The sequence below is a fragment of the Streptantibioticus parmotrematis genome (assembly GCF_019890615.1).
Taxonomy (GTDB): domain Bacteria; phylum Actinomycetota; class Actinomycetes; order Streptomycetales; family Streptomycetaceae; genus Streptantibioticus_D; species Streptantibioticus_D parmotrematis.
On record NZ_JAINVZ010000016.1, the window covers coordinates 114376 to 169992 of the forward strand.

The 55617-nt window shown below is 74.3% G+C and carries 56 protein-coding genes and 1 riboswitch (2 of these 57 cut by a window edge); of the genes, 26 read left to right on the forward strand and 30 right to left on the reverse strand.

Translation table 11 applies throughout. From position 1 onward, the window contains the following. Together K7472_RS21820 and K7472_RS21825 are read right to left on the reverse strand one after the other, a co-directional pair. Positions 1-610 carry the 5' portion of a class I SAM-dependent methyltransferase gene (locus K7472_RS21820; protein WP_222980200.1) on the reverse strand. It extends 194 nt beyond the left edge of the window, so the window shows 610 of its 804 coding nt (coding positions 1-610); it begins with the start codon at positions 608-610; its stop codon lies beyond the left edge, outside the window. A gap of 75 nt (positions 611-685) precedes the next feature. Further along, positions 686-1468, reverse strand: coding sequence for an IclR family transcriptional regulator (locus K7472_RS21825; RefSeq protein WP_222980201.1), 783 nt, complete (start codon positions 1466-1468; stop codon positions 686-688). 102 nt (positions 1469-1570) lie between these two features. Between K7472_RS21825 and K7472_RS21830 the strand changes: the two genes are divergently transcribed. Further along, positions 1571-3148 (forward strand): aldehyde dehydrogenase (NADP(+)), encoded by a 1578-nt coding sequence (locus K7472_RS21830; protein WP_222980202.1) that lies wholly within the window; start codon positions 1571-1573, stop codon positions 3146-3148. A 69-nt stretch (positions 3149-3217) separates the two neighbouring features. Beyond that, a complete protein-coding gene (locus K7472_RS21835) occupies positions 3218-3925 on the forward strand; it encodes a hypothetical protein (RefSeq protein ID WP_222980203.1) in 708 nt (235 codons plus the stop codon). Positions 3926-3957: 32 nt separating this feature from the next. Here the strand turns inward: K7472_RS21835 and thpD are convergent, their stop codons facing one another. Genes thpD through ectA form a run of 4 tightly spaced genes read right to left on the reverse strand, consistent with a single transcriptional unit; the run spans position 3958 to position 7165 of the window. Further along, positions 3958-4863, reverse strand: coding sequence for an ectoine hydroxylase (thpD, locus tag K7472_RS21840; RefSeq protein WP_222980204.1), 906 nt, complete (start codon positions 4861-4863; stop codon positions 3958-3960). Positions 4864-4866: 3 nt separating this feature from the next. After that, the gene (locus K7472_RS21845) at positions 4867-5265 is read right to left on the reverse strand and encodes an ectoine synthase (RefSeq protein WP_222980205.1); all 399 of its coding nucleotides are present in this window, start codon (positions 5263-5265) and stop codon (positions 4867-4869) included. 54 nt (positions 5266-5319) lie between these two features. Next, positions 5320-6588 (reverse strand): diaminobutyrate--2-oxoglutarate transaminase, encoded by a 1269-nt coding sequence (ectB, locus tag K7472_RS21850; protein ID WP_222980206.1) that lies wholly within the window; start codon positions 6586-6588, stop codon positions 5320-5322. 58 nt (positions 6589-6646) lie between these two features. Further along, positions 6647-7165 (reverse strand): diaminobutyrate acetyltransferase, encoded by a 519-nt coding sequence (gene ectA / locus K7472_RS21855; RefSeq protein ID WP_222980207.1) that lies wholly within the window; start codon positions 7163-7165, stop codon positions 6647-6649. 411 nt (positions 7166-7576) lie between these two features. Here ectA and K7472_RS21860 point away from each other — a divergent pair, with 411 nt between their 5' ends. Then, the gene (locus K7472_RS21860) at positions 7577-8668 is read left to right on the forward strand and encodes an amidohydrolase family protein (protein WP_222980208.1); all 1092 of its coding nucleotides are present in this window, start codon (positions 7577-7579) and stop codon (positions 8666-8668) included. Between the two features lie 73 nt (positions 8669-8741). Here the strand turns inward: K7472_RS21860 and K7472_RS21865 are convergent, their stop codons facing one another. Then, on the reverse strand, positions 8742-9497 hold the full coding sequence (locus K7472_RS21865; RefSeq protein ID WP_222980209.1) for a Clp protease N-terminal domain-containing protein: 756 nt from the start codon (positions 9495-9497) through the stop codon (positions 8742-8744). A gap of 268 nt (positions 9498-9765) precedes the next feature. Here K7472_RS21865 and K7472_RS21870 point away from each other — a divergent pair, with 268 nt between their 5' ends. Continuing rightward, positions 9766-10911, forward strand: coding sequence for an SCO1860 family LAETG-anchored protein (locus tag K7472_RS21870; RefSeq protein ID WP_222980210.1), 1146 nt, complete (start codon positions 9766-9768; stop codon positions 10909-10911). 171 nt (positions 10912-11082) lie between these two features. Here the strand turns inward: K7472_RS21870 and cobC are convergent, their stop codons facing one another. From cobC to K7472_RS21915, 9 genes are all read right to left on the reverse strand, one after another. Then, positions 11083-12600: an Rv2231c family histidinol phosphate aminotransferase CobC gene (cobC, locus tag K7472_RS21875; protein WP_222980211.1), complete on the reverse strand. Its 1518-nt coding sequence runs from the start codon at positions 12598-12600 to the stop codon at positions 11083-11085. Beyond that, positions 12584-13972, reverse strand: a complete 1389-nt coding sequence (locus K7472_RS21880; protein ID WP_222980269.1) for a cobyrinic acid a,c-diamide synthase CobB — start codon at positions 13970-13972, stop codon at positions 12584-12586. Before K7472_RS21880 ends, cobC begins: the two co-directional genes overlap by 17 nt. A gap of 41 nt (positions 13973-14013) precedes the next feature. Further along, entirely contained in the window at positions 14014-14610 is a 597-nt protein-coding gene (gene cobO / locus K7472_RS21885) for a cob(I)yrinic acid a,c-diamide adenosyltransferase (protein ID WP_222980212.1), read from the reverse strand. Beyond that, entirely contained in the window at positions 14610-16664 is a 2055-nt protein-coding gene (locus K7472_RS21890) for a putative cobaltochelatase (RefSeq protein WP_222980213.1), read from the reverse strand. Before K7472_RS21890 ends, cobO begins: the two co-directional genes overlap by 1 nt. Then, on the reverse strand, positions 16661-18241 hold the full coding sequence (locus K7472_RS21895) for a cobyric acid synthase (RefSeq protein WP_252396016.1): 1581 nt from the start codon (positions 18239-18241) through the stop codon (positions 16661-16663). Before K7472_RS21895 ends, K7472_RS21890 begins: the two co-directional genes overlap by 4 nt. After that, on the reverse strand, positions 18238-19203 hold the full coding sequence (locus K7472_RS21900; protein ID WP_222980214.1) for a cobalamin biosynthesis protein: 966 nt from the start codon (positions 19201-19203) through the stop codon (positions 18238-18240). Before K7472_RS21900 ends, K7472_RS21895 begins: the two co-directional genes overlap by 4 nt. A gap of 54 nt (positions 19204-19257) precedes the next feature. After that, a riboswitch (cobalamin riboswitch) is annotated at positions 19258-19386 on the reverse strand. Between the two features lie 179 nt (positions 19387-19565). After that, positions 19566-19856, reverse strand: coding sequence for a hypothetical protein (locus K7472_RS21905; RefSeq protein WP_222980215.1), 291 nt, complete (start codon positions 19854-19856; stop codon positions 19566-19568). Then, entirely contained in the window at positions 19853-21091 is a 1239-nt protein-coding gene (locus K7472_RS21910) for an inorganic phosphate transporter (protein WP_222980216.1), read from the reverse strand. The genes K7472_RS21905 and K7472_RS21910 overlap by 4 nt, the downstream gene beginning before the upstream one ends. A gap of 267 nt (positions 21092-21358) precedes the next feature. Continuing rightward, positions 21359-22750 (reverse strand): NAD(P)/FAD-dependent oxidoreductase, encoded by a 1392-nt coding sequence (locus K7472_RS21915; protein ID WP_222980217.1) that lies wholly within the window; start codon positions 22748-22750, stop codon positions 21359-21361. Between the two features lie 155 nt (positions 22751-22905). Between K7472_RS21915 and K7472_RS21920 the strand changes: the two genes are divergently transcribed. The 6 genes from K7472_RS21920 (at position 22906) to K7472_RS21945 (ending at position 29977) form a co-directional block, all read left to right on the forward strand. Beyond that, positions 22906-23589 (forward strand): class II aldolase/adducin family protein, encoded by a 684-nt coding sequence (locus K7472_RS21920; protein ID WP_372458018.1) that lies wholly within the window; start codon positions 22906-22908, stop codon positions 23587-23589. Between the two features lie 81 nt (positions 23590-23670). Then, a complete protein-coding gene (locus K7472_RS21925) occupies positions 23671-24789 on the forward strand; it encodes an alpha/beta hydrolase (RefSeq protein ID WP_222980218.1) in 1119 nt (372 codons plus the stop codon). Between the two features lie 134 nt (positions 24790-24923). Continuing rightward, positions 24924-26288, forward strand: a complete 1365-nt coding sequence (locus tag K7472_RS21930; RefSeq protein ID WP_222980219.1) for a hypothetical protein — start codon at positions 24924-24926, stop codon at positions 26286-26288. Between the two features lie 201 nt (positions 26289-26489). Next, positions 26490-28088, forward strand: coding sequence for an ABC-F family ATP-binding cassette domain-containing protein (locus K7472_RS21935; RefSeq protein ID WP_222980220.1), 1599 nt, complete (start codon positions 26490-26492; stop codon positions 28086-28088). Positions 28089-28509: 421 nt separating this feature from the next. Further along, positions 28510-28731, forward strand: a complete 222-nt coding sequence (locus K7472_RS21940) for a helix-turn-helix domain-containing protein (RefSeq protein ID WP_241968362.1) — start codon at positions 28510-28512, stop codon at positions 28729-28731. A 433-nt stretch (positions 28732-29164) separates the two neighbouring features. Continuing rightward, complete coding sequence (locus tag K7472_RS21945) at positions 29165-29977, forward strand: enoyl-CoA hydratase/isomerase family protein (RefSeq protein ID WP_222980221.1); 813 nt, start codon at positions 29165-29167, stop codon at positions 29975-29977. Positions 29978-29991: 14 nt separating this feature from the next. Here the strand turns inward: K7472_RS21945 and K7472_RS21950 are convergent, their stop codons facing one another. After that, positions 29992-30702, reverse strand: coding sequence for a hypothetical protein (locus K7472_RS21950; RefSeq protein ID WP_222980222.1), 711 nt, complete (start codon positions 30700-30702; stop codon positions 29992-29994). Positions 30703-30880: 178 nt separating this feature from the next. On the opposite strand from K7472_RS21950, the gene K7472_RS21955 reads away from it, so the two are divergent. From K7472_RS21955 to amaP, 5 genes are read left to right on the forward strand one after another with little or no spacing between them, the layout of a single operon-like run. Further along, a complete protein-coding gene (locus tag K7472_RS21955) occupies positions 30881-31381 on the forward strand; it encodes an Asp23/Gls24 family envelope stress response protein (protein ID WP_222980223.1) in 501 nt (166 codons plus the stop codon). Between the two features lie 28 nt (positions 31382-31409). After that, positions 31410-31628 (forward strand): hypothetical protein, encoded by a 219-nt coding sequence (locus K7472_RS21960; RefSeq protein ID WP_222980224.1) that lies wholly within the window; start codon positions 31410-31412, stop codon positions 31626-31628. After that, a complete protein-coding gene (locus tag K7472_RS21965; protein WP_308014025.1) occupies positions 31625-32023 on the forward strand; it encodes a hypothetical protein in 399 nt (132 codons plus the stop codon). The genes K7472_RS21960 and K7472_RS21965 overlap by 4 nt, the downstream gene beginning before the upstream one ends. Then, positions 32020-32622: a DUF6286 domain-containing protein gene (locus tag K7472_RS21970; protein ID WP_222980225.1), complete on the forward strand. Its 603-nt coding sequence runs from the start codon at positions 32020-32022 to the stop codon at positions 32620-32622. Before K7472_RS21965 ends, K7472_RS21970 begins: the two co-directional genes overlap by 4 nt. A 7-nt stretch (positions 32623-32629) precedes the next feature. Continuing rightward, positions 32630-33226, forward strand: coding sequence for an alkaline shock response membrane anchor protein AmaP (gene amaP, locus K7472_RS21975; protein ID WP_222980226.1), 597 nt, complete (start codon positions 32630-32632; stop codon positions 33224-33226). 29 nt (positions 33227-33255) lie between these two features. Here amaP and K7472_RS21980 read toward each other — a convergent pair whose 3' ends face one another. The 5 genes from K7472_RS21980 to K7472_RS22000 form a co-directional block, all read right to left on the reverse strand. Continuing rightward, complete coding sequence (locus K7472_RS21980) at positions 33256-34020, reverse strand: SDR family oxidoreductase (protein WP_222980227.1); 765 nt, start codon at positions 34018-34020, stop codon at positions 33256-33258. 4 nt (positions 34021-34024) lie between these two features. Next, complete coding sequence (locus tag K7472_RS21985; protein ID WP_222980228.1) at positions 34025-35887, reverse strand: glycoside hydrolase family 15 protein; 1863 nt, start codon at positions 35885-35887, stop codon at positions 34025-34027. A 95-nt stretch (positions 35888-35982) separates the two neighbouring features. Beyond that, complete coding sequence (locus K7472_RS21990) at positions 35983-36918, reverse strand: SURF1 family cytochrome oxidase biogenesis protein (RefSeq protein ID WP_222980229.1); 936 nt, start codon at positions 36916-36918, stop codon at positions 35983-35985. Positions 36919-37062: 144 nt separating this feature from the next. Then, complete coding sequence (locus tag K7472_RS21995) at positions 37063-37311, reverse strand: metallothionein (RefSeq protein WP_222980230.1); 249 nt, start codon at positions 37309-37311, stop codon at positions 37063-37065. A gap of 121 nt (positions 37312-37432) precedes the next feature. Beyond that, positions 37433-38437, reverse strand: coding sequence for a DEDDh family exonuclease (locus K7472_RS22000; RefSeq protein ID WP_222980231.1), 1005 nt, complete (start codon positions 38435-38437; stop codon positions 37433-37435). Between the two features lie 336 nt (positions 38438-38773). Between K7472_RS22000 and K7472_RS22005 the strand changes: the two genes are divergently transcribed. After that, on the forward strand, positions 38774-39817 hold the full coding sequence (locus tag K7472_RS22005) for a zinc-dependent alcohol dehydrogenase family protein (protein ID WP_222980232.1): 1044 nt from the start codon (positions 38774-38776) through the stop codon (positions 39815-39817). Positions 39818-39883: 66 nt separating this feature from the next. Here K7472_RS22005 and K7472_RS22010 read toward each other — a convergent pair whose 3' ends face one another. Continuing rightward, positions 39884-40117 carry a hypothetical protein gene (locus tag K7472_RS22010; protein ID WP_222980233.1) on the reverse strand — a complete coding sequence of 78 codons (234 nt, stop codon included), beginning with the start codon at positions 40115-40117 and terminating at the stop codon, positions 39884-39886. Positions 40118-40351: 234 nt separating this feature from the next. Here K7472_RS22010 and moaA point away from each other — a divergent pair, with 234 nt between their 5' ends. Beyond that, on the forward strand, positions 40352-41341 hold the full coding sequence (gene moaA / locus K7472_RS22015; RefSeq protein WP_222980234.1) for a GTP 3',8-cyclase MoaA: 990 nt from the start codon (positions 40352-40354) through the stop codon (positions 41339-41341). 84 nt (positions 41342-41425) lie between these two features. Here the strand turns inward: moaA and K7472_RS22020 are convergent, their stop codons facing one another. Then, positions 41426-41653, reverse strand: coding sequence for a hypothetical protein (locus K7472_RS22020; RefSeq protein WP_222980235.1), 228 nt, complete (start codon positions 41651-41653; stop codon positions 41426-41428). 215 nt (positions 41654-41868) lie between these two features. Next, positions 41869-42255, reverse strand: coding sequence for a DUF3099 domain-containing protein (locus tag K7472_RS22025; protein ID WP_222980236.1), 387 nt, complete (start codon positions 42253-42255; stop codon positions 41869-41871). 216 nt (positions 42256-42471) lie between these two features. On the opposite strand from K7472_RS22025, the gene K7472_RS22030 reads away from it, so the two are divergent. Continuing rightward, positions 42472-42762, forward strand: a complete 291-nt coding sequence (locus tag K7472_RS22030) for a GlsB/YeaQ/YmgE family stress response membrane protein (protein WP_222980237.1) — start codon at positions 42472-42474, stop codon at positions 42760-42762. Positions 42763-42774: 12 nt separating this feature from the next. Here K7472_RS22030 and K7472_RS22035 read toward each other — a convergent pair whose 3' ends face one another. Together K7472_RS22035 and K7472_RS22040 are read right to left on the reverse strand one after the other, a co-directional pair. Continuing rightward, a complete protein-coding gene (locus K7472_RS22035; RefSeq protein WP_222980238.1) occupies positions 42775-44166 on the reverse strand; it encodes a TldD/PmbA family protein in 1392 nt (463 codons plus the stop codon). Further along, positions 44163-45686, reverse strand: a complete 1524-nt coding sequence (locus K7472_RS22040; RefSeq protein ID WP_222980239.1) for a TldD/PmbA family protein — start codon at positions 45684-45686, stop codon at positions 44163-44165. Before K7472_RS22040 ends, K7472_RS22035 begins: the two co-directional genes overlap by 4 nt. A 234-nt stretch (positions 45687-45920) precedes the next feature. On the opposite strand from K7472_RS22040, the gene fabG reads away from it, so the two are divergent. From fabG to K7472_RS22055, 3 genes are all read left to right on the forward strand, one after another. After that, positions 45921-46625, forward strand: a complete 705-nt coding sequence (gene fabG, locus K7472_RS22045; protein WP_222980240.1) for a 3-oxoacyl-[acyl-carrier-protein] reductase — start codon at positions 45921-45923, stop codon at positions 46623-46625. 5 nt (positions 46626-46630) lie between these two features. Continuing rightward, positions 46631-47401: an enoyl-ACP reductase FabI gene (gene fabI, locus K7472_RS22050; RefSeq protein ID WP_222980241.1), complete on the forward strand. Its 771-nt coding sequence runs from the start codon at positions 46631-46633 to the stop codon at positions 47399-47401. A gap of 359 nt (positions 47402-47760) precedes the next feature. Beyond that, positions 47761-48174 (forward strand): hypothetical protein, encoded by a 414-nt coding sequence (locus K7472_RS22055; RefSeq protein ID WP_222980242.1) that lies wholly within the window; start codon positions 47761-47763, stop codon positions 48172-48174. 39 nt (positions 48175-48213) lie between these two features. Here K7472_RS22055 and K7472_RS22060 read toward each other — a convergent pair whose 3' ends face one another. Continuing rightward, positions 48214-48885: a FadR/GntR family transcriptional regulator gene (locus tag K7472_RS22060; RefSeq protein WP_222980243.1), complete on the reverse strand. Its 672-nt coding sequence runs from the start codon at positions 48883-48885 to the stop codon at positions 48214-48216. A gap of 159 nt (positions 48886-49044) precedes the next feature. On the opposite strand from K7472_RS22060, the gene K7472_RS22065 reads away from it, so the two are divergent. From K7472_RS22065 to K7472_RS22075, 4 genes are all read left to right on the forward strand, one after another. Continuing rightward, positions 49045-50370 (forward strand): CynX/NimT family MFS transporter, encoded by a 1326-nt coding sequence (locus K7472_RS22065; RefSeq protein ID WP_222980244.1) that lies wholly within the window; start codon positions 49045-49047, stop codon positions 50368-50370. 125 nt (positions 50371-50495) lie between these two features. Continuing rightward, positions 50496-50618, forward strand: coding sequence for an SGM_5486 family transporter-associated protein (locus K7472_RS32885; RefSeq protein ID WP_252396017.1), 123 nt, complete (start codon positions 50496-50498; stop codon positions 50616-50618). 188 nt (positions 50619-50806) lie between these two features. Continuing rightward, positions 50807-51067, forward strand: coding sequence for a hypothetical protein (locus tag K7472_RS22070; RefSeq protein ID WP_252396018.1), 261 nt, complete (start codon positions 50807-50809; stop codon positions 51065-51067). Positions 51068-51161: 94 nt separating this feature from the next. Further along, positions 51162-51680, forward strand: coding sequence for a SixA phosphatase family protein (locus K7472_RS22075; RefSeq protein ID WP_222980245.1), 519 nt, complete (start codon positions 51162-51164; stop codon positions 51678-51680). Between the two features lie 96 nt (positions 51681-51776). Here the strand turns inward: K7472_RS22075 and serB are convergent, their stop codons facing one another. Both serB and K7472_RS22085 read right to left on the reverse strand, forming a co-directional pair. After that, positions 51777-53063, reverse strand: a complete 1287-nt coding sequence (gene serB, locus K7472_RS22080) for a phosphoserine phosphatase SerB (RefSeq protein ID WP_252396019.1) — start codon at positions 53061-53063, stop codon at positions 51777-51779. 27 nt (positions 53064-53090) lie between these two features. Beyond that, positions 53091-54590, reverse strand: coding sequence for a streptophobe family protein (locus tag K7472_RS22085; RefSeq protein WP_222980246.1), 1500 nt, complete (start codon positions 54588-54590; stop codon positions 53091-53093). A gap of 243 nt (positions 54591-54833) precedes the next feature. Between K7472_RS22085 and K7472_RS22090 the strand changes: the two genes are divergently transcribed. Further along, positions 54834-55617, forward strand: the 5' portion of a protein-coding gene (locus tag K7472_RS22090; protein ID WP_222980247.1) for an FHA domain-containing protein. It continues 1925 nt past the right edge of the window; the window shows 784 of its 2709 coding nt (coding positions 1-784); the start codon lies at positions 54834-54836; the stop codon falls past the right edge of the window.

Here is a 55617-nt window from a genome sequence, read left to right on the forward strand (position 1 = left end):
GGCCGTGGGTGAACCTGCGCTCCTCGGTCGCGCCGAACGCCTCGTGCCCCATCAACGGCTTCGACCGGTCCCCGGAGCGGGACAGCGACGGCATGCTGACCAGCAGGTCCCGCAGTCCCGCCACCCACTCGACCCGGTCGTCGTCCGCGTTCCACAGCGCGCCGAGCACGCCGCCGGGCCGCAGCACCCGGGCGATCTCCGGCAGCGCGCGCTCCGGGTCGAACCAGTGGAAGGCCTGGCCCACCAGCACCGCGTCGAACGAGGCGTCCGGGGCCGGGATCGACTCGGCGGTGCCGGTCCGCGCGGGGACGCCGGGCAGGTCGCGCCGCAGCTGGTCGAGCATGCCCGCGTCCGGTTCCACGGCCTCGACCGCGTCGGAACCGAGGCCCATGCCCAGCAGGACAGCGGTGAGCTTGCCGGTGCCCGCCGCGAGGTCCAGCACCTTCAGGGCGGGCCTGGCGGCGACCGGCTCCAGCAGCCAGCTCACGGCCTCGCGCGGGTAGTCCGGCCGGTGCGCGGCGTACGCGCCCGCCTCCGCACCGAACGACGAGGCGCGGCGGGCGCGCTGTCCCGCGTCGGGGGCCGAGGGGTTCTGGGTGTCGTTGGTCATACCAAGGACTTTAGACCGGCCGTTGCCCGCGTTCCGGTCGCTGCCCGCGTTGCGTGGCGAATGCGGACGCGGGGGTCACAGACGGCGGGTGGCCAGGGTCAGCCGGTCCCGGGCGTCCAGCAGCGCGTCCCTGATCATCTGCTCGTGCCCCGGGGTGAGCCGGGCCACCGGCACCGAGCAGCTGATCGCGTCGCGCGCCGGGGTGCGGTACGGGATCGCCACGCCGAAGCAGCGCAGGCCGAGGGTGTTCTCCTCGCGGTCGACCGCCCAGCCGCGCTCGCGGATCGCGCGCAGTTCGTCGATGAGCCGCTCGCGGTCGGTGATCGTGTGCTCGGTCACCGCCTCCAGCGTCGCGGGCAGCAGCCGTCGCACCTGCTCGTCGTCGTGGGTGGCCAGCAGCGCCTTGCCCAGCGAGGTGGCGTGCGCGGGCAGCCTGCGGCCGACCCGGGTGAAGGGGCGCAGGTAGTGCTGGGACTGCCGGGTCGCGAGGTAGACCACGTCGGTGCCGTCGAGCCGGGCGAGGTGGATCGTCTCGGTGGTGTCCTCGGCCAGCCGGTCCAGGGTGGGCCGGGCGGCGGCCACCACCTCGTCGCCGTCGATGTAGGAGGTGCCGACCAGCAGCGCGCGCACCCCGATCCCGTAACGGGTGCCGGTGGCGTCGGTCTCGATCCAGCCCAGGTCCACGAGCGTGCGCAGCAGCATGTAGAGGCTGGACTTGGGGTAACCCACGGACTCCTGGACGGCGGCGAGCGTGTGCATGCCGGGCCGGCCCGCGAAGAACTCCAGCAACTCCACCGTGCGGACGGCGGACTTGACCTGCGCCCCACCGTTCGCGGTGCCGCTCTCGACGCCGCCCATCGTTCGACTCCTTCGACCCCTCTTGTCCGCACGGTGCGCCGGACGTAGGCTCGCCGACGACCATATTCACATTCACGGATGCCGTTCAGTATACCGAACGGCATGGGAGGTCTCGCGGTGACAGCGGCAGCAGAACCAGTCTGGAGCGTCGACCCCAGGACCGGGAAGCGCCGCGAGCAGGTGACCGCCGAGGCCGCGCCCGCCGACGTCGACGCCGCGGTGACCGCCGCCGCCGGTGCGGCGAGCGCCCTGGCCGACCTCGCCGCGCGCGCCGCCTTCCTGCGCACCGCCGCCGAACTGCTGGAGGGCGACGCCGAGCGGGTCATCGCCACCGCCGACGCGGAGACCGCCCTCGGCACGCCCCGGCTGACCGGTGAACTCGCCCGTACCGCCCACCAGTTGAGGTCCTTCGCGGACGTGGTGGACGACGGCGCCTTCCTCGACGTCGTCATCGACCACGCCGACCCGGCGGCGGCCCCCGCGCCCCGCCCCGACCTGCGCAGGACCAAGGTCCCGCTGGGCGTCGCGGCCGTCTACGCCGCCTCCAACTTCCCGCTCGCCTTCTCGGTGCCCGGCGGCGACACCGCCAGCGCGCTGGCCGCGGGCTGCCCGGTGGTGGTGAAGGCCCACCCGGGTCACCCGGCGACCAGTGAGCTGACCGGTGCGCTGCTGCGCCGGGCGGCGGCCCGCGCCGGACTGCCGCAGGACGTGGTCCGCGTGGTGCACGGGTTCGACGCGGGTGTCGCGCTGATCCGGCATCCGCTCGTCGCCGCCGCCGGGTTCACCGGTTCGGTGCGCGGCGGCCGGGCGCTGTACGACGCGGCGGCGACCCGGCCGCGGCCGATCCCGTTCCACGGCGAACTCGGCAGCCTCAACCCGGTGCTGGTCACCGAGGCCGCGGCGGCGGAGCGCGGGCAGGACATCGCCACCGGGCTCGCCGCCTCCTTCACCCTGGGCGCCGGGCAGTTCTGCACCAAGCCAGGTCTCGTCCTGGTCCCCGAGGGCACGGACGGCGACCGCCTGCTGATCACGCTCACCGACGCGGCCCGCGAGGTCCCGCCCCGTGTGCTGCTCGACAGCCGCATCCGCGAGGCCTTCCTCGCCGGGGTGCGCGAACGCCTCGCGCTGCCCGGCGTCACCGCCCCCGTGGAACCGGGCGAGGGCGAGGGACTGGACGTGCGCGCCGGTTTCCTCAGCGTCCCCGCGAGCCTGCTCGCCGCCGACAGCCACGCGGCGCTGACCCACGAGTGCTTCGGTCCCGTCACCGTGATCGCTCGCTACGGGTCACCCGATGAGGTGGAAGCCGTGCTCGCCGGATTGCCGGGCAACCTGACCGCGACCCTCCACCTGTCCACCGCGGAACGTGAAGGCGGGCACGGCGCCGCCGAGCTGGTCGCGCGGGTGTCGGCGCTGGCCGGACGCGTGCTGGTGGGCGGCTGGCCGACCGGCGTCGCGGTCACGCCCGCCCAGCACCACGGCGGGCCCTACCCGGCCACCACCTCGCCGTACACCTCGGTCGGCACCGCCGCGATCGAGCGCTGGCTGCGGCCGGTCGCCTACCAGGACACGCCCGCCGCGCTGCTCCCGCCCGAGCTGCGCGACGACAACCCGCTGGGCCTCGCGCGCCGCGTCGACGGCCGCCGGGAGGCCGGGAGCGGGGCGGCGGCGCGGCTAGGCTGACGCCGCCGTACGGGCCGTCCGCACGGCACGCCCGTACCGCTCCCTTTCCGTACCGAAGGACCGCCCGCCGTGTCTCAGCGCACCCCCGCCACCCCCACGACATCGCGCCGACGCCGGACCGCGGGCCTGCTCGCCGCGCTGTCCGCGCTCGCCGGGCTCGGCCTGACCGCCTGCGGCGCGCACGACGGCGCGCCCGCCGCCCGGATCAGCGCGAGCAGCGTCGCCGACACCGCCTCGGGCCCCGCGTCCGCGCCCACCGCCGTGCCCACCGTGCCGCGCCGCACCGCCGAGGGGCGCACCACGACGCCGCCGTGGCCGGTGCCCGCCGACCCGGCGGCGCGGGTGGCGGCGGCGGGGCTGCCGATGATGGGCGCCGAGGGCCAGGTGATGCACATCCACGCCCACCTCGACGTGCTGGTGGACGGCAGGCCCGTGGTGGTGCCCGCGCTGATCGGCATCGACGAGCAGGCGCAGCGCATCAGTCCGCTGCACACCCACGACACCTCCGGGGTGATCCACATCGAGTCCCCGGTCAAGGCGGTCTTCACCCTCGGCCAGTTCATGACCGAGTGGGACGTCGCGCTGGACGCCGGGCGGCTCGGCGGCCTGACGACCGGTCACGGAGACACCCTGCGCGCGTACGTCGACGGACACGAGACCAAGGGCGACCCCGCCGCGCTCACCCTCCACGCGCACGACGAGATCGCCCTTGTCTACGGACCGGCCGACACGCCGGTCAAGGTCCCGGGCTCCTACCCGTGGCCGCAGGGGCTGTAACGTCCCTGACCGGCACAGGAGCCGGGTGACCCTCAGCTCACCGGTGTGAAGTCCCGGGCCCCGATGAACTCGGGGCGCCGGGCCGGGGCCGCGAACGGCTCCACCGCGGTGTTCTCCACGCTGTTGAACACGATGAAGACGTTGCTGCGCGGGAACGGGGTGATGTTGTCCCCGCTGCCGTGCATGCAGTTGCAGTCGAACCAGGTGGCCGACCCGGGCTTGCCGGTGAACAGCTTGATGCCGTGCTGGCCGGCCATCTCGGTCAGCGCCGCGTCGGACGGCGTGCCCGCGTCCTGCATCTGCAGCGAGCGCTTGTAGTTGTCCTTGGGCGTCACGCCCGCGCAGCCCAGGAACGTCCGGTGCGACCCCGGCATGATCATCAGGCCGCCGTTGGTGTCGTGGTTCTCGGTGAGCGCGATCGACACCGACACCGCGCGCATCCGCGGCAGTCCGTCCTCGGCGTGCCAGGTCTCGAAGTCGGAGTGCCAGTAGAAGCCGCTGGCGCCGAAGCCGGGCTTGACGTTGATGCGGCTCTGGTGCACGTAGACGTCGGAGCCCAGGATCTGCCGGGCGTGCTCCACCACCCGCGGGTCGCGCACGAGTTCGGCGAAGACGTCGCTGATGCGGTGCACCTCGAAGACCGACCGTACGTCCTTGGACTTCGGCTCGATGATCGCGCGCTCGTCCGCCCGCACCGCCGGGTCGGCGACCAGCCGGTCGAGTTCGGCGCGGTAGCGGTCCACTTCCTGCGGCGTGATCAGCTGGTCCACCGCCAGGAAGCCGTCGCGGTCGAAGTCGCGCAGCTCGGAGGGCTGGACCGGGCCGGGGGCGCCGGGCTTGGCCCACACCACCGGGTCCTGGCGGGGCGTGGTGACCTCGGCGGTGCCGCGGGTCGGGTAGAGGTCGGTGGTCTCGGGGGGCTTCGTCACCGTGGTCATCTGTCAGGCCTCCTCGGTCAGCAGCGGATAGACGCCGTTCTCGTCGTGCTCCTCCCGTCCGGTGACCGGGGGGTTGAACACGCACACGCAGCGGAAGTCGGTCTTGGGTCGCATGGTGTGCCGCTCATGGCCGTTGAGCAGGTACATCGTGCCCGGCCTGATCCAGTGGGTCTCGCCGGTCTCCTCATCGGTCAGCTCGGCCTCGCCCTCGACGCACAGGACGGCCTCGATGTGGTTGGCGTACCACATCGACGTCTCCGTGCCCGCGTACATCACGGTCTCGTGGAGGGAGAAGCCGACGCCTTCCTTGGCCAGCACGATGCGCTTGCTCTCCCAGGTGCCGGACGCGGCCTTGATGTGCCGGTCGGTGCCCTCGATGTCGTTCAGCGATCGGACGATCACGTGGGTTGTGCCTTTCTGTGATGCGTGAGCGCGGCTGCGGCAGCGGCGCGGGGGTCAGGCGGTCTCGCGGACGGCGCGGGCCAGGGTGCGCAGGCCCTCGTCCAGTTCCTCGGGGGAGATGGTCAGGGCCGGCAGCAGCTTGACGACCTCGCTCTCCGGGCCCGAGGTCTCGATCAGCAGACCGAGTTCGAAGGCGCGGGCGCACACCCGCGAGGCGCGGGACTTGTCGGCGAACTCCATGCCCCACACCAGTCCGCGGCCGCGGAAGTCCACCCCGGCGTCCTGGTGTTCGCGGGCGATGTCGCGCAGCGCGGCCTCGACCTGGTCGCCGCGGGAGAGCGTCTGCTTCTCCATCTGCCCGTCGGCCCAGTAGGTGTCCAGGGCGGCGGTCGCGGTGACGAAGGACGGGTTGTGGCCGCGGAAGGTGCCGTTGTGCTCGCCGGGCTCCCACACGTCCAGCTCCGGCTTGAACAGCGTCAGCGACATCGGCATCCCGTAGCCGCCGATGGACTTCGAGAGGGTGACGATGTCCGGGGTGATGCCCGCCTCCTCGAAGGAGAAGAACGGCCCGGTGCGCCCGCAGCCCATCTGGATGTCGTCGACGATCAGCAGCATGTCGCGGCGCTTGCACAGCTCGGCCAGCGCGCGCAGCCATTCGGGACGCGCGACGTTGATGCCGCCCTCGCCCTGGATGCTCTCCACGATCACGGCGGCGGGCCGGTTGAGCCCGGAGCCGGAGTCCTCCAGCAGGCGCTCGAACCACAGGAAGTCCGGGACCTGGCCGTCGAGGTAGTGGTCGAAGGGCATCGGCGTGCCGTGCACCAGCGGGACGCCGGCGCCGGCCCGCTTGAAGGCGTTGCCGGTGACGGCGAGCGAGCCGAGCGACATGCCGTGGAAGGCGTTGGTGAAGGACACGATCGACTCGCGGCCCTTGACCTTGCGGGCCAGCTTCAGCGCGGCCTCCACCGCGTTGGTGCCGGTCGGGCCGGGGAACATGACCTTGTAGTCCAGGTCGCGCGGGCGCAGCACGACGTCCTGGAAGGTGCTCAGGAAGGCGCGCTTGGCCGTGGTCGACATGTCCAGGCCGTGCACGACGCCGTCGCGTTCCAGGTAGTCCAGGAGCGCCCGTTTGAGCACCGGATTGTTGTGGCCGTAGTTGAGCGCTCCGGCACCGGCGAAGAAGTCGAGGTAGGCATGGCCGTCCTCGTCGTGCATCCAGCTGCCCTGCGCGCGGTCGAACACGGCGGGCCAGCCGCGGCAGTAGCTGCGGACCTCGGACTCCAGGGACTCGAAGACGCTCAGTTCGGGCGGGGTGATGGTCACCGTGGGCTCCTGTCGGGAGAAGTGGGCGGAGAGGGTTCGTCGTCGGCGGCGGGTCGCGTCAGCCGAGCGGGCCGATGCGGTACAGCACCTCGGGGTCGTGTCCGTCGGGGAACTGCACGCCGTGGAAGAGCACCTCGCGCTCCACGGTGGCCCCGTGCCGTTCCCCGTACGAGGTGAACAGCCGGTTGGAGGCGTCGTTGTCCGGAGTGATCGTGGTCTCGACGTGGCGTATGCCCTGGGCGGTCACCCGCTCGGTCAGCTCGTCGAGCATCGAGGCGGCCAGTCCGCGGCCGCGGTAGGCGTCGTCCACCGCGACCTGCCAGACGACCAGCGTCTCGGGCCGCTCGGGGCGCACGTACCCGGTGACGAAGCCCACCGGAGCGCCGTCGTCCGCGCGGGCCACGACCGAGGTGCGGGCGAAGTCGCGGCACCACAGCAGGTAGCTGTACGAGGAGTTCAGGTCGAGGGCCTTGGAGTCACGGGCTATGCGCCACAGGGCGGCTCCGTCGTCCACCGTAGGGGTGTCCAGACGGCAATCGGTCGATCGTCGTGAATTCGCGGCTTGTGCGGCGGTCATGGCAATTGAATTTACCGATATTGAATGGCTGATGCATCGCCGGAGGGGGTTACGCTGAGCCGGAGGATGTGTTATCGCGCGCGTGCGCAGGACCGGCAGATGCGCAAGTTATGGCGTTTTGCCTGGATAGAACCGGTGCAAAACGGGCGCGGTGTGGAGTCGGTCACACCTTCGTAACAGATCTGAGATCTCCCTGACTCGCGGCGCGAGCCGTTCGGGGAGGTTCGGAAAATTTTGCGTTTAGCCCCGGATCGACTGGGCAGAAGAGTCCGGGCGAATGCTGTCCCGGTAATTCTGTGGAGAATGTGAGGGCAAGCATAACGCGTTTATCATTCAATTGGCTTTCGGGGGTTTGTCCGCCCGGCCAGGGGGCAGATCGCGCGGAACGCCGCCTCTCGTAGAGTCTCGTCCATGACGGATGCCTCGGTGCTGCGCTTCAAGGGGCGGGTCCTGGCCGGACCCGACGACGTACGCGACGGGTTGTGGGTGGTCGACGGGCGGGTGACGTACGAACGGCCCGCGGGGGCCGCCGACGCGCCGGTCCTGACGGGCTGGGCCCTGCCGGGACTGGTGGACGCCCACTGCCACGTCGGCCTCGACGCCCACGGCGCGGTCGACGAGGCCACCAGCGAGAAGCAGGCGCTGACCGACCGCTCGGCGGGCGCGCTGCTGCTGCGCGACGCCGGATCGCCCGCCGACACCCGCTGGATCGACGAGCGCGAGGACCTGCCGCGGATCATCAGGGCGGGCCGCCACATCGCCAGGACCCGCCGCTACATCCGCAACTACGCCCATGAGATCGAGCCCGGCGACCTGGCCGCCTACGTCCGCCGCGAGGCCCGGCGGGGCGACGGCTGGGTCAAGCTGGTCGGCGACTGGATCGACCGCCAGGCCGGCGACCTCACCCCCTGCTGGCCGCGCTGGGCGATCGACGAGGCGATCGCCGCCGCGCACGAGGAGGGCGCCCGGGTCACCGCGCACTGCTTCGCCGAGGACTCGCTGGCCGACCTGGTCGAGGCGGGCATCGACTGCGTCGAGCACGCGACCGGCCTGACCGAGGAGACCATCCCGCTGTTCGCCGAGCGCGGCGTCGCCATCGTCCCCACGCTGGTCAACATCGCGACCTTCCCCGACCTCGCGGCCGGTGGCGAGGCGAAGTTCCCCGCCTGGTCGGCGCACATGCGGCAGCTGCACGCCCGGCGCTACGAGACCGTGCGGGCCGCCTACGACGCGGGCATCCCCGTCTTCACCGGCACCGACGCGGGCGGCTCCCTGCCGCACGGCCTGGTCGCCGACGAGGTCGCCGAACTGGTGACCGCGGGCATCCCCGCGCTGGACGCGCTGTCGGCCGCCACCTGGGGCGCCCGGCGCTGGCTGGGCCGCCCGCTGCTGGAGGAGGGCGACCCGGCCGACTTCGTCGTCCACGACACCGACCCCCGCGCCGACGTCCGGGTCCTCGCCGCGCCCCGCGCGATCGTGCTGCGGGGACGGGTGGTCGGCTAGCGGAGGCGGGCGGCCGGCGGGGTGGTGCGGGGGCGGGTGGTCCGTCGGTGGGGCGCGGCCCCACCGGGAGCGCTCACTTCTGGTCGCGGAGCGCCTTCGTGTACCCCGCCAGGGCCTCGCGGGTCCACTCCTCGGTGCGCTGCCGGGTGATCCCGAAGCCGTTCAGCGTCCGGGCCGCCGGGTCCTTGTCGTTGCGCAGCAGGCCGAGCAGCAGGTGTTCGGTGCCGATGTAGTTGTGGCCCAGGTGGAGCGCCTCGCGCAGCGCCAGCTCCAGGGTCTTCTTCGCGTTGCGGCTGAAGCGCAGCCGTCCGGACTGCTTGCTGCCCGGGCCGAGCTGGGCGACGACCGCCTCGCGCACCTCGGCCGAAGGGGCGCCGAGCGTCTCCATCGCGCGGGCCGCCAGCCCCTCGGGCTCGGCGAGCAGGCCGAGCACCAGGTGGCCGTTCTCCACGTGACCGTGGCCGAGCCGCTCCGCCTCGGCGCGGGCCTCGCTCACCGTGTGCCGGGCACGCTGGGTGAAGCGGGTGAACAGGCCGGGACCACGGCCGGGGCTGCTGATGTCGTCGATCTCGTCCACCTCGCTCTCCCGGGGGACGAAGCGCTTCTGCGCGGCCTGCTTGCTGACCCCCATGTACTGGCCGATCTCGGTCCAGGAGGCGCCCGCGCGCCGCGCCTGGTCCACGAAGTGCCCTATGAGGTGGTCGGAGACCTCGCCGAGGTGGGCGGAGGTCTCCATGGCGTCGGACAGGTGCTGGAGCGCGTCGCCGTCCGGGTGCCGGCTGCGGACGTGCTCGATGAGGTCGTCGAGTCGTACGGGTTGCTGAGTCATACGTCAACCGTAGGTTGTCGAAGCGCTCATCGTCAACCATTAATTGACGGTGACAGGGTGACGTGTGTGCGTCTCTGAGGCGAAAGAATCGAAAACGAGGCCGGAAACCACCCTTTGGGGTGAAGTAGCGCCAGGTAGCTGTTCTGACACGGGCGGTGCGTAAATATTGCCGGGTCCCGAGGTCGTCGGCTGACGCGCTGTCCCCGCAGCGGCACCGGCGACCCCTGTCTTCGTGGGGGTTTTCCACTTGTACAGCTCTGTCCTCAGCATGCCCACGCGCCGTTCCGCAGCCGCGATCGGCGCCGCGGTCGCCCTGGCGGCGACCACCCTCACCCTGGCCCCCGGTGCCCTGGCGGCCACTCCCGACCACCACGGCGGCGCGAACGGCGGCCGGGCCACCGCCGTGGTGCTGCGCGCCGGACTCGACGTGGCGCTGCTCGGCAGGACGGTCGACGTGCCGCTGAACGTCTCGCTCGACGACGTCCAGGCCCCCGCGGACGTCGCGCGGACCGCGCTGAGCGCCCGGCTCGGCGGCGTGAACGGCGGGAACCCCTTCGACGTGCTGCGGGCCGACGTCGCCACCTCCCGCGCCACCGCCGACGCCCACCAGGCGGAGGGCTACGTCAACCTCGTCAACGCGAAGGTGTCCCTGCCCGGCCTGCTGCCGCCGCTGGCCACCGTGCACGCCGCCACCGCCCGCGCGACCTGCGTGGCCGGGCGGCACCCGCAGGCGTCGACCGACTTCGTGGGCACCGTCGACGTGCTGGGCAAGCCGGTCCAGGTCACCGTGGGCGGTCCGGTCGACGTGCGGGTGGCCGGGGTCGGCGAGGTGCGCCTGAGCCTGTCGCAGAGGCAGACCACCTCGCGCACCGCGGCGGCCACCGCGCTCGACCTCAAGGTCGACATCGACCCGCTGAAGCTGGGCATCGCCCACATCACCGGTGACGTCACCCTCGTCCAGGCCACCTGTGAGACGCCGAACGGCGGGGGCGGCTCGTCCTCCGGCGGCGCCTCGGGCGGGAACTCCGGCGGCAACTCCGCCGGTGCCAGCGGCGGTTCGTCCAGCGGGTCGTCCAACGGCGGTGCGAGCGGCGGCGGTTCGTCCAGCGGCGCCAGCGCCGGTACGAGCGGCGGCTCGACGTCCGGCAGCGGCTCGTCGGGCTCCACCGGCTCGTCCGGCGGCTCGACGTCCGGCGCGAGCGGTGGCAGCGGTTCGACCGCGGGCTCCGGCTCCTCCGGCGGCTCGGGCACCCACACCCAGACGGTCAGCGCGGCGGGCCAGAACCAGAACCTCGCCGAGACCGGCGCCGACTCCGACCTGCCCTATCTCGCGGGCGGCGCGGGCGCGCTGGTCGTGGCGGGCGGCCTCGGTGTCCTGGTGGCCCGGCGCCGCAAGTCCTCGACGGAGGGCTGACCCCCGGCGGCCCCCGCGCGGGGCCGCCTCCCGACCGCGGCGGGCGGTGACACGTCCGGCACCGCCCGCCGCACGGCCGTGACGCGTCCCCGCGCAGCGGCCGGGCCGTACGCCCCGGCCGGCCGCGGAGCCTCCAGGAACCCGGTCAGCCGGAGCGTGCGGTGAACCCGGTCAGCCGGAGCGTGCGGTGAGCGCCTCGCCCAGCGCCGTGACGAAGCGGTCGCCCGTGTCCCGGTCGCGCACCGCCACCCGCAGCCAGTCCGGCCCGAGGCCGGGGAACGTGTCGCCCCTGCGCACCGCGAACCCCAGCGCCCGCAGCCGCTCGCGCACCCCCAGCCCGTCCGTCACCCGCAGCAGGACGAACGGGCCGGCCGCCGGCCCCGCGACCCGTACGCCGCCCGCGTCCGCCGCCTCGGCGGTGTCGTTCAACCCGGCGATCCGGATGAGCAGATGGGCCCGGTCGGCGGCGATCCGGTGCGCGGCCGCCTCCGCGTGGGCCAGCGCCCGGGGCTCGCAGCAGGCCAGCGCGGCGGTCAGCGCCGGAGTGGAGACCGGCCACAGCGGCTGGGCCCGTTCCAGCGCGGCGACCGTCTCCGCCCCCGCGAGCGCGTAGCCGATCCGCAGGCCGGCCAGCCCCCAGGTCTTGGTCAGGCTGCGCAGCACCACCAGGCCCGGCAGGTCGCGCCGGGACGCCAGCGACTCGCGTTCGCCCGGCACCGCGTCCATGAACGCCTCGTCCACCACCAGCGTCCGCCCGGGCCGTGCCAGCCGGGCCAGCGCCCCCGCCGGGTGCAGCACGGAGGTCGGGTTCGTCGGGTTGCCGACCACCACGAAGTCCGCCTCGTCCGGCACCGCCGCCGCGTCGAGCCGGAAGCCGTCCTCCACCCGCAGCACCACCCGGTGCACGGCGTGGCCCGCGTCGCGCAGTGCCGCCTCCGGCTCGGTGAACTGCGGGTGCACGACCACCGCGTGACGCGGCGCGAACGCCCGGGCCAGCAGGACGAACGCCTCCGCCGCGCCGGAGGTCAGCAGCACCTGCCCCGGCGGCCTGCCGTGCCGCGCCGCGACCGCCTCGCGCGCCGCCCGGCCGTCCGGGTAGGCGGCGAGCGAGCCGATGCTGTCCGCTATCCGCTCGCGCAGCCACGAAGGCGGCGTGTCGGCGCGGACGTTCACGGCCAGGTCGGTCAACTTCGCGCCGTCGTCGCGTACTTCGGCGTCGCCGTGGTGGCGCAGGTCATGGGTGTCCATGGGGTCGGTGCGGTTCCTCGATGTCGTGGTGATCCGGCGGGCCACGGCGGCCGTCGCCATCGACGCGCGGCCGAAGGGGGCCGACCTGCGCTTGGGGACGAGCAGTTCGCCGCCGGGCGCGGACGCCAGCGCGGCGGCCTCCGCGACGCTCGCGGTGCCCAGCGCGGCACGGGACGCCTCCGAGGGGTTCGGCACGACGATCGCCGCCAGTGCCTCGGAGGAGTGCGTCAGTAGCGGCACGCCCAGGCGTTCCGCCGCGCCCAGCAGCCCCGGCTCACCCGCCTTCGCGTCCACCGTCGCCAGTACGGCCACCGCGTCCGGCGTGCGGCCCGCCTCCGCCAGGGCGCTCAGCACCAGCGCGTGCACCTCATCGGCACTCACGCCACGGGCCGCGCCCACGCCGACGACGAGCGTGCGGCGCGGGTCAGCGCGGGGCGTCATGGCGCCGGGCGCGCAGCGCGGCGCCGACGAAGCGGGCCGCGATCGACGGTTCGGCGGCCCAGTGGACGTGCAGGTACGAGGCGTGGACCCCGCCGCGTACGAAGCCCTCGACGCGCCGTTGCGGACCGGTCAGGCCCCAGGCGGGATCGGGGCCCGCGCCGGGCTCGGTCACCGTGCGGTGGAACTCGTGCCCGCGCAGCCGGGTCCCGGCGGCGGCCAGCACGTTGTCCGACAGCGCCACGGCCTCCCGGTAGCCCAGCGTCAGCCGCTCGCCCATCCGCGCCGACGCGTCCAGCACGCCGCACATCGGCGCTCCGTCCAACTCCCGTGCCAGGTACAGCAGTCCGGCGCACTCGGCGGCCACCGGCGCACCGGTCGCGGCGAGCCGGGCCACCGCCTCGCGCAGCGGCGCGTTCGCCGACAGCTCCGGCGCGTACACCTCCGGGAAGCCGCCGCCGACGACCAGCCCCGCCGTGCCCTCAGGAAGCGTCTCGTCGCGCAGCGGGTCGAACGCGACGACCTCGGCCCCGGCCCCGGCCAGCAGTTCGGTGTGCTCGGCGTACGCGAAGGTGAACGCGGGCCCGCCCGCCACGGCGATCACCGGGGGAGGCCCCCCGAGGGCGTCCGCCGGTCCCTGCGGGGACCACGGCTCGTCCGTCAGCTCGCCCGCGCCGCGCGCCAGTGCCAGCAGCGCTTCCAGGTCGCACCCGCGCCGCACCCGGTCCGCCAGCGCGTCGACCGCCTCCACCGCGTCCGTGCGCCGCTCGGCCACCGGGACCAGCCCCAAGTGCCGTGCCGGGGTGTGCAGTCGCCCCTCGCGCCGCAGCACACCGAGCACCGGTACGCCCGCCTCGTCCAGCGCGTCGCGCAGCAACTCCTCGTGGCGGTCGGAGGCCACCTTGTTGAGGATCACCCCGCCGAGCCGCACCTGCGGATCCCACGCGGCGAAGCCGTGCACCAGCGCCGCCACCGACCGCGACTGCGACGAGGCGTCGACCACTAGCACCACCGGCGCCCGCAGCAACTTCGCCACCTGCGCGGTCGAGGCCAGCTCGCCCTGCCCGGCCGCGCCGTCGAACATCCCCATCACGCCCTCGACCACGGCCAGGTCCGCCCCGCGCGCTCCGTGCAGGAACAGCGGCGCGATCCGCTCCGTACCGCACAGGTAGGCGTCGAGGTTGCGGCCCGGGCGGCCGGTGGCCAGCGCGTGGTAGCCGGGGTCGATGTAGTCCGGGCCCACCTTGTGCGGCGAGACGGTCAGCCCGGCGCGGGTGAACGCGGCCATCAGGCCGGTGGCGACGGTGGTCTTGCCGCTGCCGGAGGACGGCGCGGCGACGACCAGGCGGGGCGGGGCGGCCTCGCGGGGCGGCACCGAGTCGCCGGGCGGGGCGGCGTCGCTGGACGGGGCGGCGTTCACCACTCGATGCCCCGCTGGCCCTTCTGACCGGCGTCCATCGGGTGCTTGACCTTGGTCATCTCGGTCACCAGGTCGGCCGCTTCCAGCAGCGCGGCGGGCGCGTTGCGGCCGGTGATGACGACGTGCTGGGTGCCGGGGCGCTCGCCCAGCACCGCGATCACCTCGTCGGTGTCCACCCAGCCCCAGTGCAGGGGGTAGGCGAACTCGTCCAGCACGTAGAAGCGGTAGGTCTCGGCGGCCAGGTCCCGCTTGACCTGCTCCCAGCCCTCGCGGGCCGCCTCCTCGCTGCTGTCCAGGTCGCGCTGGACCCAGGACCAGCCCTCGCCCATCTTGTGCCAGGTGACGGCGCCGCCCTTGCCGGACTCGCCCAGCACCCGCAGCGCCCGTTCCTCGCCGACCCGCCACTTGGCGGACTTCACGAACTGGAACACCCCGACCGGCCAGCCCTGGTTCCAGGCGCGCAGCGCCATCCCGAACGCGGCGGTCGACTTCCCCTTGCCCGGCCCGGTGTGCACCATCGTCAACGGACGGTTGCGGCGCTGACGGGTCGTCAGGCCGTCGTCCGGCACGACACTCGGCTTGCCCTGCGGCACTACGCTGCCCTCCTCACGTCACGGACGAGCCCGGACACGGTGTCCGCGCGCAGTTCGTCCAGCGTCACCACGGTCCCGGTCAACCGGTCCGCCAGCGACGCGGCGAGACCCAGCCGCACCGGGCCGCTCTCGCAGTCCACGACCACCGAGGCCACCTGCTCGGCCGCCAGCAGCCGCGCGGCGCGGGAGACCAGCGCGAGCGGGTCGGGACCGCCGGTGGCCCGGCCGTCGGTCACCACGACCAGCAGCGGCCTGCGCGACGGATCGCGCAGCCGCTCCACCCGCAGCACCTCGCGGGCCTTGAGCAGCCCGGCCGCCAGCGGCGTGCGGCCTCCGGTCGGCAGACGTTCCAGCCGCGCGGCGCCCGCCTCCACCGACGAGGTCGGCGGCAGCGCCAGATCGGCGCCCGAGCCGCGGAAGGTCACCAGGCCCACCTTGTCGCGGCGCTGGTAGGCGTCGAGCAGCAGCGACAGCACCGCGCCCTTGACGGCCGACATCCGCTGCCGGGCCGCCATCGAGCCGGAGGCGTCCACCACGAACAGCACGAGGTTGCCCTCCCGCCCCTCGCGCACCGCCTGCCGCAGGTCGTCCCGGCGTACCACGAGCCCGGTACCGCTGCGGCCCCTGGCTCGCTGGTGCGGCGCGGCGGCGCGCACGGTGGCGGCCAGGTGCAGCTTGGTCAGGGCGCCCTGCGGGCGGCGCTCGCCGGTGGTGCGGCCGTGGTCGGTACGGGCCCGGGAGCGGCGACCTGCGACCCCCTCGCCCAGTCCTGCCACCGTCAGCGCCTTCGCCCTGAACGGCTCGCCCGCGGCCACCGGGGCCTGCTCGGGCGCGGGCGAGCCCTGCGACTGCCGGGGCAGCGCGGGGCTCTCGCCCTCGGCGGGGTCGGAGGGCTCGGCGGGCTCGCGCGGGGGAGCGGCGTCGTCCGGGCCGCCCCGCGGCGGCAGCCCGCCGCCTCCGCCGCCCGGCCCGTCGGGGCCCGGCCCGTCCGGCTCCGGGTCGTCCTCGGGACCGTCGTGCGGGCCGTCGTCGGACTCGGAGGTGTCGCCGCGCGATTCCTCCAGCGTCCGGTCGAGCTTGTCCTCGTCGAGGCCCGGCGCGTCGAACGGGTTGCGGCGGCGCCGGTGCGGCAGCGCCAGCAGCGCCGCCCGCCGCACGTCCTCCTCGGTCACCGCATCGCGCCCGGCCCACGCGGCCAGCGCGGTCGCGGTGCGGGCCATCACGATGTCGGCGCGCATGCCGTCCACCTCGAACGCGGCGCAGGTCGCCGCGATCTGCCGCAGCGCGTCGTCACCGAGCCGCACCGAGGGGAGCAACTCCCGTGCCGCGACGACGCGTTGGCGCAACTCCTCCTCCTCGTGCGCCCAGCGGGCGGCGAACGCGGCGGGGTCCTCGTCGTACGCGAGCCTGCGGCGGACCACCTCGACCCGCTCGTCGGTCTCCCGCGAGGCGGCCACCTCGACGGTCAGGCCGAAGCGGTCGAGCAACTGCGGGCGCAGCTCGCCCTCTTCGGGGTTCATCGTGCCGACGAGCAGGAAACGCGCCGCGTGCCGCACCGAGACGCCCTCGCGCTCGACGTAGGAGGCGCCCATCGCGGCGGCGTCCAGCAGCAGGTCGACCAGGTGGTCGTGGAGGAGGTTGACCTCGTCCACGTAGAGCACCCCGCGGTGCGCGGCGGCCAGCAGACCCGGCTCGAACGCCTTCACGCCCTCCGCCAGCGCCCGTTCGATGTCCAGCGCGCCGACGAGACGGTCCTCCGAGGCGCCGACCGGCAGCTCGACCATGCGGGTGGGGCGGGCGGTCGCCCGGCCGCTGCCGTGCGGGGCGTCGGGGCAGGCGGGGTCGGGAGCGGCCGGGTCGCAGCTGAAGCGGCAGCCCTCGACCACGTCGACGTCCGGCATCAGGGCCGCCAGGGCCCGTACGGCGGTGGATTTGGCCGTGCCCTTCTCGCCGCGTACGAGGACGCCGCCCACCGCTGGGCTCACCGCGTTCAGCAGCAACGCCAGCCGGAGGTCGTCCATGCCGACGACGGCGGTGAAGGGGTAGTTCTTCATCGGGTGGGCTCCTGGGTCGGGTGCGGTGCCGTGGGCGCTCCGGGCGGCAGGAACGGCAGGCCTTCCGGCACGCCGTCCTCGATGAGCCGCAGCAGCGCCCGCGTGTCCGCGTGCTCTTCGATCAGATCCGCCAGGCGGTCCAACTGCTCCTCGCGCAGCGCCGCGAACGTGGTGTCGGGGGCGGGGACGAAGCGGCGGCCCGCGTCGGCGGCGACGCGCCGCAGGAACGCCCGGCGGAAGCCGTCGCTCTCCAGCGAGCCGTGCCAGTGCGTGCCCCACACCGCGCCCACCCGCACGCCGTCGAGGAACTCCTCGGCGCCGCCGAGGAGTTCGGCCACGCCGTGGTGGATCTCGTAGCCCTCGACCGGCTCGCCCAGGGCCTTGCCGGACGGGCGGGCCAGCGTCTTGTCCCGCGCGAAGCGCACCCGCACCGGCAGCAGGCCGAGGCCCTCCACCGTGCCCGCGCGCGACTCCACCTCGTCCTCGATGGTCTCGCCCAGCACCTGGAACCCGCCGCAGACGCCCAGCACCGGGCGGCCCTCGGCGGCGCGGCGCGCGACCGCGTCGGCCAGCCCGCGTTCCCGCAGCCAGCGCAGCGCCTTCACGGTGCCGCGGGTGCCCGGCAGCACGACCAGGTCGGCGTCGGCGATCTCCTCGGGGCGGTCCACGAAGCGCACCACGACGCCCGGTTCGGCGGCGAGCGCGTCCACGTCCGTGAAGTTGGACATCAACGGCACCGCGGCCACCGCGACGCGCAGCACCTGGTCGCCGTACGGGGGAGCGACCACCGACTCGCGCACCGCGCCGCGCATGGATACGCGCAGGCCGTCCTCCTCGTCGATGCCCAGGCCGTGCGCGTACGGCAGCACCCCGAGCGTCTGACGCCCCGTCAGGTCGCGCAGCATCTCCAGACCGGGTTCGAGGAGCGAGACGTCGCCGCGGAACTTGTTGACGACGTAGCCCGCGATCAGCGCCTGGTCCTCGGCGCTCAGCAGGGCGGTCGTGCCGAAGAAGGAGGCGAAGACGCCGCCGCGGTCGATGTCGCCGACCACCACCACCGGCAGCCGCGCGGCGCGCGCCAGGCCCATGTTGACGATGTCGGTCGCGCGCAGGTTGATCTCCGCCGGGCTGCCCGCGCCCTCGCAGATCACCGCGTCGTGGGTGCGCCGCAACTCGGCCAGGCAGTCGGTGACCGTGCCCAGCAACTCCCGCTGCCGTCCCGCGTGGTAGCCGCGCGCGCTCAGCTCGCCGACCGGCTTGCCCAGCAGCACCACCTGGCTGCTGCTGTCCCCGCCCGGCTTGAGCAGCACCGGGTTCATCAGCGCGCTGGGCTCGACCCGGGCCGCCTGGGCCTGCATGGCCTGCGCCCGGCCGATCTCGGCGCCCTCGCGGGTGACGTAGGAGTTGAGCGACATGTTCTGCGCCTTGAACGGCGCGACGCTCACACCCCGGCGGGCCAGCCAGCGGCAGATGCCCGCCGTCACCACGCTCTTGCCCGCGTCCGACGTCGTTCCCGCGACGAGCAGCCCGCCGCCCGCCCCGGTCCGCCCGGCCCCCATCGTCCCGCCCCCGGTCATGCCGCTCCTTTCCGGCGGCGCGCCGCCGACCAGGCGAGCCGGGCGGCCACCGTGCCGGCGAGCGCCAGGGCGCCCACCCGGCGCGAGAGCCGCACCGCCCGCTCGATGTCCACCGGCTCCACGGCGCGCCCGGCGGCGTTGAGCACCGGGCGGTCCTCGATCCGGCCGCCGTACGACAGCCTCCCCCCGAGCCGCACCCCCAACGCCCCGGCGAACGACGCCTCGACGACGCCCGCGTTCGGGCTCGGGTGACGCGGCGCGTCCGCGCGCCGGGCCCGCCGCGCGCCTTCGGGGTCGCCACCGGCCAGCGCCGCCAGCGCCGCGGTCAGCCGTGCGCCCGGGAAGCCCAGCACGTCGTCCAGTCGCGCCGACGCCCAGCCGAAGCGGCGGTAGCGCGGCGAGCGGTGACCGACCATCGCGTCGAGGGTGTTGGCGGCGCGGAACCCGACCAGCCCGGGCACGCTGCCGACCGCGCCCCACACCAGCGCGCCGACCACCGCGTCCGAGGTGTTCTCGGCCACCGACTCCACCACCGCGCGGGCGATCCCGGGACCGTCCAGGGCCTGCGGATCGCGCCCGCACAGATGCGGCAGCCGCGCGCGGGCCGCCTCGACGTCACCGGCCTCCAGCGCGGCGCCGATCGCCCGCGCCTCCCGGCCCAGCGAGGTGCCGCCCAGCACGGCCCAGGTCGCGGCGGCGGTGAGCGTGACGGAGGCGGTCGCACGGTCGCGGGTCAGCCGGTGCGCGCCCGCGGCCAGCGCCACGGCGCCGCCCGCGCACGCGAGCGTGTGCAGTGCGCCGCGTCCCCGGTCGTCGCGCCACAGGCGGCGTTCGACCGCCCCGGCCGCGCGGCCGAACGCGGCGACCGGATGGCCCGTGCGCGGATCACCGGCGAGCAGGTCGCCCGCGTACCCCAGCGCGGCGCCGCAGGCGTACGTCAGGGCGTGCCGGGTGCCGGGCATGGCGGGAGTCCTCACTCAGGGTCCGCGCCCTGGTTCGACGTGACCGGCGACGAGAGTCTCCTGGCTCCCGGATCCGCGCGGCCCCCGGCCTTCCAGCCGCGTTCGCACGGCCGTGGCGCTCGGGAGGGGGTCGCGCTCCCCGGTGACAGTGGCGGGACCGCGCCGGACTCGCACCGGCTTCCTCTCCTGTCGCCGCTTGGCACCGGGCAGTCCACCACGCCCGGCATCGGCCGTCAACTTCCCCTTGACCTGCGGCGGGAGAGTGTGCGCAGGCCCACACGCGGCACGGCGGGCGACACGACGAGAGGCCGCCCCGGTGCTCCCGCGCGGGGGGAGCACCGGGGCGGCCCCGGACGCGGTTCTCAGCCCGCGATCAGCCAGATCCCGTAGGCGACGGCCACGGCGCACGCCGCGAAGCACGCGTACGCGCCGGCGCGCACCAGCGGCCCGCGGCCACCACCGCTCCGGCCGTCGGCACGTCGTCCTTCGGCGCCTCGTCCTTCGGTGGTCGAGGTGGTCGAGGCGGTCGAGGCGGTCGCGGTGGCCCGGTCGCCCAGGCCGACGATGCCGAGGGTGAACAGCCCCACCAGGCCCACCGTCACCGCGATGCTCACGCCGAAGACGGAGCCCAGCGCTCCCCAGTCGATGCTCACAGCGCCGCCTTCCGGGTCACGGGCGCCGCCTGCGCGGGCGCCGGGATGGTCGCCGCCAGCTCGCCGCCGAACGCGTCGAACGCGCCCGCCCCGGCGACGGCGGGGGTGAGGGGCGCGGAACCGCCCACCGGCGCCACGTCGTTGACGTTGGTGTGGTCGACGCGGTTGCGCTGCGCGAGCACGTAGGCCCCGGCGCACACCAGCAGGCCCAGCACGCCGACCACGCCGACGCCCCACGTGCCCTGGTCGGCCACGGCCGTCGCGCCCGCGGCGACCAGACCGGCGGCGGGCAGCGTGATCAGCCAGGACAGCCCCATCCGGCCCGCGGTGCCCCAGCGCACCACCGCGCCCTTGCGGCCCACGCCCGAGCCCAGCACCGCGCCGGAGACCACGTGGGTGGTGGACAGCGCGAAACCGAGGTGGGAGGAGGCGAGGATGACGGTGGCCGCACCGGACTGCGCGGCGAAGCCCTGCTGCGGCTGGACGTCGGTCAGGCCCTTGCCCAGCGTGCGGATGATCCGCCAGCCGCCGATGTAGGTGCCCAGCGCCATCGCGGTGCCGGCGGACAGGATGACCCAGACCGGCGGGTTGGAGCCGGGGGCGATGATGCCGCCGGTGATCAGCGCGAGGGTGATGACGCCCATGGTCTTCTGCGCGTCGTTGGTGCCGTGCGCCAGCGAGACCAGGCCCGCGGAGGCGATCTGCCCGGCGCGGTAGCCCTTGCGGGTCGACTCCGGGTCGGCGTTCCGGCCGATCCGGTACGTCAGCCGGGTGGCCAGCGCGGCGGCGGCCCCGGCGACCAACGGCGAGGCGACCGCCGGGATCAGGACCTTCATCACGACCGCCTCGCCGTGCACGCCGTGCGCGCCGACGGCGACCAGCGTCGCGCCGATCAGGCCGCCGAACAGCGCGTGCGAGGAGCTGGAGGGCAGGCCCGCGAGCCAGGTCACCAGGTTCCAGACGATGGCGCCGACCAGACCCGCGAAGATCACTTCCGGCCTGATGCCGGACTTCTCGTCGATGATGCCGCCGGAGATCGTCTTGGCGACCTGGACGGACAGGAAGGCACCGGCCAGGTTGAGCACCGCCGACATGGCCACGGCCAGTCTGGGTGACATCGCGCCGGTCGAGATCGTGGTCGCCATGGCGTTGGCGGTGTCGTGGAACCCGTTCGTGAAGTCGAACGCGAGGGCGGTGACGATCACGACTCCGATGAGCAGCGTGAGGTGTTCCATTCACCCGGACAATCGTTTGAACGATCAGAGACGCGGCGACCGTACGGACCCATGGTGAACGGAAGGTGAACTGGCCGCGACCTCCGGGTGCGGGGGGTCGGGAACGCGCCGGATCCCCTCAACGACGCCTCCGGGCGGCCCACCTGGAAGGGCCGCGTGAGCCGTGCGCGGCACGGCCGGACGGCTCCCGCGGACCCGCCTGCCCCGGGGCTCGCGGCCCACCCGGGTGTGATGCGTCACTCGCCGCCGAAGGCCGTCCGCCCGCTGTCAGCCGCGCCCCGACACCCGGTCCGCCGCCCGCGCCACCGGGTCCGTCTGCGCGCTGTACGCGTCCAGTTCGCGGCGGTCGGCCAGCCGGTAGGCGGCGTACAGGCCGTGGACGCCCAGCCAGCGCAGCGGCTCCGGCTCCCAGCGCCGCACCCGGTGGCCCACCCAGGGCAGGGCCGTCAGCTCCGTCGGCCCGGCCTGCCCGGAGTCCAGCCGCACCAGGTCCCGCAGCGTGCGCGCCGCCAGGTTGGCGGTCGCCACGCCGCTGCCCACGTAGCCGCCCGCCCAGCCGAGGCCCGTCGCCCGGTCCAGCTCGACGCTCGCGCACCAGTCGCGCGGCACGCCCAGCACACCCGACCACGCGTGGTCGATCGCCACGCCCGCGGTCGCCGGGAAGAACCGCACCAGGATCTCCCGCAGCGCCTCGACGGTGGCCGCCTGCGTGCGTCCGTCGTTGTCGGTGCGCGAGCCGTAGCGGTACGGCACCCCGCGCCCGCCCAGCGCGATCCGGTCGTCGGCGGTGCGCTGGGCGTACATGTAGGCGTGCGCCATGTCGCCGAGGGTCTCGCGGCCCTGCCAGCCGATGGTCTCCCAGACCTCCTTCGGCAGCGGCTCGGTGGCGATCATGGAGGAGTTCATCGGCAGCCAGGACCGCTTCTGGCCCTTGAGCGCCGCCGTGAACCCCTCCGTGCAGCGCAGCACGTACGGCGCCCGCACCGTCCCGTACGGCGTGACCGCGTGCTTGGGCCTGATCTCGGTGACCGGGGTCGACTCGTGGATCACCACGCCCAGCTCCTCCACCGCCCGGGCCAGCCCCTGCACCAGCTTCACCGGGTGGATCCGCGCGCCGTGCGGCGTCCACGAACCGCCGACCGTGCCCGCCACCCGGATCCGCTCGGCCGTCTCGCGCGCCCCCAGCAGCAGCCGGTCGGTCTCCCCGAACGCCGCCTCCGCCTCGTGGAACGCCTTCAGCCTGCTCAACTGCGCCGGGGTGTAGGCGACTTCGAGCACCCCGCCCTTGTGGACGTCGGCGTCGACGCCCTCCTCCTCGGCGACCCGGATCACCTCGTCCACGGTCTCGTTCATCGCCCGCTGGAGGGCGACCGCCGCGTCGTGGCCGTGCAGCTTCGCGTAGCGTTCGCGGCCCGCGATGCCGTTGTAGAGCCAGCCGCCGTTGCGCCCGGAGGCGCCGTAACCGCAGAACTTCCGCTCCAGCACGGTGATCCGCAGGAACGGCACCGCCTTCTTCAGGTAGTACGCCGTCCACAGCCCGGTGTAGCCGCCGCCGACCACGCACACGTCGGCCGAGATGTCCCCGGGCAGCGGCTCACGCGGCACGGGGACGCCGGTGTCCGCGTACCAGAAGGAGATGCCGCCGTTGACGGTCGTCATGGGATGCCCCTGCGTCGAGTCGCGACCGGTGCGCACACCGGTGAAGCTGCTGGTGGGCGGGACGTTACTGCCCTGCCGCGGGCCCGGCAACGGTCAACCTGTCAGGATCGGGCGCCGATCCGGACACCGCCGCCGGGACCGCTAGAGTGCGGCGGGTGACGGACGAGACGCCGGACGCCGCCGGGCCGCGCGACGCGGACACCGAGCTGCGCGAGACCCGGGACGAACTGGTACAGACCGCCCGGCGGACCGCCGAGGAAGGGCTGGTGGTCGGCACTTCGGGCAACGTCTCCGCCCGGGTCGGCGACCTGGTGCTGGTCACCCCGACCGGCGTCCCCTACGACCGGCTCGGCCCGGACGACCTGCTCGCCGTCGACCTGGACGGCGGGATCCGCGCCGGACGGCTGCGGCCCACCAGCGAACTGCCGCTGCACCTGGCGGTCTACCGCGCCACCGACGCCCGCGCCGTCGTGCACACCCACGCCCCGCACGCCACCGCCGTCTCCACCCTCGTGGCCGAACTGCCCGCTGTCCACTACATGTGCGCCGCGCTCGGCGGACCGGTCAGGGTCGCCGAGTACGCCACGTACGGCACCGGGGACCTGGCCCGCGCGGTGCTGACCGCGCTGCGCGACCGCACCGGGTGCCTGATGCGCAACCACGGCACCCTGGTGCACGCCTCCACCCTGCGCCGCGCCTTCGACGACACCGCGCAACTGGAGTGGATGTGCCGCGTCTGGCTGCTGGCCTCCGCCGCCGGGACGCCCGCGGTGCTGCCCCCGCAGGAGATCGACCGCGTCGTCGAGCGGCTGCGCGGCTACGGCCAGCCCGGAGCCTGACCGACCCGGACCGCGCCGCCCGCTCACCCGACCGGGCCCGCCCACTGGTGTACGCGCCCGAAGACGCCGACACTGGGAGGGATGCGCATCCGTGTAGCGGCCACCGTCGCCGCATCATGTGTGGGTGCCGGCGCGGCCGCGGTGGCGGCGGGCCGGTACGCGTCGGGCCTCGCGCTCAGGCCCCGCCCCGACGTCTCCCTCGACGGCTCCGGCGAGAGCCTCACCGTCCACGAGGTCACCGGCGACCGGGTCACCCTCACCCGCTCCCTCGCCTCGGCCCGCCCCGGCCTGCTGGGCCTGACCGGCGCCCACTGCCACGCCGCCGTCGGCGACGTGCTGGCCACCGCGCCCGCGAGCGTCACCCGCCGCCTGGAACGCGTGCAGTACGGCACCCTGGAGCCCGGCGAGCGGGTACGGCTGACCCCGCAGGTGTACGCGGTCGACCCGCGCGAGGCGCTGGGCCTGGAGTACGCCGACGACCGCGTCGAGGGCGAACTCGGGCCGCTGCCCGCGTGGTTCGTCCCCGGCGCCCGCGCCACCTGGGTGATCGCCGTGCACGGCCTGGGCACCACCAGGGAACACCCGATGGTCGTGCTGCCCCTGCTGTACCGGCTCAAGTTCCCCGTGCTGCACGTCAGCTACCGCAATGACCCCGGCGCCCCCAAGTCGCCCGACGGCATCGGGCACCTCGGCGACACCGAGTGGCGCGACGTGGACGCCGCCGTCCGGCACGCCGTGCGCTACGGGGCCGAGCACGTCGTCCTGTACGGCTGGTCGACCGGCGCCTCCATGGCGCTGCGGGTCGCCGACCACTCCCCGCTGCGCGACAGGATCACCGGCCTGGTGCTGGACTCGCCGGTGCTCGACTGGCAGGCAGTGGTCCGCGCGGTGGCACGCGAGCGCGGCATGCCCCAGGCGCTGCTGCCGCTCGCCACCCGGGCCGCCGCGGGCCGCACCGGACTGCACGCCGAGCGGCTCACCGGCTCCGCCGACCCGGCCCGGCTGCGTCTGCCGGTCCTCCTCGCGCACGGCCCCGGCGACACCGTCTCGCCGTACCGTGCGAGCCTGGAGTTCGCCCGGCGGCGGCCGGATCTGGTCACCCTGCACACCGTGCCGCGCGCCGGGCACCAGGAGATGTGGAACGTGGCACCGGAAGGCTACGAGGAGGCGCTGCGGCGCTTCCTCACCCCGCTGATGTGAGGCCGACGCGCGGCGCGCACCCGGCCGAGGGGCCCGCCCGCACGGCGAAGCGGAGCGCGTCGCGGGGGCTCGCGGCGCGCGACCGGACGCACGCTCGTTTGGGAATCCGGGGGCTCACCCGTAAGACTTCTCCTGTGACGTCCCGTTCCCAGCGTGACACCAGGCTCCGGTTGGTCGACGACAAGCCGATCGCGGCTGTGCGCAGGGCCGCGTCGGCCCGCCGCACCGGGCCGCCCCGTCCGCCCGAGGGCACCCCCGGGTCCGCCGAACTCGCCGCCAGGGCGCGGGCGGTGCTCGCCGACGCGGTGCGCCTCGCCCGCTGGGCCGACGGACGCGTCCGCCACCCCGCGCCGAACGGCGCCCTGCCCGCCGATTCGCTCCAACAGGCCGCCTCGGCAACGAAGTTGACGGAGGATCAGGCGCGGGCGGCATGGGACAGGGCGCGGCTGGCCGGACTGGTCGAGCTGTACGACGGCACCGCCCGCCCCGGCTGGCGGCTGCGTGCCTGGGACCGCGACGACACCGCGGCGCTGCGCGGCTGGGTCGCCCTCTTCGACGCCTGGTCGCTGTGCCACCTCGCGCCCGCCGACGCCGACCCCTCCCTCGTCGCCGAGGTCATCGAAGCCGCCCCGCAGCTGCTGTCGCTGCTCCACCTGTCCTCAGGACCGGTCGCCGTACCGGTCCTGCTGGACCTGCTGCGCCAGCGCGTCGCCGAACTGCGCACCGAACGCCACGAGCCGCCCGCCGACGACCCCGCGGGCACCGCCGACCCGCTCGCCGCGCTGCTGGGGTGGACGCTGGACGCGCTGGTCGCCGTCGGCGCGCTGCGGCCCAGAGCGGACGAGAGAGCCGACGTGGCGCTCACCGCGCTGGGCAACTGGGCGGTGTGGGTCAAGCTGGAGCAGATCTGCGTGGCCGCCCAGGGCCCGGCCGGCCACATCGAGCAGTCCGCCGAGGACCTGCTGCGCGCCTGCGCCCAGTACTCGCCCGGCCCCGCCCGCGTCGAGTACAAGGCGTGGCTGGCCGCCCGCCCGGTCCGCGCGGCCGTCGGCGAACTCCTGGAGGTGGCCCGCGGCGACGACCCACTACTGCGCGGGCTGGCCTTCGAGGCGCTGCGCACGGTGGGCGCGCCCGCCGAGCCCGCGGTGCGCTCGGTGACCGGAGAACCGGTCCTGCGCCCGTACGCGCTGCTGTGGCTCGCAGAACAAGAGGGCAGCGAGCCGGACGAACAGGCCGCGCTGCTCACCCGCGAGGAGGCCACCTGGCTGTGGGTGGACACCGCCGCCGCTGTCGCCGACCACGGCGAGAGCCATCTGCTCGTCGGCCACCTGGAGACCGCCGTGCAGGACTCGCTGCCCAGCCTGCTGGACGAGGTGCGCGCCACCGGCCACCCGCGCACCGTCCAGGTCCTGGTGGCGCTGGCCTCCGCGCACCCCGACCCGGCGCTGGCCAAGGCCGTGCGGCGCGCGGCCTTCGAGGTGCACCGCGGCGGGGAGTGAGGAGCGCCGGGCCGGTCCCGGCGCGGGGGACCGGGGCGCCGCCGCGCGGGCAAAACGGTTTGCGGGGCCCCGGTAGACTGCCTCCCATGGCAGTACTTCTCACGGATTAGACGGCGGCGAAGCGGGCCAGGCCCCGCGCACCCCGCGCCACGCGCGCACCCCCTTCCAGTCCGCCGTCCACCATGCCCTGGAGTTCCTTCCGTGATCACCGCCACCGGCCTCGAGCTGCGCGCCGGCGCCCGTGTCCTCCTCGAATCCGCCTCGTTCCGCATCGCCAAGGGCGACCGCGTCGGCCTGGTCGGCCGCAACGGCGCCGGCAAGACCACGCTCACCAAGGTCCTCGCGGGCGAGGGCCAGCCCGCCGCCGGTTCCGTCACCCGCTCCGGCGAGATCGGCTACCTGCCGCAGGACCCGCGCACCGGCGACCTCGACACCCTCGCCCGCGACCGCATCCTGTCCGCCCGCGAACTCGACACCGTGCTGCGCAAGATGCGCGAGAACGAGGAGCGGATGGCCACCGGCAAGGGCGCCACACGCGACAACGCGATGAAGAAGTACGGCCGCCTGGAGACCGAGTTCCTCACCAAGGGCGGCTACGCGGCCGAGGCCGAGGCGGCCACCATCGCCGCCGCGCTCGGCCTGCCCGACCGCGTGCTCGGCCAGCCGCTGCACACCCTGTCCGGCGGTCAGCGCCGCCGGGTGGAGCTGGCCCGCATCCTCTTCTCCGACGCCGACACGCTGCTGCTGGACGAGCCGACCAACCACCTGGACGCCGACTCCATCCTCTGGCTGCGCGACTACCTCAAGACGTACAGCGGCGGCTTCGTCGTCATCTCCCACGACATCAACCTCGTCGAGACGGTCGTCAACAAGGTCTTCTACCTGGACGCCAACCGCTCGGTCATCGACGTCTACAACATGGGCTGGAAGCTGTACCTGGCCCAGCGCGAGGCCGACGAGAAGCGCCGCAAGCGCGAGCGGGCCAACGCCGAGAAGAAGGCCGCCGCCCTCAACTCGCAGGCCGACAAGATGCGCGCCAAGGCCACCAAGACCGTCGCCGCGCAGAACATGGCCCGCCGCGCCGAGAAGCTGCTCGCCGGGCTGGACGAGGTCCGGCAGTCCGACAAGGTCGCCAAGCTGCGCTTCCCCGACCCGGCGCCGTGCGGCAAGACCCCGCTGATGGCCTCGGGACTGTCGAAGTCGTACGGCTCGCTGGAGATCTTCACCGACGTCGACCTCGCCATCGACCGCGGCTCCCGGGTGGTCATCCTGGGCCTCAACGGCGCGGGCAAGACCACCCTGCTGCGGCTGCTGGCGGGCGTCGAGCAGCCCGACACCGGCAAGGTCGAGCCCGGTCACGGCCTCAAGATGGGCTACTACGCGCAGGAGCACGAGACGCTCGACCCGGACCGCACGGTCCTGGAGAACATGCGCTCGGCCGCCCCGGACATGGACCTCGTCGAGATCCGCAAGATCCTCGGCTCGTTCCTGTTCTCCGGCGACGACGTCGACAAGCCCGCGGGCGTGCTGTCCGGCGGCGAGAAGACCCGGCTGGCGCTCGCCACGCTGGTGGTCTCCAGCGCCAACGTGCTGCTGCTCGACGAGCCCACCAACAACCTCGACCCGGCCAGCCGCGAGGAGATCCTCGGCGCGCTGCACACCTTCACCGGCGCGGTCGTACTGGTCACCCACGACGAGGGCGCGGTGGACGCGCTCCAGCCGGAGCGGATCATCCTGCTGCCGGACGGCGTGGAGGACCTGTGGGGCGAGGACTACGCGGACCTGGTCGCCCTGGCCTGACGCCCCGCGCCGCCCTTCTCCCGTCCACCTCCGGCCGTCCCCGACCGCCGCCCGCAGCGGCGGCGGGGCCGGTCCGTCAGCCTGATGGATCATTCGGCCGACGGTTGATCCTTCATCTGCGTGAGCCGGGCTGGTACCCGGGTTGACGCGGAACCGATTGTCGTCAAGTCGACTCACCGATCAGTGCCGACCCGCCCTCGTGGTCCTTACTCACCGTGATGACCAGCGCTTTCGCGAACGCCGGGACAGAGCCGCAGAAACGTCACAGCGCGAAAACCGGGCGTGCGGTGTGCTTCACCCCGCGCGCCCGCTCCCGCACGCCGCCGATGTTGTTTCACAGGTCTTGTCGAATGGGTGGCCAGGAAGCACGGTAGGGGTGATCATGAGAGTCACAGAGCGCACTTCCCTGGAGGAGGCACGGGTGGCCGAGACTCTGAAGAAGGGCAGCCGGGTGACCGGCTCCGCGCGCGAGAAGCTCGCGGCTGACCTCAAGAAGAAGTACGACTCCGGTGCGAGTATCCGGGCGCTGGCCGAGGAGACCGGCCGTTCCTACGGATTCGTCCACCGGATGCTCAGCGAGTCCGGCGTGACTCTGCGCGGTCGCGGCGGAGCGACACGGGGCAAGAAGGCGGCATCAGTCTGACCTGACCCACCGGGCCCGGCGGCCCGTCGTCCGCCGGAGCGCAATGCGACACGCACGGCACGCGTGCCGTCGTGAGCGCGGTGCGTGCGGACGCCCCCGCGCCGGGTACGCCTCGGCGGCGGGGGTGCGGGGCCCTGTGGGGCTTGGCCGGGTGCGCGTCCGTCCGCCCCTGCGTGGAACTCCCGCGCCGCCGCGTGGGCGTATCGCTCACCTGCCCGTCGCCCGGTGCGCGTTTCTGCCCGTCGCCCGGGCCGCGTTTCTGCCCGTCGCCCGGGCGTGCGCTCGTCGGCGGCCTGGGCCGGACACCGCGACGGGTGCGCCTGTCCGCGTGGCGCGGGAATCGGTACCCGGCCGGACGCTCCAGTGGGCGAGTGGTTACTGTTCGGTTCATTACCGACCGGTAATCCCGTCTGTGCCCGCCCGGAGGTGCCCGATGTCCGACCCCACCACCGCCACGTCCACCGGACCGCTGCTCGACCGGGACGGGGTACGGCTCACCGTCGAGGACGGCGCGGTCGCCACCATCACCCTGTGCAACCCGGCCAAGCGCAACGCCCAGTCGCCCGCGCTGTGGCGCGCGCTGACCGAGGCCGGCCGCCTGCTGCCGGGCGACGTGCGCGTCGTGGTGCTGCGCGGCGAGGGCGTCTCGTTCTCCGCCGGGCTCGACCGGCAGGCGTTCACCCCCGAGGGCTTCGACGGCGAGCCGTCCTTCCTCGACATGGCGCGCGGCCCCGAGGCGGAACTCGACGCGACGATCGCCGAGTACCAGGAGGCGTTCACCTGGTGGCGCCGGAACGACGTCATCAGCGTCGCGGCCGTCCAGGGCCACGCCATCGGTGCCGGATTCCAGCTCGCCCTCGCCTGCGACCTGCGGGTCTGCGCGGACGACGTGCAGTTTGCGATGCGCGAGACCAGCCTCGGCCTGGTGCCCGACCTGGCCGGGACCAAGCCGCTGACCGACCTGGTCGGCTACGCCCGCGCCCTGGAGATCTGTGCCACCGGCCGCTTCGTGCGCGCCGAGGAGGCCGAGCGCACCGGCCTCGCCAACCTCGTCGTGCCCGCCGCCGACCTGGACGCCGCCGCCCGGGACCTCACCGCCGCCCTGCTCGCCGCCCCGCGCGACGCGGTCGTGGAGACCAAGGCGCTGCTGCGCGAGGCGTCCACGCGCACGTACGAGGAGCAGCGCGTCGCCGAGCGCGCCGCCCAGGGCCGCAGGCTGCGGGACCTGGCGGGCCTGGGGGAGTAGCCGGTCCTCCCGGGTCAGGCCCGTACGTCCGTGACCACGACCGCGGCCGCCGTCCCGCCGAGGGCGACGGCCGCGTCGCGTACCGCCCGCGCCACGTCCAGCGCACGGTAGCCCTCGCGCACGACGACCTCCAGCCGGGTGCCGCCCACCGAGTGGCGCGCGGCCGAGGCGACGGCGGCGACACCGGGGACCGCGAGCACGGCGGCACGCAACGGGTCCCGCTCCTCGCGCTCCTCGCCCTCACGCGGCGCCACGGGCGTGTCCGCGTCCCGCGTGGCATCCGCCTCGGGCGCCCCGACCCCCTCCTCCTCGTCCTCCAGAAGGTCGTCGATCCGCAGGTCGATCGCCGCCACGACCAGCCCGACGTCCCGCAGGGCGCTCGTGGCCAGGGCCTCGCGGACCATCGCGGCCGTGCGTGGCAACGGCCGGGACCGGGTCGCCGCGAACGCCGCCTCGATCCGCAGCGGCCCCGGCGGCAGCCCGCCCGGAGGCACTGGGGGCACCGGGGGCACCGGAGGAGAGGCACCGTCCCGCGCCGGCCATTCCGCCGGGTCGATCCGCAGGTCCGCGAGCGCCGCGCCCGGCAAGCCCGCGAGCGCCGCGCGCAGCACCCGTACCGCCGCCCGTTCCGCGATCCACGCCGTGTCCGCCGCGTCGCCCAGCGGCAGCAGCCTGCCCGGGCCGATCCGCTCACGCACCGCGCCGGTCAGGCCGTCCGTGGCCATCGTCGCCTCCCTCGTCCGACCCGCTCGCCCCTCCATCCTGCCCCGCCGCGCCGCCGCGATCGCGCGGTCACCTGGTCGGGCGCGGCGGTTGCGCTAACCCCACGCGGGTCCGGGTAGGCGTGCATAGGCTGGACGGGACGCCTCCGCACGGCCGGACCGACCGGAAGGACGACTGGCGATGACCGAGCCCGCGCACCGGGAACAGCTCGAAGGCTTCAACGTGGACGACCACGGCAGGACGCCGGGCGGTGCCGTCGGCTCCGTGAACCTCGGCGATCCGGCGCTGCGCGGCCGTACCACCATCGCCGACGGCGTGGTCGAGAAGATCGCCGGGCTCGCCGCCCGCGACGTGGTCGGCGTGCACACCCTCGGCACCGGCTTCGCCCGCACCCTCGGCGCCGTGCGCGACCGGGTGCCCGGCGGCTCCAGGACCCCGATCCGGGGGGTGAAGGCGGAGGTCGGCGAGGTGCAGACGGCCGTCGACATCGACATCGTGGTGGACTACGGCGTCTCCATCGCCGACGTGGCCCGCGCCGTCAGGGAGAACGTCGTCGCGGCCGTCGAGCGGATGACCGGCCTGGAGGTCGTCGAGGTCAACGTGGCCGTCGCCGACGTGAAGCTGCCCGACGAGATCGACGGCGACGACGGCTACGACGCGGACGACCGGCGGCGGCAGTGACCGGGACACCGACGACGGGGAGCACAGGATGAGTACAGCCCTGGTGGGCATGATCGCCGGGATGGCCCTGGGATTCGCCGGGTACTTCGGCGGCTTCCCCGCCTTCCTGCTGGTCGCCGCGCTGGGCGCGGTGGGCTTCGTGGTCGGCCGGTTCCTCGACGGCGACCTGGAACCGGGCGACTTCTTCCGGTCCCGCGACTTCCGCTCCCGGGACCACCGGTCCCGCGACCGCGACAGGCTGCGGTGACCACCGGGCTGCCGCTCGGCCGTCTGCCCGCGGCCGAGCGCGGAGCCACCCGTGTCGCGGACCGGGTGGTCGCCAAGATCGCCGCGCAGGCGGCCCGCGAGGCCCTGGCCCGAGCACCCCGCGTCGACCTCGTGCCGCCCGGCCGGGTGCCGCAGGCGATGGTCACCGTCGTCCCCGCCGAACTGCGGGCGCGCGGCCGCGGCCTGGCCCGGGTCAGGCTCGCCGTCGAACTCGGCTACCCGTCCGACATCCGCGCCGTGTGCGCCGAGGTGCGCGGGCGGGTCGCGGCCCGAGTCGGCGAACTGGTGGACATGGACGTCCCCGAGGTCTCCGTCGAGGTCGAACGCCTCCACTCGGCGGCCACCGCCCGGAGTGAGCGCAGGAGGGTGCGATGAGCGCTCCGGAGGAGCCCCCGGCGGCCGGTGCCACCGCCTACGAGGCGGCGCCGACGAGCCGGGCCCGGCGGTTCTGGTCGGCCCGCAGGGTCCCGGCCGCCGTCACCGCCGCGCTGGCGCTCGCGGTCACCGGGCCACTGCTGTACGACGTGGCGTCGGTACGCGCCGGACGCCACGCGCTGGCCTGGCGGGTGCGGCTCGCCGGGCAGCTGTCCACCCGGCAGCTGCGCGACCAGTGGGTGCTGATCGGCGCGGGCGTCGCCGTGCTGCTGGGGCTGTGGCTGATCGTGCTCGCGCTCACCCCGGGCGTGCGCGGGGTGCTGCGCATGCGGCAGGTCGCCGCACCGGTGCGCGCCGGGCTCGACCGGACCGCGGCGGCCGGGGTGGTGCGGCAGCGGGTGCTGTCGGTGCCGGGCGTGTTCGCGGCGCGGGCCACGGTGACCCGGCGGCGGATCAAGGTCAGGGCGCACTCCCACTTCCGTGACCTGGACGAGGTACGGGGCGACCTCGACGCGGCCCTCGCGGAGACGCTGGGCGACCTCGGTCTGGCCGGCACGCCGCTCGTGACGCTGTCGCTGCGCCGGACCGGGCGGAGGTGAGCCGGGGATGCGGACACGCGCGAACCGCACGCTGCTGTTCCTGATCGGGCTGGTCCTGCTGGCCGTCGGCGTCGCGGTGCTGGTCCCGGGACTCGACCTGCCGCACCGTTTGGGCTTCACCCTGCCGTCCTGGTGGCCGTACCGCGGCCCGCACTCGGTGCTGCTCAGCCACCACGCCCGCACCCGCTACCGCGGCCACTCCTGGTGGTGGCCCGCCGTCATCGCGGTGCTGTCGGTGCTGGTGGTGGTCGCGCTGTGGTGGCTGCTGGCGCAGGCCCGCACTCGCAGGCCGGGGCGGATCACCCTCCAGGAGGCGCCGGAGGGCGACGTGGTGCTGGGCGGCCGGGCGCTGGCCGAGATGCTGGCCGCCGACGCCGAGGAACTCTCCGGAGTGGCCCGCGCCCGCTTCACCCTCACCGGCCGTGCCACCGCCCCCGCGGTCCGGGCGGCGTTGCTGGTCGAGCCGGGCGCGGTGCCGACCGACGTGGTGCGCGACCTCGACGCGGTCGTGCTGGCCCGGGCGCGGGAGAGCGCGGGCCTCGACGCGTTGCCCGCCGAGGTACGGCTGCGCGCCGGGGGCGAGCGCGGCGGACGGCTCGCATAGCCCTGCCCGTCCCGCGAGTTGACGCGACGTCAGAAACTGCGGCGGGCGCCGCCGTCCACCGTCAGCGTCGTGCCCGTCACGTACGAGGCGGCGGGCGAGAGCAGGAACGCCGCCGCCCTGCCGAACTCCTGCGGCGTCCCGTAGCGGCGCAGCGGGATCGCGGCACCGGCCCGGTCGCGCACGAGCGCCGGGTCGTCGCCGCGCTGCGCGTCCAGCTCTCGCACCCGGTCGGTGTCCACCCGCCCGGGCAGGAGACCTACCACCCGCACGCCGCGCGGCCCGAGTTCGTCGGCCAGCGTCTTCGCCACGCCCGCGAGACCGGGGCGCAGCCCGTTGGAGACCGCGAGGCCGCCGATCGGCTCGTACACCGAACCGGACAGCACGAAGCCGATGACGCCGCCCTCGCCCAGCCGCCGCGCGGCCGTCCTGGCCAGCCGCACCGCGCCGAGGAAGACCGACTCGAAGGCGTCGCGCCACTGTTCGTCGCCGATCGCGGTGACCGGTCCGGCCGGCGGGCCGCCCACGCTCACCAGCAGGCCGTCGAAGCGCCCGAACCGCTCCACGGCCGCCGCGACCAGACGGTCGGGGGTGGCCGGGTCCGCGTTGTCGGCCGCGACGCCCGACGCCCGCTCGCTGCCGCCGAGTCCGGCGACGGCCGCGTCGACCGATGCCTCGTCCCGGCCGCTGACCACCACCCTGGCGCCGTCCGCGGCCAGTTCGCGCGCGGTCGCGAACCCGAGGCCACGGGTGCCGCCGGTGACCACGTAGACCCTGCCGTCCAGGCCGAGGTCCATGCCCTCACGCCTCCTTGCGCGCGTGCTCGTGCTTCTTGCCGCCGTGCGCCCGGTGCGAGGGCAGGTCGTGGCCGCCGTTCTCCGCCCGGGTCAGCCGGATCGCGGTGTTGACCAGGCCGACGTGGCTGAACGCCTGCGGATAGTTGCCCAGTTGGCGGGCCGCCACCGGATCCCACTCCTCGGCCAGCAGACCCACGTCGTTGCGCAGGGACAGCAGCCGTTCGAACAGCTCGCGGGCGTCCTTGAGCCGCCCGGTCGCGGCCAGCGCGTCCGCCATCCAGAACGAGCAGGCCAGGAAAGCGCCCTCGTCACCCGGCAGTCCGTCCACCGCCTCGGCGGCGTCCTCTCCGGTGGAGTACCGCCGCACGAAACCGCCGTGGTCCAGCTCGTCGCGTACCGCGTCGACCGTCCCTATCACCCGCGGATCGCTCGCCGGCAGGAAGCCGACCTGCGGGATCAGCAGGGTCGCCGCGTCCAGTTCGGTGGAGCCGTAGGACTGGGTGAAGGTGTTGCGTTCCGGGTCGTAGCCCTTCTCGCACACCTCGCGGTGCACCTCGTCGCGCATCGCCCGCCACCGGTCGACGTCGCCGCGCAGTTCGGGGAAGGCCTCGACGGTGCGCACCGCGCGGTCGGCGGCCACCCACGCCATCACCTTGGAGTGGGTGAAGTGCTGCCGGGGCCCGCGGATCTCCCACAACCCCTCGTCCGGATCACGCCAGTTGGACTCCAGGAAGTCCATCAGCGAGCGCTGGAGGTTCCAGGCGTGCTTCTTGTGCGGCAGTCCCGCGGTGGACGCCAGGTGCAGCGAGTCCATGACCTCGCCGTAGACGTCCAGTTGGAGCTGGTTGACGGCCGCGTTGCCGATGCGCACCGGCGCGGAGCCCTCGTAGCCGGACAGCCACGGCACCTCGGACTCCGGCAGCCGCCGCTCACCCGCGATGCCGTACATGATCTGGAGGTCCGCCGGATCGCCCGCGACCGCGCGCAGCAGCCAGTCGCGCCACGCGGCCGCCTCCTTCAGGTAGCCGCTCTCCACCAGCGCGCCCAGCGTCAGCGTGGAGTCCCGCAGCCAGCAGAAGCGGTAGTCCCAGTTGCGCACCCCGCCGATCTCCTCCGGCAGCGAGGTGGTGGCCGCCGCGACGATGCCGCCGGTGGGCGCGTACGTGAGCGCCTTGAGCGTTATCAGCGACCGCACCACGGCGTCCCGCCACGGGCCCTCGTACCGGCAGCGGTCGGCCCACTTGTGCCAGTCCTTCAGGGACTGCTCCAGCGCCCGGAACGGATCGACCAGCTTGGCGCGCGGCTCGTGCGACGGGTGCCAGGACAGCACGAACGCGACCCGCTCGCCCGCGCCCACCTCGAACTCGGAGTGGGTCGTGAAGTCCTTGCCGTACGTGTGCACCTCGGGCGTGCTGCGGAACCACACCGAGTCCGGGCCCGCGACCGCCACCCGGGTGTGGTCGGTGCGGCGCATCCACGGCACCACGTTGCCGTAGTCGAAGCGCAGCCGCAGCCTGCCGTGCATCCGTACGGTGCCCGAGACGCCCTCCACGATGCGGACCACGTCCGGGCGGTGGTCGCGCTGCGGCATGAAGTCGATCACCTTGACGGTGCCGGACGGCGTCTCCCAGAACGTCTCCAGCACCAGGCTGTCGTCCCGGTAGGCGCGGCGGGTGCAGTGCGTGCCGTGGCTGCCGGCGGGCGCGATCCGCCAGTGCCCGTTGTCGTGGTCGCCGAGGAGGGCGGCGAAGCAGGCGGCGGAGTCGAACCGGGGCAGGCAGAGCCAGTCGATCGAACCGTCCCTGCCGACCAGCGCGGCGGTCTGCAGATCGCCGATCACCGCGTAGTCCTCGATACGTCCCGTCACGGTGCCGCCTTCCTCGCAGATGTCCGACCGAGTGAGTCCCGAAGGATACTTGCCGCGGCCGTCATGACGTGGGCGGGACGGCGGCCGCGGACCGGCTACTCGGCGTCCGGCGCGGCGGCGCGCTGGTCGGCGGGGGCCCCGGCGGCGGCCGTCTGCGGCTCCTTGCCGCTCTGGTCGGCGGCGTCGTCGGCGTTCGCCCGGGGTTCGTCATCGGTGGGCGGGTCGTCGCCGCCGGCCGCCTCGGCCCGGGCCTTGTCGCGCTTGGCCACCTGGTCGCGGTGCTCACGGCGGACCAGAATCAGCCAGCCCACCGGCACCATGATCACGAACAGCCACCACTGCCAGGCGTACGCCAGGTGCGGCGGGCTGTAGCCGCCGTCGGTGTCACCGGGGGTCGGGGGCGGCACCTGCTGCGGCTGGCCCGCGGGCGCCGCGGGGGAGGTGTGCGTGACCTCGACGTAGCCGTGCAGCAGCGGCTCGGACAGCTGACCGCGCAGCTTGTCGCTGTTGATCAGCATGATCTGCCGCGGCGGGAGCCCCTTCTTGTCCTCGATGCTGGTGCTCGCCGTGGTCTCGTCCGGCCGGATGCGCCCGGTGATCGTCACCTGGCCCTTCGGCGTGGCCGGCACGGTCGGGAAGCTGGTCGGGTCCTCCTGCGAGGCGATCCACCCCCGGTTGACCAGCACGGCCTTGCCGTCGTCCAGGATCAGCGGGGTGACCAGGTAGAAGCCGATGGTGGAGTCGTCGGCCGAGGTGCGGTGCCGCACCACCACCTGGTGCGCCGGGTCGTAGTGCCCGGTGGCGGTGACGGTGCGGAAGTTGTCGTCCGCCGGAACCTTCGTGCCCGGGGAGGTCAGCTTCTCCACCGGCACGGAGGGCGCGGCGAGGCTGCGGGCGATCAGGCTGTTGTTGGCGTTCTCCCGCTCGTGGCGGTGCATCTGCCAGATGCCCAGCTCCACCATGACGGGCATCAGGACGAGACCGACGAGGGTGAGGATCACCCATTGCCTGGTCAACAGGAAGCGGTACACCCCACGACGGTACAACTCGGTCCCCGCGCGGTTTCAGCGAGGGTCGCCGCCCGGTTCCGGAGAGGGGCGCCGCGCGGTTTCAGCGAAGGGCGCCGGGCCGCGTCCGCCCTGCTCGCGGACCCGTACCGGACAGAGCGCGGGCCGTCACGCGGGCAGCGCGCCCACCCGGTCCACGATGCCGTCGGCGCCCTCCGCCTTGGCGCAGTGGGCGCAGCAGAACCACCGGCCGCTCGCCTCGACGCCGTGGCCGACGATCTGCACCCGGCAGTGCTCGCAGATCGGCGCCATGCGGTGGATCGCGCACTCGAAGCAGTCGAAGACGTGCACCGCGCCCTGCGCGTGCACCTCGAAGCTCATGCCGTAGTCGTTTCCGCAGACCTCGCAACGTGCCATGGCGCCAGGGTGCGGGCGGCGCCGGGCGGTGACAACGGCGTGCCGGGCGGGTCGCCGCGACTTCCGCCCGTACGGCCTACCGGCGCTCCGGCGTCCGCGTACGGCCTGCCGGGTCCCGGGGTCAGCCGCCCGCGCCGTCGCGCGGCTCGGGCACCGAGGGGGCGCGCTCGACGGCCACCAGCAGTTCGCGGAAGCGCGCCTCGTCCACCACCGGCGTGCCGAACCGCCGGGCGCTGACCACCTTGCCGGTCGCGGAGTCCGGATCGTTGGTCACCAGCACACTGGTCAGCCGCGAGACGCTGGACGCCACATGCAGCCCGGCCTCCGTCGCCCGGTCCTCCAGCAGTTCGCGGTCGACGCCGGTGTCGCCGGAGAACGCCACCCGCATCCCCTGCACCAGCGGCCCGCCCGGCGCCAGCCGCCCCGGGTTGGGGAACGGGCAGGACGGGCGCTTGCGGTGGTTGCGCCAACTCGTCGGCGCGTAACCGGCGGAGCGCAACGGCCCCCCGGCGGGCGACCACTCGGTGAGCGGGCGGCAGGCGTGCAGCGGCAGCCGCATCCCGGCGGCGGCCGCCAGGTACAGCGTGGGGCGGAACGCCTCGGCCAGCACCCGGGCGTCGTCCAGCGCGTGGTGCGCCCGGCGCTGCACGACGCCGTAGTGCGCGGCGAGCGTCTCCAGCTTGTGGTTGGCCAGCGGCAGCCGCAGTTCCTTGGAGAGCACGATGGTGCACAGCCGGTGCTCCACCGGGACCGAGCGGTCCGCCCTGGCGAACTCGCGGGCCAGCATCGACCAGTCGAACACCGCGTTGTGCGCGACCAGCACCCGGCCGGACAGCCGCTCCGCCAACTGGTCGGCCACCTCGGCGAAGAGCGGCGCGTCGGCGAGCGCGTCGCTGGTGAGCCCGTGGATCCACACCGGACCCGGGTCACGCTGCGGGTTGACCGGCGAGTACCACTGGTCCTGGACGTGGCCGTGCGCGTCGAGCCGGTAGACCGCCGCGGACACTATGCGGTCGTCGCGGCCGAGACCGGTGGTCTCCACGTCCACCACCGCGTACCCGTCCGGGTAGGCGGTCGGCCACGGGGAGGGCGGAAGCGGCGGCGGCTCGGTGTGATCGTCCAGCATGGCCCTGAGAATACGGGCACCCACTGACAGTCCCGTACCGACCGGATCCGTTCGCGGACCGCCGCGCCCGGCTCCACGAGGCCGACCGCGCAAGGAAACTGAGGGGCTTTCGGTCCGGTTTGCGTCCGATCCGTCCGGCTTGCCGGACTTCGCGGGGGTGTGGGACGACCGTCGCCGACGCGTGCGACGGGCCGCGAGCTGACGCGACGTCAACCGGCGATGTGGCCGGTTCGACACCGGCGGGCCGGAACAAGCGGGGCCCCTCGCCGGTTGACACCCTCCGGCCGGTCCTCGCGACCGGCCGCACCGCGAGTCCCCCAACGCCGAGGAACCACCATGCGCGCGACCGTCATCCAGGCCCCCCACGACATCCAGGTACGCCAGGTGCCCGACCCGGTGATCCAGCGGTCCGGCGACGCGATCGTACGGGTGCTGCGCGCCTGCGTCTGCGGCAGCGACCTGTGGGCGTACCGCGGCGAGGCGGCGCGCGAGCCCGGGCAGCGTATAGGCCACGAGTTCCTCGGAGTGATCGAGGAGACCGGCTCCGAGGTGTCCGGCTTCTCCCGCGGCGACCTGGTCGTCGCCCCGTTCGTCTGGTCCGACGGCGTGTGCGCGTACTGCAAGGACGGACTGACCACCTCCTGCCCGCACGGCGGCTTCTGGGGCACGCCGGGCTCGGACGGCGGTCAGGGCGAGTACGTGCGGGTGCCGTTCGCCGACGCCACGCTGGTCGGCCTGCCCGCCGAAGCGGCCGGTGACGACCACCTGCTGGCAGGTCTGCTCACCCTCTCCGACGTGCTCGGCACCGGCCACCACGCCGCCGTGGGCGCGGGCGTGCGGGCCGGTGCGACGGTCGCGGTGGTCGGCGACGGCGCCGTGGGGCTGTGCGGCGTGCTGGCCGCCAAGCGGCTCGGCGCGGAACGGATCATCGCGCTCGGCCGCCACCAGGCCCGTACTGACCTGGCCCGCACCTTCGGCGCCACCGACGTGGTCGCCGAACGGGGCGAGGCGGCCGTCGCGGCGGTGCGCGAGCTGACCGGCGGCGAGGGCGCGCACGCCGTCATCGAGGCGGTCGGCACCGAGCAGTCGATGCGCACGGCGGTCGGCATCACCCGCGACGGCGGGGCCATCGGCTACGTGGGCGTGCCGCACGGCAGCGGCACCGGCCTGGACCTCGGCGAGATGTTCGGCCGCAACATCGCGCTGCGCGGCGGCGTGGCGCCGGTGCGCACCTACATCCCCGAGCTGCTGCCGGACGTGCTCAGCGGCGCCATCGACCCGGCACCGGTCTTCGACCTCCAGGTCGACCTGGACGCGGTGCCGGACGGCTACCGCGCGATGGACGAACGGACGGCGCTGAAGGTCCTGATCAAGCTGTAGGGCGAACGACGCCTGTGGAGGGCTGCGCCCGCGAGGGGGGCGCCCGGGCGTCCGGGGGCGCCTCCGTCAGGCCCCGCGCTCGCGCGTGCCGTCGCGCAGGGCGCCCCAGGACAGCAGGGGCAGCGTGACCTCGGGCCCGTACCAGCCGCCGGGCGCCGCGCCCGCACCGCGAGGCGCCCGGCCGCTGGTACGGGCCGGCTCCTGCGGGCGGGCCGGCTCCGGCACGGGACAGGGCAGCCGCACGGCTCCGTACGGACGCTTGCCCGGGACCGGCGGCGGGGAGGTCTGCGACGCGCTCACACCCCGTACAACGATCCGCAAGGCCGTCGGTGTCGCCGCGAGGACCTCCCGGTGCCGCCGCCGGACCCTCGGCGCCATCACCAATTCCTTCAACAATCTGTTGTAAAGCGCTGGTCGTCGCGTACGCTGCGGGCGTCCGGCCGGGAATGTCCGACGGTGGATCTACGCTGGTTCACGAAGCAGGACATCAGGGGTATCGGGCGTGTCAGGCGCCCATGAGGGGAGGCGGAGCCCATGTTGCTCGACACCTACGGGCGGGTCGCCACCGACCTGAGGGTCTCGCTCACCGACCGCTGCAACCTGCGCTGCACGTACTGCATGCCGGAAGAGGGGCTGCAATGGCTGGCGAAGCCCGAGCTGCTGACCGATGACGAGATCGTCCGGCTCGTCACCATCGCCGTCACCCGGCTCGGCGTCACCGAGGTGCGCTTCACCGGCGGCGAACCGCTGCTGCGGCCGGGGCTCGTCGGCATCGTGGAGCGCTGCGCCGCCCTGCGCCCGCGCCCCTCGATATCGCTGACCACCAACGGCATCGGCCTGGCCCGCACGGCCGACGCGCTGCGGGACGCCGGGCTCGACCGGGTCAACGTCTCGCTCGACACCCTGCGCCCCGAGGTCTTCCACCGGCTCACCCGCCGCAACCGCCACCACGACGTCATCGCGGGCCTCGACGCCGCCCGCGCGGCCGGTCTCGCCCCCGTGAAGATCAACAGCGTGCTGATGCGCGGCGTCAACGACGACGAGGCCCCCGACCTGCTCGCCTGGGCGCTGGAGCACCGCTACGAGCTGCGGTTCATCGAGCAGATGCCGCTGGACGCCCAGCACGGCTGGCAGCGCGAGGACATGGTCACCGCCGAGGAGATCCTGCGCTCCCTCGGCGAGCGCTTCGCCCTCACCCCGGAGCGGTCCGACGAACGCGGCTCGGCCCCCGCCGAACGCTGGCTGGTGGACGGCGGCCCCGCCCGGGTCGGCGTCATAGCCTCCGTCACCCGGCCGTTCTGCCGCGCCTGCGACCGCACCCGGCTCACCGCCGACGGCCAGGTCCGCAACTGCCTGTTCGCCCGCGAGGAGAGCGACCTGCGCACCGCGCTGCGCGAGGGCGCGAGCGACGAGGAGATGGTCCGGCTGTGGCAGGCCGCGATGTGGGGCAAGAAGGCCGGCTCAGGACTCGACGACCCGACGTTCCTCCAGCCGCAGCGCCCGATGTCGGCGATCGGCGGCTGACGGGGGTCAGCGGTGCGCGGGTCGGCCCCGCGCGCCGCCGCTGTGTGCTGACGCGGGATCAGCGCCGCCGCCCGCGCCCGGGCTTCACGCCGGGCTGTCGGAGTGCCATTCGGCCAGCGGGACCACGTCCTTGAGGAAACCCCGGACGCCCAGGAACTTCGACAGGTGCTCCCGGTGCTCCTCGCACGCCAGCCACGTCTTGCGCCGCTCGGGCGTGTGCACCTTCGGGTTGTTCCACGCGAGGACCCACTCGGCGTCGGCCCGGCAGCCCTTGGCTGAGCACATCGGCTTCTCGGCGGCGACGGAATCCATGCCCGAAACCCTACAGGCGGGCCGGTCAGAGGGCGGATCGCGGTGGGAGATGAAGACGACGCCGGGCAGCCACGGGGGGAGCCGCCCGGCGTCGGTCCGTCGCTCCGACGGGGGATGCGGAGCGCGTACGAAGTATGTCACGCACCCACCCCGCGGCGGCAGCCGAACGACGGGATTGATCTGAGCTTTTCTTGAGCTTTCGGTAAGCGGCCAGGTCAGCGAGGTCCGCCGCCGGAGCTCCACTCGTCGCGTTCCGCACCGGACTCCGCCTCGCATTCCGCGACGTCCTGCGAAGCGCGCGGTTCGCCGGCCTCCAGCAGCCTGCGGGTGGGCGCGGGCACCATCGCCGGAGGCAGCGGCGAGCCGTTCTCCCGCCCGGCGTTGGCGATCACCACCGCGATATACGGCAGGGCCGCGCCCAGGACCAGGGCGATCGCCGCGAACACCACCGCGACGTGCCACAGCAGGATGGCGAGCAGCACGCAGACCGTGCGGATCGACATCGAGATCACATAGCGTCGCTGCCGGCCGCGGACGTCGGCGGTGAGACCCACCCGCGCCCCCGAGATGGGGAAGACGTCGGGGGCACTGCGCTTCCACATGACGTTCCACCGTCCGCTGGTCGATGCCGGAATCCTCCCCGTCCGGACATCTCACACGGTACGCCGCGGATGCGCAGGCTACGAGACCGGGGTGCGCCCGGTCAGCGGCGTCCGGCCTGCGCCGTACGGCGTACGGCGCAGGCCCGCATGCGGCCCGGCCGACCCGGACCCACACTGGCCCCAAGGGCGTGCCGACGCCGGACGTGAGGAGAGACCATGGGCTGGTTGTGGGCGATCATCGTCGGGCTGGTGCTGGGAGTGATCGCCAGGGCGATCCTGCCGGGCAGGCAGCCCATCCCGCTGTGGCTGACCACGGTCTACGGCATCCTCGGCAGCATCCTGGGCAACGCGGTCGCCACCTGGGCCGGCGTGAACAGCACCAAGGGCATCGACTGGACCCGCCACATCCTCCAACTGGCCGGCGCGGTCCTCATCGTCGCCGTGGGCACCCCGCTCTACCTGTCCCTCCGTGGCAACAAGAGCACCGCCAGACGCTCCACCCGCTGAGCCGTCCCCCGCTCAGACCCCCTGGCTCACCGAGCTCATGTTGAAGTCCGGGACGCGCAGGGCCGGGGTCGCGGCGCGGGTGAACCAGTCGCTCCACTCGCGCGGCAGGGTGCGCTCCGTGCGGCCCGCCTCGGTCGCCCGGCCGAGCAGGTCCACCGGGGACTCGTTGAAGCGGAAGTTGTTGACCACGCCGGTCACCTCGCCGTTCTCCACGAGGTAGACGCCGTCCCGGGTCAGGCCGGTGAGCAGCAGCGTCGCCGGGTCCACCTCGCGGATGTACCACAGGCAGGTCAGCAGCAGCCCGCGCTCGGTGCCCGCGACCATCTCCTGGAGCGACTTCGTGCCGCCCGCGTCCAGGATCAGGTTGTCGTGGGCCGGGGCGACCGGCAGTCCGGTCAGCTCCGCCGAGTGCCGCGTGGTGATCAGGCGGTTGAGCACGCCGTCGCGGACCCAGTCGGTGCGCTCCAGCGGCAGCCCGTTGTCGAACGCCGACGCGCTGTCGCCGGAGGAGTGGGCGAGGACGAACGGCGCCGCCTCCAAACCCTCGGCGTGCGGGTCGCTGTAGAGGTCCACCGGCAGCCCGGACAGCTCGTCGCCGATCCGCGTGCCGCCGCCCGGCCTGCTGAACACCGTGCGCCCCTCCGCCGCCTCGCGGGCGGTCGACGACCAGAACTGGTACACCATCATGTCGGCCACCGCGCTGGGCGGCAGCAGCGTCTCGTAGCGCCCCGCGGGCAGCTCCACCCTGCGTTCGGCCCAGCGCAGCCGCTCCGCCAGGTCCCCCTCCAGCGTCCTGGGATCGACGTCGGCGAAGTCCCGGGTGGCCGCGCCCGCCCACGCCGAGCGGGAACCGTCCGGCGACTTGGCGTTCAGCTCCAGCGTCCCGGTGGGCTGGTCGTGCCGCAGCCGCAGACCGGTGGAGCTGCCCAGGTAGCTGGAGACCACCGAGTGGTACGCGAAGCCGTACAGCTCCCGGCCGCCCTCGCGCGCGGCGGCGAACGACTCGCCCAGCGCCGGCGCGAACGCGGCGAACACCTCGGAGGACGTCTCGGCCGGCGGCTCGGTGAACCCGGCCTGCGCCGCCCCGCCCGCCACCAGCGGCTGCGCGTCCTCCGCGGGCCCGCCGTCCCGCGCCGCGTCCTCCGCCAGGCGCACCAGCCCCTCCAGCTCGTCCACGCCGACCGCGGAACGCGACACCACACCGGACGCGGTGCCCTGCGCGCCGTTCACCGTGGCGATGACGGTGACCGTGCGGTCCCGGGTCACGCCGTTCGTGGTGAGCGCGTTGCGGGCCCAGCGCAGATTGGCGGTGGACCCCTCGTCGGCGATCACGACACAGCCGTCGGCCCGCGACAACTCCAGGGCGCGCTCGACGATTTCGTGCGCGGGGGTGGAACGACTCATGAACGACCCGCCTCCTGCGTGGTGTTGAGAATGTTGACGCCGCGGAACAACGCCGAGGGGCAGCCGTGGCTGACAGCCGCCACCTGCCCCGGCTGCGCCTTGCCGCAATTGAAAGCGCCGCCCAGCACATACGTCTGCGGTCCGCCGACCGCCTCCATCGAGCCCCAGAAATCCGTGGTGGTCGCCTGATAGGCGAAATCCCGCACCTGGCCCGCGAGTTCACCGTTCTCGATACGGAACGCCCTCTGCGCGGTGAACTGAAAATTGTAGCGCTGCATGTCGATGGACCAGGAGCGGTCACCGACCAGGTACAGCCCGCGCTCCACCCGGCCGATCAGCTCCTCGGTGGACGGCCCGTCCGGCGCGGGGGCGAGCGAGACGTTGGCCATCCGCTGCACCGGCACGTGCGACGGGGAGTCCGCGAAGGCGCAGCCGTTGGACCGCTCGAAGCCGCAGCGGCGGGCGATGCGGCGGTCGAGCTGGTAGCCCACCAGCGTGCCGTCCTTGACCAGGTCCCAGGACTGCGCGGCCACACCCTCGTCGTCGAACCCGACGGTGGCCAGGCCGTGCTCGGCGGTGCGGTCGCCGGTCACGTTCATCACGGACGAGCCGTAGCGCAGCGTGCCCAGCTGGTCGAAGGTGGCGAACGAGGTCCCCGCGTAGGCCGCCTCGTAGCCCAGCGCGCGGTCCAGCTCGGTGGCGTGGCCGATCGACTCGTGGATGGTCAGCCACAGGTTCGACGGGTCGACGACCAGGTCGTACGAGCCCGGCTCGACGCTCGGCGCGGCCATCTTCTGGGCCAGCAGCTCGGGGATCTCGGCCAGCTCGCGGTCCCAGTCCCAGCCGGTGCCGGTCAGGTACTCCCAGCCGCGGCCGACCGGCGGCGCGACCGTGCGCATCGAGTCGAAGCCGCCGTCGGCGTCCACCGCGACCGCCGTGAACTCCGGGTGCAGCCGCACGCGCTGCTGGGTCGTGGTGGTCCCGGCGCTGTCCGCGTAGAACTTGTTCTCCTGCACGGTCATCAGCGACGCGTCCGCGTGGCTGACGCCGTCCGCGCCGAGCAGCCGGGAGCTGAACTGAGCCAGCAGCCCGGTCTTCTCCTTGTCCGGCACCTCGAACGGGTTGACCTCGTACGCCGAGACCCACACCCGGTCCGCGTGCACCGGCTCGGCGGCCAGCTCCACCCGGTCGTCCGTCCCGGCCGCCGCGCTCACCTCGGCGGACAGCCTGGCCATCGCTACCGCCTGGCCCGCCACCCGGGCCGCGCCGTCCATCGTCATCTCGACACCGGAGGCGAATCCCCAGGCGCCCCCGTGCACGACGCGCACCGCGTAACCGGTCTCGGTCACGTCGGAAGAGCCGGAGGGCCTGGCGTCGCGCAACCGCCAGGACGCGCTGCGGACCCGCTCGAACCGGAAGTCCGCGTGGTCGGCGCCCAGCGCCCTGGCCCGCGCCAGCGCCGCGTCGGCCAGCGCCCTCAGCGGCAGCGCCAGAAACGACTCGTCGATCTCCTGGGGCACGGCGGCCTCCCCTTCTCGCCCGTCACGTATCCACCCGTCGCGTACCGCTCTCGGCGACTGCCCGCAGTGAATCATGCCGCTGTGACATCCGGGGCGGCCTGTGGATTTCTGTAGGGACCCCACAGCGGGTGCCGTGCGCCCCTGTCAGGGGCCGATTCTCCGAACCACGTCACCGCCCGATAGTTTCCTAACGAGCAGACGATTGACGCAGTCGACTAACGAAAGGGTGGGCCGTTGAGCCGCTCGGTTCTCGTCACCGGAGGCAATCGGGGCATCGGCCTCGCCATCGCCCGTGCCTTCGCGGACGCGGGGGACAAGGTCGCGATCACCTACCGCTCCGGTGAGCCCCCCGCCGGTTTCCTCGCGGTCAGGTGCGACATCACCGACCCCGAGCAGGTCGAGCGGGCGTACAAGGAGATCGAGGAGGCGCAGGGCCCGGTCGAGGTCCTGGTGGCGAACGCGGGCGTCACCCGTGACCAGCTGCTGCTGCGCATGTCGGAGGAGGACTTCACCTCCGTCCTGGAGACCAACCTCACCGGCACCTTCCGGGTCGTCAAGCGGGCCAGCCGCGGCATGCTGCGCGCCCGCAAGGGCCGCATCGTGCTGATCTCCTCGGTCGTCGGGCTGCTGGGCTCGGCCGGGCAGGCCAACTACGCCGCCTCCAAGGCGGGCCTGGTCGGCTTCGCCCGCTCGATCGCCCGCGAGCTGGGCTCCCGCAACATCACCATCAACGTCGTCGCCCCCGGCTTCGTCGACACCGACATGACGCGCGCGCTCAGCGACGAGCAGCGTGCCAACATCCTCACCGGCGTCCCGCTCGGCCGCTACGCGCAGCCGGAGGAGGTCGCCGCGTCGGTCCGCTTCCTGTCGTCCGACGAGGCCGCATACATCACCGGAGCCGTCATTCCCGTGGACGGCGGATTGGGCATGGGTCACTGATCAGCATGAGTGGAATCCTCGCAGGCAAGCGCATCCTGGTGACCGGCGTGCTCACCGAGTCGTCGATCGCCTTCCACGCCGCCAAGCTGGCCCAGGAGGAGGGCGCCGAGGTCGTGCTGACCGGTTTCGGCCGCCTCAGCCTCGTCGAGCGCATCGCCAAGCGGCTGCCCAAGCCGGCGCCGGTGATCGAGCTGGACGTCACCAATCCCGAGCACCTCGACGCGCTGCCCGGCCGGGTCGCCGAGCACCTGGGCGAGGGCGTCGAGCTGGACGGCGTGGTGCACTCCATCGCCTTCGGCCCGGCGGGCGCGTTCGACTTCCTGAACGGCACGTGGGAGGACGTCTCCACCGCCGTGCAGGTCTCCGCGTTCTCGCTGAAGGCGCTCACCATGGCGCTCCAGCCGCTGATGCCGCGCGGCGGCTCGGTCGTCGGCCTGACCTTCGACGCGCAGATCGCCTGGCCGAAGTACGACTGGATGGGCGTGGCCAAGGCCGCCCTGGAGTCGACCTCCCGCTACCTCGCCCGCGACCTGGGCGCGCGCAACCTGCGGGTCAACCTGATCTCCGCCGGCCCGATCAAGTCGATGGCCGCCAGGTCCATCCCGGGCTTCGAGGAGCTGGCCGACGTGTGGAACCACCGCGCGCCCATCGGCTGGGACCTGGCCGACCCGGAGCCCGCCGGCCGCGGCGTGGTGGCCCTGCTGTCCGACTGGTTCCCGAAGACCACCGGCGAGATCGTCCACGTCGACGGCGGCGTGCACATGATGGGCGCCTGAGCGCCCTCACCCTCCGGCCCCGGTTCCGCCCTCACGGCGGGCCGGGGCCGTGGCATGTGCGACGACCTCCGTCTCCCCCGGTTGGCGGATCAGACCGGGCGGTGGGGGAGGTGCGCCGGGCACCATGGCACCAGGGGGCGGCACGCCCACCGACCCGCAACCGATCTCCCCGGTGCGGCACTTGCGCGACCGGAGCGGCACGCGCGCGACGCGCGATCCGCACGCGCCGGGCGAACGCGGACGGGCGGGCCGGTACGACCAGGTACGACCAGGTACGTTCCGGTGCGACAGAGCCGTAGGCCAGAGCCCGGATCGCGTCAGGACGAGTCAGGACGACTCCCGAACGAGGAGGTCCCGCCATGCGCCCGTGCACCGGTCAGCCCACCCCGTGGCACGGCAGGGCCGCGGTGCTCCTCGTCGCACTGGCCGCGGGCCTGACCGCCCCCGCCGCGCGGGCCACGGAACCGCCGGAGACGGCGGTACGGGCCGCCCCGGCCGGATCCGCGATCGCTTACGCCCCCGACGGCGCCCCGGCGCACACCCCCGCGCCCCCGCTGCCGCAGTGCTTCACCGCCGTGCACGGCAGCACCGCCGTCGCCGACTGCCAGAACCCCGACCCGGACACCGCCCACGTGGCGCTGCACATAGCGTGCCGCCGCTGGTGGGACCCGGCGACCGACACCGTGCCCGCGGCCGTGGGCCCGGCGCAGACCGTCACCCTCACCGGCCGCTGCTGGAAGGAGATCCGCGCGGTCTGGACGACGGTGCGCTGACCCCTCGTACGGTGCGCCGACACCCGCACGGGTGGTGCCTCAGCCGGCGCGCCCGCACCTCATCACGTACGCCGTCGCCTCGGTGCCCGCGCGTTCCACGTCCCCGGCGCGGATCGCCTCGACCAGCCCGGAGTGGTCCACGTACTGCTCGGGCCTGAGCACCTCGCCCACGTCGGCGCGCAGGATCGCCCGCAGCACCTCGCCGAGGTCCGCGTACATCTCCGTGAGCGCGTCGTTGTGGGCGGTGGCCACCACCGCCAGGTGCAGCGTGGCGTCCGCGTCCACGAAGGCGGCCGCGTCCCCCGACTCCCAGGCCCGCTCCCGTCGCTGGAGCACCGCGTCCAGCTGCCGCAGGTCGCGCTCGGTGCGGCGGCGGGCGGCCAGCCGGGCGGCCGAGGCCTCCAGCACGCTGCGCAGCTCGGCGACGTGCCCGGGGTCGGTGTCGGCGAACCTGCGGTGCATCACCCCGGCCAGCTCACTGGTGGCGGCCACGTAGGTGCCCGAACCCTGCCGGATGTCCAGCAGGCCGTTGTGGGCGAGGGCGCGGACCGCCTCCCGCACGGTGTTGCGGGCCACCCCGAGCCGCTCGACCAGCTCGGGTTCGGTCGGGATGCGCGACCCCACCGGCCACTCGCCCGACGTGATCTGGGCCCGCAGCTGGGCGATCACCTGGTCGGCGAGCGCGGAGCGCCGGGGGGAGGTCAGGGGCATGGGGTCGCTCGCTCTCGTCTGCGGGTGGCGGGTGGCGGGTGGCGGGTGGCCTACGGACGCCGGGGCCTGGGTCGGGGCCGGGGTCAATTCTGGCGGAGGCGGTCCGCTCGCCGCGATCGGACTGGACAACAATTCATCCCATGATTCTATGATGGGCGCATGCGAGACGACGAGGCCACCCTGAGCGAAGACCGGATCGCGCTGCCGCGCGGCCCCGAAGCCGTCAGCACGGAAGCTGCCGGCACCGACGCCGTCGGCACCGACGCCGCCGACCCCCGAGCGCTGCCCGTCTGGACGCGGCGCCTGGTCGTCGTCGGCCTGATCGCCGCCGCGCTCAACCTGCGCCCCGCGGTCACCAGCCTCGGGCCGCTGCTGGAGGAGGTGCGCGACGGCCTCGGCATGAGCGGCACGGTGGCGGGGCTGCTGACGTCGATGCCGATGTTCTGCTTCGGCGTGTTCGGGGCGACCGCGCCCCGGCTGGCCCGGCGGTACGGACCCGGGGCGGTGGTCTGCGCCGGGATGGCGGCGATCACCGTGGGCCTGCTGCTGCGGCCCTTCGCGGGCGGCACGGCGGTCTTCCTCGTCACCAGTGCCCTCGCGCTCGCCGGGATAGCGCTGACCAACGTGCTGATGCCGGTGATCGTCAAGCGCTACTTCCCGCACCGCGTCGGCGCGATGACCGGCCTGTACTCGATGGCGCTGTCCGTCGGCACCGCGCTGGCCGCCGCCGTCACGGTCCCCCTGACGCACGCCGCGGGCGACGACTGGCGCCTCGGCCTGGGCGCCTGGGCCGCGCTGGGCGCGCTCGGCGTCCTGCCGTGGCTCGCCCTGGTGCGCGACCGGTCCGGCGCGGACGCACCCGCGAGGCCGGGAGCACCGGCGACACCGAACGCCGCCGCGCCCGCGCTGCGCATCACCCGCAGCCGGACCGCCTGGGCGCTGGCCGTCTTCTTCGGCCTCCAGGCCACCGGCGCGTACATCGTGATGGGCTGGCTGCCGCAGATCTTCCGGGACGCCGGGGTGTCCGCCAGTACGGCGGGCGTGCTGCTCGCGGTGACGATGGCGATGAGCGTGCCGCTGTCGTTCGCCCTGCCCGCGATCGCCGGACGGATGCGTCACCAGGGCGGACTGGTCGTCGTGCTGGGCGCGTTCGGGCTGGCGGGCTACGCGGGGCTGTGGCTGGCGCCCGCCGCGCTGCCGCTGCTGTGGGCGGTGCTGCTCGGGGTCGCCAACTCCAGCTTCCCGCTGGCGCTCACCATGATCGGAATGCGGTCGCGCAGCGGTCACGGCGTGGTCCGGCTGTCCGCCTTCGCGCAGAGCACCGGCTACCTGCTGTCCATCCCGGGTCCCATCCTGGTCGGCGCCCTCTACCAGCACACCGGCGGCTGGCGGCTGCCCATCGCGTTGATGGCGGCGCTGCTCGTGCCGCAGATGGCGGCGGGCCTGCTCGCCGGCCGGGCCCGCCACGTCGAGGACGAGGCCTGACGGCACGGGCCCAGCGGCTGTACAGGCCCAGCGGCCGTACGGAGTCAGCGGCCGTACGGGGGCACTGCGGCGGCGCACCGGGGGGCCGGTGGGAGGGGCTCAGGAACGGGTGCGACACTGGCGCCATGCCAGTCCTCGAACCGAATCCCCCGCAGCCGCAGAAGAAGCTCCTCCTCGTCTTCGGCCTGATGATGGGCGTGCCCGCGCTCGTCGCCGTGATCGCCACCATCGGGTCGCACTTCGGCTGACCGCCCGCCCTCCGGGCCGGGGGTGGGGACAACCCCACCCCCCTTAGGGGGCCAGGGTCAGGGGCAACTGGGTGGCTCACCTGATGGGTTGGGCCGCGCCGGATCCGTAACGTCTTCGGTACGCCGCACGGTGCACGCCGACCGCGGCGCACGACGCAGCGGTGACGCGCATCCGGAGGCGATTTCCCATGGCAGCCCACAGCCACATCCTGTCCGCGGCGGGGGAGGCCCCCCGCTCCGCGCGCCGGACGGCGAGCGGGACCCCTGCCGGTCGCCCGGCCCGCCTTCCGTGGTGGGGGGTCGTGGCGCCGGTGATCGCCTTCGTGACGCTGCTCGCCGTGGTCGCCGGCCCCGCGCACGCCGATCCCGCGGCGGCCGGTCAGCCGCTGGCCGACCTGCTCGGCCACGTACGCGACCTCCTGCCGCAGTCCCTGGCGAACCTGCTGTGACGCCGGACCCCGCCTGCGCGCGGTGGCGTCCCGTCACGGCGGAGCCCCGGCGCAGCCCGCGCCCGGCGGCCGATTTTCTGCAAAGCTGATGGGCATGAGCGACGCAACGCCCCGAAGGATCGTCCTGCTGCGGCACGCCAAGGCCGACTGGCCCTCGGTGCCCGACCTGGAGCGGCCGCTCGCCGACCGCGGCCGCCATGACGCGCCCGGCGCCGGCCGATGGCTCGCCGGGACCGGCATCGTTCCCGACCTCGCCCTGTGCTCCCCGGCCGTGCGGACCCGGGAGACCTGGAAGCTCGCCGCCCACGAACTGCCGCGGCGCCCCAGGACCGTCTACGAGGAGCGGCTGTACGAGGCCACCCTCGGCGATCTGCTGGCGCTGCTCAACGAGACCCCCGACGAGGTGGCCGACCTGCTGCTGGTGGGCCACAACCCCGGCATGCACGCGCTGGCCGACGCCCTGTCCGGGAAGGCCGAGGGCGACCTGCTGTCCCGGATGAACCGCGGCGGCTTCCCGACCAGCTCGGTGGCGGTCGTGACGTTCTCCGGCTCGTGGAAGACCGTCGAACACGGCGTCGGCACCCTCACCGCGTACTGGGCCCCGCACGACTGACCCCCCGCAGCAGGCACCGCGGCGGACAGCGGCCCCCGTCGAGCACCGACGGGGGCCGCGTCACGTTCCGGACCGAGGGGCCGGGGGCCGGGAGCGTTACGACTCGGTGTGCAGGTCGGCCGCCTCGACCTCGTCGCGGGTGATCCCCAGCAGGTACAGCACGGTGTCGAGGAACGGCACGTTCACCGCGGTGTCCGCCGCTTCCCGGACCACCGGCTTGGCGTTGAACGCCACGCCCAGCCCGGCCGCGTTCAGCATGTCGAGGTCGTTGGCGCCGTCGCCGATCGCCACCGTCTGCGACAACGGCACCCCGGCCTGGGCGGCGAACCGGCGCAGCAGCCGCGCCTTGCCCGCCCGGTCCACCACGTCCCCGGTGACCCGGCCGGTCAGGCGGCCGTCGATGATCTCCAGGGTGTTGGCGGCGGCGAAGTCCAGCCCGAGACGCTCCTTGAGGTCGTCGGTGACCTGCGTGAAGCCGCCGGAGACGATGCCGACCTGGTAGCCGAGCCGCTTGAGGGTGCGGATCAGCGTCCGGGCGCCCGGCGTCAGCCGCACCTCGGACCTGACCTTGTCCACCACCGACGCGTCCAGCCCTTCCAGCAGCGCCACCCGCGCGTGCAGCGACTGCTCGAAGTCCAGCTCCCCGCGCATCGCCGCCGCCGTCACCTCGGCGACCTGCGCCTCGCAGTCGGCGTGCGCCGCGAACAGCTCGATGACCTCGTCCTGGATGACGGTGGAGTCCACGTCCATCACCACCAGCCGCTGCGCCCTGCGGTGCAACCCCGAGGCGACCACCGCCACGTCCACACCGCGCTGCGCCGCCTCGATGGCCAGCGCCGTGCGCAGCGCCTCGGTCGGCGCGCCGGAGACCGTCAACTCCACGGCCGTCACCGGGTACTTGGCGAGCCGGAAGATGCGGTCGATGTTGCCGCCGACCTCGGTGACCCGGGCCGCTATGGCGGCGGTCGACTCGGCGGTCAGCGGGTGCCCGAGCACGGTCACGTGTGAACGGCCCGTGCCGCGCGGGCGGTTGTCACCGATGCCGGAGATGATCTCCGCCTGCATCCGCATCGACTCGGCCCAGCTGTGCACCGTGGCACGCAGCTCCCCCTCGGTGCCCGGGGCGCCCGCCGGAGCGGTGACCAGCGCGCACAGCACGATGCGGCCACGCGTGACGACCTGCTCGATGTCGACGACGTCCACGCCGTACGCGGCGAGCGTGTCGAAGAGCCCGGCGGTGATGCCGGGACGGTCCTTGCCGAAGATCTTGACCAGGAGGGTGGGACCGGCATCCCGTGCCACGCCCTGGTCGGCGGAGGCCTGGGCGGTGGCGGCCGTCTCAGTGGCAGGGGCAGGAAGCTGCTGCTGCGATGCGTCGTCCATGGTGCCTCTTACGGTATCCGCCCGCGTTCACACCCCGTCGCGCCGTCCCGTATGCCGGGCAGGCGCGTCGCCGCCCGGCCGCACGGGCCGCCCCGGCTCCGTCCCCAGCGCGGTCAGGGGTGCCGCCCAGGTGCCGGCCGCCCCGGTGGCGTGCGCCAGCAGCGCGCCGACCGCGCCCGCCGCGGCGCCCCATCCGGCGCCCAGCAGCAGGGCCCACGCGGGGTTGCCGTGCAGCGTCACGCTCGCGCCCACCGCGTCGAAACCGAAGACGGACAGGTCGGCGTCGAGGGACAGGCCGGTGATCCACACCAGTAGGGACAGCGCCACGCCCGACGCGACGGCCAGCCGCACCGCGCACCGGCCCGCGAACCCCCACCGCGACGTCCCGCCGACCGGGGTACGGGCCGCCGTCAGCACCCCCGCCGCCAGCATCATCACGGCGGCGGCCGCCGTCAGCAGCCACACCCGCCCGTCGTACCGCGCCAGCTCCGGCATGGTGATCGCGCGCCCGGAGCCCGCGCCGCGCAGCACCTCGTCCAGCGGGTGCGGCAGCAGCAGCGCCAGCGGGCCGGTCGCCGCGCCGTGCCAGGGCACGAACAGCCCCAGCGCGGCGCCCAGCCACACCCCGTTCGGCGCCCCCGCCAGCGCGCCCCCCACCACCCGGCCCGGGTGGTCGTCGGTGAACGCCGAGTACAGCGCCACCAGCAGCCCGGCGCACACCGCCATCACCAGCACCGAGCGCACCGCGGACGCCGCCGGGCGCACCGTGCGGTGCAGCGCCGCCCAGCCGCGCGGCAGCGGGCCGTACCGCGACGACAGCAGCGCGATCGCCAGCACCAGCACGACCCACACCACGCCACCGCCCATCGACGCGGCGGTGTCGACCCTGAACCCGACCGTGCCGTGGTCCCTGGCGAGCGTGCCGAGCCCCTTCAGCAGGCCGCTGCCGAACGAGCCCAGGTCCCCGAGGTCGCCGATGCCGGGGAAGCCCCCGTTGATCGAGCCGCCGCGCCCCGGGCCGCCGCCCCTGAGCGAGACGGTGTCGTGCCCGGCCCAGCCGAGACCGGCGAGCGCGGCGAGGAAGAGGACCACCACGGCCAGCGCCCGCACCAGCAGCTCCGCGACGCCGACCACCGCACCGGCGCGGCGCAGCGACCACAGGAACACCCAGGCCAGCAGCAACGCCCCGGTGAGCCCCACGCCCAGCGGCAGCACGTCGACGGTCCCGGTGGCCTGCGCGCCGCTGATGCCGAAGACCGACACGTCACCGGAGGGGCTGACCTTGCCGCCGACCGCCATGGTCACCAGCGCGGCGGTCATCGGCCCCAGCGAGCCCGCGGTGTCCGCGCCGAGCAGGTGCAGCGCGAGCGCGGCCACCGCCGCCATGCCCAGGTACGCCCAGCCGACCGCGGCGAGCGCGGTCAGCAGTGCGCCACCCCACGGCACCCGGCGCGCGCCGCCGTTCGCGGGCGGGCTCGTCCCTCCGCGCCGGTCGCCGCCGGGGCCGGGCGTGGCGCTGCTGGTCATGGCCGCCTTCCGCTGAGGATCCGCCGGGAACCATCCCTTTCGTCCACTCTCCGGGGCGGCCCGTGACCCGGCAACGCGGGACGGCCCGCCCGGGCGCGGCGGGCGGCCGCGCGGAGCGTCCCGGCGACGCGTTACGAAGCCGGTACGAAGCCGGTACGGGGGTGGGCCGGAGGCGACTTTCCGTCACGTGCGCGGGCCTGGAATAGTGCCTCTTCGATGTTCGACATCCCTAGACTCCCCGGCATGGGGGATTACTCGGGGGACAACCTTGTGGGGCATGGAGTGCCGGAACTCGTACTTGAACTGAACGGACAAACCTGGACGCTTGACGCGTCCAGGTCATACAGCCTGGGTCGCGACCCGCAGGGGGACGTGTCGTTCGACGACGCCAGAGTCTCCTGGCGGCACGCCACCATCCGCTGGAACGGCGGCGGTTGGGTGGTCGAGGACCTCGGCAGCACCAACGGCACCTACGCGCAGGGCCAACGCGTCCAGGAGGCGCAGGTCGGCCCCGGGTCCGCCGTGCACCTGGGCAACGCGACCGACGGCCCGCGCCTGGCGTTCAGCGCGCCCGCGCACACGCCCGCCGCCCAGCCGGTCGCGGCCGACGCCGTCGGGAGCCACGCCGATTCCGCCCGGAGCGCGCCCGCGCGGTCGCACCAGGCGCAGGCGCCCGCCCAGTCCGCCCCGGCGGGGTGGGCGCAGCAACTCCAGGGCGGCGGACCCGCGCCGCACGCCCAACAGCCGCCCGCGCAACCGCAGTTCCCGCAGCAGGCCGGCTGGAACCAGCAGCCCGCGCAGGCCCGGCAGCCGCAGGCCGCCGCCCCGGCGCCGCACGCACAGCCCCAGGCGCCGCAGCCGCCGCACGCCGCCGACCCGCAGGCGCAGGGCGCGGCGTCAGCCGCGCGGCCCGCCACCGGCAGCGCGCACAGCGACCGCAGCCCCACCACGTTCCACCACTTCGCGGCCGGCCGCGTCATGCGCATCGGCCGCGCGCTGGAGAACGAACTCGTCGTCTCCGACCTCC

Excerpts from the sequence above, each read along its gene's own strand:
- K7472_RS21825 (WP_222980201.1), bottom strand. The coding sequence starts at position 1,468 with ATGGGCGGCGTCGAGAGCGGCACCGCGAACGGTGGGGCGCAGGTCAAG.
- K7472_RS21830 (WP_222980202.1), top strand. The coding sequence starts at position 1,571 with ATGGGAGGTCTCGCGGTGACAGCGGCAGCAGAACCAGTCTGGAGCGTC.
- thpD (WP_222980204.1), bottom strand. The coding sequence starts at position 4,863 with ATGACCACGGTGACGAAGCCCCCCGAGACCACCGACCTCTACCCGACC.
- ectA (WP_222980207.1), bottom strand. The coding sequence starts at position 7,165 with ATGACCGCCGCACAAGCCGCGAATTCACGACGATCGACCGATTGCCGT.
- K7472_RS21860 (WP_222980208.1), top strand. The coding sequence starts at position 7,577 with ATGACGGATGCCTCGGTGCTGCGCTTCAAGGGGCGGGTCCTGGCCGGA.
- K7472_RS21865 (WP_222980209.1), bottom strand. The coding sequence starts at position 9,497 with ATGACTCAGCAACCCGTACGACTCGACGACCTCATCGAGCACGTCCGC.
- K7472_RS21870 (WP_222980210.1), top strand. The coding sequence starts at position 9,766 with ATGCCCACGCGCCGTTCCGCAGCCGCGATCGGCGCCGCGGTCGCCCTG.
- cobC (WP_222980211.1), bottom strand. The coding sequence starts at position 12,600 with ATGACGCCCCGCGCTGACCCGCGCCGCACGCTCGTCGTCGGCGTGGGC.
- K7472_RS21890 (WP_222980213.1), bottom strand. The coding sequence starts at position 16,664 with ATGAAGAACTACCCCTTCACCGCCGTCGTCGGCATGGACGACCTCCGG.
- K7472_RS21895 (WP_252396016.1), bottom strand. The coding sequence starts at position 18,241 with ATGACCGGGGGCGGGACGATGGGGGCCGGGCGGACCGGGGCGGGCGGC.
- K7472_RS21900 (WP_222980214.1), bottom strand. The coding sequence starts at position 19,203 with ATGCCCGGCACCCGGCACGCCCTGACGTACGCCTGCGGCGCCGCGCTG.
- K7472_RS21910 (WP_222980216.1), bottom strand. The coding sequence starts at position 21,091 with ATGGAACACCTCACGCTGCTCATCGGAGTCGTGATCGTCACCGCCCTC.
- K7472_RS21915 (WP_222980217.1), bottom strand. The coding sequence starts at position 22,750 with ATGACGACCGTCAACGGCGGCATCTCCTTCTGGTACGCGGACACCGGC.
- K7472_RS21925 (WP_222980218.1), top strand. The coding sequence starts at position 23,671 with ATGCGCATCCGTGTAGCGGCCACCGTCGCCGCATCATGTGTGGGTGCC.
- K7472_RS21945 (WP_222980221.1), top strand. The coding sequence starts at position 29,165 with ATGTCCGACCCCACCACCGCCACGTCCACCGGACCGCTGCTCGACCGG.
- K7472_RS21950 (WP_222980222.1), bottom strand. The coding sequence starts at position 30,702 with ATGGCCACGGACGGCCTGACCGGCGCGGTGCGTGAGCGGATCGGCCCG.
- K7472_RS21955 (WP_222980223.1), top strand. The coding sequence starts at position 30,881 with ATGACCGAGCCCGCGCACCGGGAACAGCTCGAAGGCTTCAACGTGGAC.
- K7472_RS21960 (WP_222980224.1), top strand. The coding sequence starts at position 31,410 with ATGAGTACAGCCCTGGTGGGCATGATCGCCGGGATGGCCCTGGGATTC.
- K7472_RS21970 (WP_222980225.1), top strand. The coding sequence starts at position 32,020 with ATGAGCGCTCCGGAGGAGCCCCCGGCGGCCGGTGCCACCGCCTACGAG.
- amaP (WP_222980226.1), top strand. The coding sequence starts at position 32,630 with ATGCGGACACGCGCGAACCGCACGCTGCTGTTCCTGATCGGGCTGGTC.
- K7472_RS21980 (WP_222980227.1), bottom strand. The coding sequence starts at position 34,020 with ATGGACCTCGGCCTGGACGGCAGGGTCTACGTGGTCACCGGCGGCACC.
- K7472_RS21995 (WP_222980230.1), bottom strand. The coding sequence starts at position 37,311 with ATGGCACGTTGCGAGGTCTGCGGAAACGACTACGGCATGAGCTTCGAG.
- K7472_RS22000 (WP_222980231.1), bottom strand. The coding sequence starts at position 38,437 with ATGCTGGACGATCACACCGAGCCGCCGCCGCTTCCGCCCTCCCCGTGG.
- K7472_RS22005 (WP_222980232.1), top strand. The coding sequence starts at position 38,774 with ATGCGCGCGACCGTCATCCAGGCCCCCCACGACATCCAGGTACGCCAG.
- moaA (WP_222980234.1), top strand. The coding sequence starts at position 40,352 with ATGTTGCTCGACACCTACGGGCGGGTCGCCACCGACCTGAGGGTCTCG.
- K7472_RS22020 (WP_222980235.1), bottom strand. The coding sequence starts at position 41,653 with ATGGATTCCGTCGCCGCCGAGAAGCCGATGTGCTCAGCCAAGGGCTGC.
- K7472_RS22025 (WP_222980236.1), bottom strand. The coding sequence starts at position 42,255 with ATGTGGAAGCGCAGTGCCCCCGACGTCTTCCCCATCTCGGGGGCGCGG.
- K7472_RS22030 (WP_222980237.1), top strand. The coding sequence starts at position 42,472 with ATGGGCTGGTTGTGGGCGATCATCGTCGGGCTGGTGCTGGGAGTGATC.
- K7472_RS22035 (WP_222980238.1), bottom strand. The coding sequence starts at position 44,166 with ATGAGTCGTTCCACCCCCGCGCACGAAATCGTCGAGCGCGCCCTGGAG.
- fabI (WP_222980241.1), top strand. The coding sequence starts at position 46,631 with ATGAGTGGAATCCTCGCAGGCAAGCGCATCCTGGTGACCGGCGTGCTC.
- K7472_RS22055 (WP_222980242.1), top strand. The coding sequence starts at position 47,761 with ATGCGCCCGTGCACCGGTCAGCCCACCCCGTGGCACGGCAGGGCCGCG.
- K7472_RS22060 (WP_222980243.1), bottom strand. The coding sequence starts at position 48,885 with ATGCCCCTGACCTCCCCCCGGCGCTCCGCGCTCGCCGACCAGGTGATC.
- K7472_RS22065 (WP_222980244.1), top strand. The coding sequence starts at position 49,045 with ATGCGAGACGACGAGGCCACCCTGAGCGAAGACCGGATCGCGCTGCCG.
- K7472_RS32885 (WP_252396017.1), top strand. The coding sequence starts at position 50,496 with ATGCCAGTCCTCGAACCGAATCCCCCGCAGCCGCAGAAGAAGCTCCTC.
- K7472_RS22070 (WP_252396018.1), top strand. The coding sequence starts at position 50,807 with ATGGCAGCCCACAGCCACATCCTGTCCGCGGCGGGGGAGGCCCCCCGC.
- K7472_RS22075 (WP_222980245.1), top strand. The coding sequence starts at position 51,162 with ATGAGCGACGCAACGCCCCGAAGGATCGTCCTGCTGCGGCACGCCAAG.
- serB (WP_252396019.1), bottom strand. The coding sequence starts at position 53,063 with ATGGACGACGCATCGCAGCAGCAGCTTCCTGCCCCTGCCACTGAGACG.
- K7472_RS22085 (WP_222980246.1), bottom strand. The coding sequence starts at position 54,590 with ATGACCAGCAGCGCCACGCCCGGCCCCGGCGGCGACCGGCGCGGAGGG.